This window comes from Bacillus proteolyticus (assembly GCF_001884065.1).
GTDB lineage: Bacteria > Bacillota > Bacilli > Bacillales > Bacillaceae_G > Bacillus_A > Bacillus_A proteolyticus.
The window spans coordinates 57,672-115,342 of sequence record NZ_MACH01000093.1 but is presented as its reverse complement, the minus strand read 5'-3'; the positions used below and the strand labels follow the sequence as shown (position 1 = coordinate 115,342).

56 protein-coding genes and 5 pseudogenes (2 of these 61 cut by a window edge) are annotated in these 57,671 nt (G+C 34.6%); 43 read left to right on the top strand and 18 right to left on the bottom strand.

The window, feature by feature from the left end; all coding sequences use genetic code 11:
* Window positions 1-1,563 carry the 3' portion of a collagenase ColA gene (colA, locus tag BAQ49_RS17365; protein ID WP_071746385.1) on the top strand. The gene continues 1,083 nt to the left of window position 1, outside the view, so the window shows 1,563 of its 2,646 coding nt (coding positions 1,084-2,646); the start codon falls outside the window, past its left edge; it ends in the stop codon at window positions 1,561-1,563.
* A 218-nt stretch (window positions 1,564-1,781) separates the two neighbouring features.
* Here the strand turns inward: colA and BAQ49_RS17360 are convergent, their stop codons facing one another.
* Window positions 1,782-3,161: a catalase gene (locus BAQ49_RS17360; RefSeq protein WP_071746384.1), complete on the bottom strand. Its 1,380-nt coding sequence runs from the start codon at window positions 3,159-3,161 to the stop codon at window positions 1,782-1,784.
* 300 nt (window positions 3,162-3,461) lie between these two features.
* On the opposite strand from BAQ49_RS17360, the gene BAQ49_RS17355 reads away from it, so the two are divergent.
* Together BAQ49_RS17355 and BAQ49_RS17350 are read left to right on the top strand one after the other, a co-directional pair.
* Window positions 3,462-4,676 (top strand): aspartate aminotransferase family protein, encoded by a 1,215-nt coding sequence (locus tag BAQ49_RS17355; protein WP_071746383.1) that lies wholly within the window; start codon window positions 3,462-3,464, stop codon window positions 4,674-4,676.
* A gap of 302 nt (window positions 4,677-4,978) precedes the next feature.
* Complete coding sequence (locus BAQ49_RS17350) at window positions 4,979-6,430, top strand: MFS transporter (protein WP_071746382.1); 1,452 nt, start codon at window positions 4,979-4,981, stop codon at window positions 6,428-6,430.
* Window positions 6,431-6,514: 84 nt separating this feature from the next.
* Here BAQ49_RS17350 and BAQ49_RS17345 read toward each other — a convergent pair whose 3' ends face one another.
* The 3 genes from BAQ49_RS17345 to BAQ49_RS17335 are packed head-to-tail and all read right to left on the bottom strand — an operon-like array spanning window position 6,515 to window position 9,688.
* Entirely contained in the window at window positions 6,515-7,624 is a 1,110-nt protein-coding gene (locus BAQ49_RS17345) for a DUF4018 domain-containing protein (protein ID WP_071746381.1), read from the bottom strand.
* Window positions 7,599-8,762 carry a DUF58 domain-containing protein gene (locus tag BAQ49_RS17340; protein ID WP_071746380.1) on the bottom strand — a complete coding sequence of 388 codons (1,164 nt, stop codon included), beginning with the start codon at window positions 8,760-8,762 and terminating at the stop codon, window positions 7,599-7,601. Before BAQ49_RS17340 ends, BAQ49_RS17345 begins: the two co-directional genes overlap by 26 nt.
* Window positions 8,759-9,688 (bottom strand): AAA family ATPase, encoded by a 930-nt coding sequence (locus BAQ49_RS17335; protein WP_071746379.1) that lies wholly within the window; start codon window positions 9,686-9,688, stop codon window positions 8,759-8,761. Before BAQ49_RS17335 ends, BAQ49_RS17340 begins: the two co-directional genes overlap by 4 nt.
* A 206-nt stretch (window positions 9,689-9,894) precedes the next feature.
* Here BAQ49_RS17335 and BAQ49_RS17330 point away from each other — a divergent pair, with 206 nt between their 5' ends.
* On the top strand, window positions 9,895-10,212 hold the full coding sequence (locus BAQ49_RS17330; protein ID WP_071746378.1) for a PadR family transcriptional regulator: 318 nt from the start codon (window positions 9,895-9,897) through the stop codon (window positions 10,210-10,212).
* Between the two features lie 7 nt (window positions 10,213-10,219).
* Window positions 10,220-10,756: a DUF2812 domain-containing protein gene (locus BAQ49_RS17325; protein ID WP_071746377.1), complete on the top strand. Its 537-nt coding sequence runs from the start codon at window positions 10,220-10,222 to the stop codon at window positions 10,754-10,756.
* A gap of 108 nt (window positions 10,757-10,864) precedes the next feature.
* On the opposite strand, the gene BAQ49_RS17320 is transcribed toward BAQ49_RS17325, so the two are convergent.
* Window positions 10,865-11,161, bottom strand: a complete 297-nt coding sequence (locus BAQ49_RS17320; protein ID WP_071746376.1) for a hypothetical protein — start codon at window positions 11,159-11,161, stop codon at window positions 10,865-10,867.
* 190 nt (window positions 11,162-11,351) lie between these two features.
* On the opposite strand from BAQ49_RS17320, the pseudogene BAQ49_RS17315 reads away from it, so the two are divergent.
* A pseudogene (locus BAQ49_RS17315) lies at window positions 11,352-12,459 on the top strand (lactonase family protein).
* Window positions 12,460-12,627: 168 nt separating this feature from the next.
* On the opposite strand, the gene BAQ49_RS17310 reads toward BAQ49_RS17315, so the two are convergent.
* Entirely contained in the window at window positions 12,628-12,876 is a 249-nt protein-coding gene (locus BAQ49_RS17310; protein ID WP_000433610.1) for a hypothetical protein, read from the bottom strand.
* Between the two features lie 282 nt (window positions 12,877-13,158).
* Between BAQ49_RS17310 and BAQ49_RS17305 the strand changes: the two genes are divergently transcribed.
* From BAQ49_RS17305 to BAQ49_RS17285, 6 genes and pseudogenes are all read left to right on the top strand, one after another.
* The gene (locus tag BAQ49_RS17305) at window positions 13,159-13,542 is read left to right on the top strand and encodes a VOC family protein (protein ID WP_071746375.1); all 384 of its coding nucleotides are present in this window, start codon (window positions 13,159-13,161) and stop codon (window positions 13,540-13,542) included.
* Window positions 13,543-13,557: 15 nt separating this feature from the next.
* On the top strand, window positions 13,558-14,100 hold the full coding sequence (locus BAQ49_RS17300) for a GNAT family N-acetyltransferase (protein ID WP_071746374.1): 543 nt from the start codon (window positions 13,558-13,560) through the stop codon (window positions 14,098-14,100).
* The gene (locus BAQ49_RS17295) at window positions 14,100-14,687 is read left to right on the top strand and encodes a kinase (RefSeq protein WP_071746373.1); all 588 of its coding nucleotides are present in this window, start codon (window positions 14,100-14,102) and stop codon (window positions 14,685-14,687) included. Before BAQ49_RS17300 ends, BAQ49_RS17295 begins: the two co-directional genes overlap by 1 nt.
* Before the next feature lie 35 nt (window positions 14,688-14,722).
* Window positions 14,723-15,307 (top strand): HAD-IA family hydrolase, encoded by a 585-nt coding sequence (locus tag BAQ49_RS17290; RefSeq protein ID WP_071746372.1) that lies wholly within the window; start codon window positions 14,723-14,725, stop codon window positions 15,305-15,307.
* An 11-nt stretch (window positions 15,308-15,318) separates the two neighbouring features.
* Window positions 15,319-15,527: pseudogene (locus BAQ49_RS31555) on the top strand (DUF3887 domain-containing protein); the annotation flags it as partial.
* A 107-nt stretch (window positions 15,528-15,634) separates the two neighbouring features.
* Window positions 15,635-15,946, top strand: coding sequence for a hypothetical protein (locus BAQ49_RS17285; RefSeq protein ID WP_071746371.1), 312 nt, complete (start codon window positions 15,635-15,637; stop codon window positions 15,944-15,946).
* Window positions 15,947-15,986: 40 nt separating this feature from the next.
* Here the strand turns inward: BAQ49_RS17285 and BAQ49_RS17280 are convergent, their stop codons facing one another.
* Together BAQ49_RS17280 and BAQ49_RS17275 are read right to left on the bottom strand one after the other, a co-directional pair.
* On the bottom strand, window positions 15,987-16,202 hold the full coding sequence (locus BAQ49_RS17280; protein ID WP_000974613.1) for a helix-turn-helix domain-containing protein: 216 nt from the start codon (window positions 16,200-16,202) through the stop codon (window positions 15,987-15,989).
* Window positions 16,203-16,212: 10 nt separating this feature from the next.
* Entirely contained in the window at window positions 16,213-16,695 is a 483-nt protein-coding gene (locus BAQ49_RS17275; protein ID WP_071746370.1) for a DUF2975 domain-containing protein, read from the bottom strand.
* Window positions 16,696-16,933: 238 nt separating this feature from the next.
* Here BAQ49_RS17275 and BAQ49_RS17270 point away from each other — a divergent pair, with 238 nt between their 5' ends.
* From BAQ49_RS17270 to BAQ49_RS17240, 7 genes are all read left to right on the top strand, one after another.
* Window positions 16,934-17,722, top strand: coding sequence for a DeoR/GlpR family DNA-binding transcription regulator (locus BAQ49_RS17270; protein ID WP_071746369.1), 789 nt, complete (start codon window positions 16,934-16,936; stop codon window positions 17,720-17,722).
* A 164-nt stretch (window positions 17,723-17,886) separates the two neighbouring features.
* On the top strand, window positions 17,887-18,753 hold the full coding sequence (locus BAQ49_RS17265) for a carbohydrate ABC transporter permease (protein ID WP_071746368.1): 867 nt from the start codon (window positions 17,887-17,889) through the stop codon (window positions 18,751-18,753).
* A 10-nt stretch (window positions 18,754-18,763) separates the two neighbouring features.
* Window positions 18,764-19,582 (top strand): carbohydrate ABC transporter permease, encoded by an 819-nt coding sequence (locus BAQ49_RS17260; RefSeq protein WP_071746367.1) that lies wholly within the window; start codon window positions 18,764-18,766, stop codon window positions 19,580-19,582.
* Window positions 19,583-19,607: 25 nt separating this feature from the next.
* Window positions 19,608-20,969, top strand: coding sequence for an extracellular solute-binding protein (locus BAQ49_RS17255; protein WP_071746366.1), 1,362 nt, complete (start codon window positions 19,608-19,610; stop codon window positions 20,967-20,969).
* 80 nt (window positions 20,970-21,049) lie between these two features.
* Window positions 21,050-22,477: a CehA/McbA family metallohydrolase gene (locus tag BAQ49_RS17250; RefSeq protein WP_071746365.1), complete on the top strand. Its 1,428-nt coding sequence runs from the start codon at window positions 21,050-21,052 to the stop codon at window positions 22,475-22,477.
* Window positions 22,470-23,177, top strand: a complete 708-nt coding sequence (locus tag BAQ49_RS17245; protein ID WP_071746364.1) for an HAD family hydrolase — start codon at window positions 22,470-22,472, stop codon at window positions 23,175-23,177. Before BAQ49_RS17250 ends, BAQ49_RS17245 begins: the two co-directional genes overlap by 8 nt.
* Before the next feature lie 61 nt (window positions 23,178-23,238).
* On the top strand, window positions 23,239-24,339 hold the full coding sequence (locus BAQ49_RS17240) for an ABC transporter ATP-binding protein (protein ID WP_071746363.1): 1,101 nt from the start codon (window positions 23,239-23,241) through the stop codon (window positions 24,337-24,339).
* Between the two features lie 476 nt (window positions 24,340-24,815).
* Here BAQ49_RS17240 and BAQ49_RS17235 read toward each other — a convergent pair whose 3' ends face one another.
* Complete coding sequence (locus BAQ49_RS17235; RefSeq protein ID WP_002147036.1) at window positions 24,816-25,406, bottom strand: hypothetical protein; 591 nt, start codon at window positions 25,404-25,406, stop codon at window positions 24,816-24,818.
* Window positions 25,407-25,638: 232 nt separating this feature from the next.
* On the opposite strand from BAQ49_RS17235, the gene BAQ49_RS33925 reads away from it, so the two are divergent.
* From BAQ49_RS33925 to BAQ49_RS17200, 8 genes and pseudogenes are all read left to right on the top strand, one after another.
* A complete protein-coding gene (locus BAQ49_RS33925) occupies window positions 25,639-25,770 on the top strand; it encodes a hypothetical protein (protein WP_279626810.1) in 132 nt (43 codons plus the stop codon).
* A gap of 320 nt (window positions 25,771-26,090) precedes the next feature.
* Entirely contained in the window at window positions 26,091-27,122 is a 1,032-nt protein-coding gene (gene desA / locus BAQ49_RS17230; RefSeq protein ID WP_071746362.1) for a Delta(5) desaturase DesA, read from the top strand.
* A gap of 539 nt (window positions 27,123-27,661) precedes the next feature.
* Window positions 27,662-28,312, top strand: a pseudogene (locus BAQ49_RS17225) (alpha/beta fold hydrolase); the annotation flags it as partial.
* A 392-nt stretch (window positions 28,313-28,704) separates the two neighbouring features.
* Window positions 28,705-29,553: a HesA/MoeB/ThiF family protein gene (locus BAQ49_RS17220; protein WP_071746361.1), complete on the top strand. Its 849-nt coding sequence runs from the start codon at window positions 28,705-28,707 to the stop codon at window positions 29,551-29,553.
* Between the two features lie 13 nt (window positions 29,554-29,566).
* Entirely contained in the window at window positions 29,567-30,433 is an 867-nt protein-coding gene (locus BAQ49_RS17215) for a HesA/MoeB/ThiF family protein (RefSeq protein WP_083596232.1), read from the top strand.
* A gap of 15 nt (window positions 30,434-30,448) precedes the next feature.
* Window positions 30,449-30,886, top strand: coding sequence for a DUF441 family protein (locus BAQ49_RS17210; RefSeq protein WP_071746360.1), 438 nt, complete (start codon window positions 30,449-30,451; stop codon window positions 30,884-30,886).
* A 14-nt stretch (window positions 30,887-30,900) separates the two neighbouring features.
* Complete coding sequence (locus tag BAQ49_RS17205) at window positions 30,901-31,965, top strand: alpha/beta hydrolase (protein ID WP_071746359.1); 1,065 nt, start codon at window positions 30,901-30,903, stop codon at window positions 31,963-31,965.
* Entirely contained in the window at window positions 31,962-33,380 is a 1,419-nt protein-coding gene (locus tag BAQ49_RS17200; protein WP_071746358.1) for a hydroxymethylglutaryl-CoA lyase-like TIM-barrel protein, read from the top strand. The genes BAQ49_RS17205 and BAQ49_RS17200 overlap by 4 nt, the downstream gene beginning before the upstream one ends.
* A 306-nt stretch (window positions 33,381-33,686) precedes the next feature.
* Here the strand turns inward: BAQ49_RS17200 and BAQ49_RS17195 are convergent, their stop codons facing one another.
* Window positions 33,687-34,994, bottom strand: coding sequence for a condensation domain-containing protein (locus BAQ49_RS17195; RefSeq protein ID WP_071746357.1), 1,308 nt, complete (start codon window positions 34,992-34,994; stop codon window positions 33,687-33,689).
* A 426-nt stretch (window positions 34,995-35,420) separates the two neighbouring features.
* Complete coding sequence (locus BAQ49_RS33010) at window positions 35,421-35,597, bottom strand: hypothetical protein (protein ID WP_165616055.1); 177 nt, start codon at window positions 35,595-35,597, stop codon at window positions 35,421-35,423.
* A 297-nt stretch (window positions 35,598-35,894) separates the two neighbouring features.
* Between BAQ49_RS33010 and BAQ49_RS33625 the strand changes: the two are divergent.
* A pseudogene (locus BAQ49_RS33625) lies at window positions 35,895-36,059 on the top strand (IS4 family transposase); the annotation flags it as partial.
* Window positions 36,060-36,175: 116 nt separating this feature from the next.
* A complete protein-coding gene (locus BAQ49_RS17185) occupies window positions 36,176-36,550 on the top strand; it encodes an HsmA family protein (protein WP_071746356.1) in 375 nt (124 codons plus the stop codon).
* Between the two features lie 240 nt (window positions 36,551-36,790).
* Here the strand turns inward: BAQ49_RS17185 and BAQ49_RS17180 are convergent, their stop codons facing one another.
* The gene (locus tag BAQ49_RS17180) at window positions 36,791-38,023 is read right to left on the bottom strand and encodes a helix-turn-helix domain-containing protein (RefSeq protein ID WP_071746355.1); all 1,233 of its coding nucleotides are present in this window, start codon (window positions 38,021-38,023) and stop codon (window positions 36,791-36,793) included.
* A 246-nt stretch (window positions 38,024-38,269) separates the two neighbouring features.
* Here BAQ49_RS17180 and BAQ49_RS17175 point away from each other — a divergent pair, with 246 nt between their 5' ends.
* Window positions 38,270-40,561, top strand: a complete 2,292-nt coding sequence (locus tag BAQ49_RS17175) for a glycoside hydrolase family 3 C-terminal domain-containing protein (RefSeq protein WP_071746354.1) — start codon at window positions 38,270-38,272, stop codon at window positions 40,559-40,561.
* Window positions 40,562-40,782: 221 nt separating this feature from the next.
* Here BAQ49_RS17175 and BAQ49_RS17170 read toward each other — a convergent pair whose 3' ends face one another.
* A complete protein-coding gene (locus tag BAQ49_RS17170; protein ID WP_071746353.1) occupies window positions 40,783-41,274 on the bottom strand; it encodes a DinB family protein in 492 nt (163 codons plus the stop codon).
* Between the two features lie 354 nt (window positions 41,275-41,628).
* On the opposite strand from BAQ49_RS17170, the gene BAQ49_RS17165 reads away from it, so the two are divergent.
* The 9 genes and pseudogenes from BAQ49_RS17165 (at window position 41,629) to BAQ49_RS17125 (ending at window position 48,181) form a co-directional block, all read left to right on the top strand.
* Window positions 41,629-42,672, top strand: a complete 1,044-nt coding sequence (locus BAQ49_RS17165; RefSeq protein WP_071746352.1) for an ArsR/SmtB family transcription factor — start codon at window positions 41,629-41,631, stop codon at window positions 42,670-42,672.
* Between the two features lie 57 nt (window positions 42,673-42,729).
* Complete coding sequence (locus BAQ49_RS17160; protein WP_071746351.1) at window positions 42,730-43,944, top strand: MFS transporter; 1,215 nt, start codon at window positions 42,730-42,732, stop codon at window positions 43,942-43,944.
* A gap of 97 nt (window positions 43,945-44,041) precedes the next feature.
* Window positions 44,042-44,368, top strand: coding sequence for an antibiotic biosynthesis monooxygenase family protein (locus tag BAQ49_RS17155; protein ID WP_071746350.1), 327 nt, complete (start codon window positions 44,042-44,044; stop codon window positions 44,366-44,368).
* A 107-nt stretch (window positions 44,369-44,475) separates the two neighbouring features.
* On the top strand, window positions 44,476-45,063 hold the full coding sequence (locus BAQ49_RS17150; protein ID WP_071746349.1) for a hypothetical protein: 588 nt from the start codon (window positions 44,476-44,478) through the stop codon (window positions 45,061-45,063).
* 78 nt (window positions 45,064-45,141) lie between these two features.
* Window positions 45,142-45,846 carry a nucleotidyltransferase domain-containing protein gene (locus BAQ49_RS17145; protein ID WP_071746348.1) on the top strand — a complete coding sequence of 235 codons (705 nt, stop codon included), beginning with the start codon at window positions 45,142-45,144 and terminating at the stop codon, window positions 45,844-45,846.
* A gap of 208 nt (window positions 45,847-46,054) precedes the next feature.
* A complete protein-coding gene (locus BAQ49_RS17140) occupies window positions 46,055-46,474 on the top strand; it encodes a VOC family protein (RefSeq protein WP_071746347.1) in 420 nt (139 codons plus the stop codon).
* Window positions 46,475-46,613: 139 nt separating this feature from the next.
* Window positions 46,614-46,839 (top strand): annotated as a pseudogene (locus BAQ49_RS17135) (IS1595 family transposase); the annotation flags it as partial.
* 76 nt (window positions 46,840-46,915) lie between these two features.
* Window positions 46,916-47,197, top strand: a complete 282-nt coding sequence (locus BAQ49_RS17130; RefSeq protein ID WP_071746346.1) for a hypothetical protein — start codon at window positions 46,916-46,918, stop codon at window positions 47,195-47,197.
* A gap of 480 nt (window positions 47,198-47,677) precedes the next feature.
* A complete protein-coding gene (locus BAQ49_RS17125) occupies window positions 47,678-48,181 on the top strand; it encodes a GNAT family N-acetyltransferase (protein WP_071746345.1) in 504 nt (167 codons plus the stop codon).
* A 140-nt stretch (window positions 48,182-48,321) separates the two neighbouring features.
* On the opposite strand, the gene lsrF is transcribed toward BAQ49_RS17125, so the two are convergent.
* The 4 genes from lsrF to BAQ49_RS17105 are packed head-to-tail and all read right to left on the bottom strand — an operon-like array spanning window position 48,322 to window position 51,993.
* On the bottom strand, window positions 48,322-49,104 hold the full coding sequence (lsrF, locus tag BAQ49_RS17120; RefSeq protein ID WP_000219780.1) for a 3-hydroxy-5-phosphonooxypentane-2,4-dione thiolase: 783 nt from the start codon (window positions 49,102-49,104) through the stop codon (window positions 48,322-48,324).
* A 6-nt stretch (window positions 49,105-49,110) separates the two neighbouring features.
* Window positions 49,111-49,473 carry a cupin domain-containing protein gene (locus tag BAQ49_RS17115; RefSeq protein WP_071746344.1) on the bottom strand — a complete coding sequence of 121 codons (363 nt, stop codon included), beginning with the start codon at window positions 49,471-49,473 and terminating at the stop codon, window positions 49,111-49,113.
* A 25-nt stretch (window positions 49,474-49,498) separates the two neighbouring features.
* On the bottom strand, window positions 49,499-51,061 hold the full coding sequence (gene lsrK / locus BAQ49_RS17110) for an autoinducer-2 kinase (protein ID WP_071746343.1): 1,563 nt from the start codon (window positions 51,059-51,061) through the stop codon (window positions 49,499-49,501).
* On the bottom strand, window positions 51,061-51,993 hold the full coding sequence (locus BAQ49_RS17105; RefSeq protein WP_071746342.1) for a sugar-binding transcriptional regulator: 933 nt from the start codon (window positions 51,991-51,993) through the stop codon (window positions 51,061-51,063). Before BAQ49_RS17105 ends, lsrK begins: the two co-directional genes overlap by 1 nt.
* 501 nt (window positions 51,994-52,494) lie before the next feature.
* On the opposite strand from BAQ49_RS17105, the gene BAQ49_RS17100 reads away from it, so the two are divergent.
* The 4 genes from BAQ49_RS17100 to lsrB are packed head-to-tail and all read left to right on the top strand — an operon-like array spanning window position 52,495 to window position 56,979.
* Complete coding sequence (locus BAQ49_RS17100) at window positions 52,495-53,988, top strand: sugar ABC transporter ATP-binding protein (protein WP_071746341.1); 1,494 nt, start codon at window positions 52,495-52,497, stop codon at window positions 53,986-53,988.
* Window positions 53,985-54,953, top strand: coding sequence for an ABC transporter permease subunit (locus BAQ49_RS17095; protein ID WP_071746340.1), 969 nt, complete (start codon window positions 53,985-53,987; stop codon window positions 54,951-54,953). Before BAQ49_RS17100 ends, BAQ49_RS17095 begins: the two co-directional genes overlap by 4 nt.
* Window positions 54,950-55,948 carry an ABC transporter permease gene (locus tag BAQ49_RS17090; protein ID WP_071746339.1) on the top strand — a complete coding sequence of 333 codons (999 nt, stop codon included), beginning with the start codon at window positions 54,950-54,952 and terminating at the stop codon, window positions 55,946-55,948. Before BAQ49_RS17095 ends, BAQ49_RS17090 begins: the two co-directional genes overlap by 4 nt.
* Complete coding sequence (gene lsrB / locus BAQ49_RS17085) at window positions 55,945-56,979, top strand: autoinducer 2 ABC transporter substrate-binding protein LsrB (RefSeq protein ID WP_071746338.1); 1,035 nt, start codon at window positions 55,945-55,947, stop codon at window positions 56,977-56,979. Before BAQ49_RS17090 ends, lsrB begins: the two co-directional genes overlap by 4 nt.
* Before the next feature lie 62 nt (window positions 56,980-57,041).
* Here lsrB and BAQ49_RS17080 read toward each other — a convergent pair whose 3' ends face one another.
* On the bottom strand, window positions 57,042-57,671 hold the 3' end of the coding sequence (locus tag BAQ49_RS17080) for a malate:quinone oxidoreductase (protein ID WP_071746337.1). The gene runs 873 nt beyond the window's last position; 630 of the gene's 1,503 nt are visible here — the last part of the coding sequence; the start codon falls outside the window, past its right edge — the gene reads right to left on this strand; the stop codon is at window positions 57,042-57,044.

The window sequence follows — 57,671 nt, the reverse complement described above, 5'->3', positions numbered from 1 at the left end:
GAACAAATTACTACAAATTACGGAGGAGTAGATGCGAACGGAAAAACAATAAGTTTAGATCAAATCCGAGAAGATGGAAAAAAGAAATATTTACCGAAAACGTATACATTTGATGATGGAGCGATTGTCTTTAAGGCTGGGGATAAAGTTAGCGAAGAGAAAATTAAACGTCTATACTGGGCGGCAAAAGAAGTACGCTCTCAATTTTATCGTACAGTTGGTAGCGATAAACCACTTGAAAGTGGACATGCTGATGATGTGCTAACGATGGTTATTTATAATAGTCCAGATGAGTATCAATTTAATCGTCAACTGTACGGATATGAAACGAATAATGGTGGAATTTACATTGAAGGGACAGGAACGTTCTTTACATATGAACGTACACCAGAGCAAAGTATTTATAGTTTGGAAGAATTGTTCCGCCATGAATTTACGCACTACTTACAGGGAAGGTACGAAGTTCAGGGATTATGGGGCCAAGGGGAAATGTATCAAGATGAACGTTTAACATGGTTTGAAGAAGGGAATGCAGAGTTCTTTGCAGGTGCAACGCGATTAGATAGTGTAGTACCGCGAAAAAGTATAATTGGTGGGTTATCTAATGATCCTGCAAAACGTTATACAGCATCACAAACATTAAATGCGAAATATGGAAAGTGGGATTTTTATAACTATTCGTTTGCATTGCAATCATATATGTATAATAACCGTCCTGAAATGTTCGATAAAGTGCATGATTTAATTCGTGCAAACGATGTTTCAAGTTACGACGCATATCGTTCTACATTAAGCAAAGATAATAAATTAAATGAAGACTATCAATCTTATATGCAAACGCTTATTGATAATCGCGATAAGTATACAATTCCACAAGTATCAGATGAGTACTTAGCGCAGCATGATTCAAAATCGCTTTTGGACGTTACTTCAGATATCACTAATGAAGCAAAGTTAAAAGATGTGAAAGTAACAAAGAATAAATCACAATTCTTTAATACATTTACACTACAGGGGACATATACAGGAAGTGCGGCAAAAGGAGAGATTGAGGATTGGAAAGTAATGAATCAAGCAACAAATGATATGTTGAAACGTCTTTCAGGAAAAGGGTGGACTGGATATAAAACATTGACTGCTTATTTTGTAAATTACCGTGTTAATAATGCTGGACAATTTGAATATGATGTTGTGTTTAGCGGAGTGAATACGGAAGAAGGTACGGCTGTAGAAAAAGAACCGAATAATTCATTTGATACAGCGAATCCACTATCTTTGAACATTTTATTAAGAGGGAACTTAAGCGATCAAGATCAGGTTGACCGATTTGTTATTGATGTAAAGGACCCAAAAGATTTACAAATTACTATTACGAACGAACAAAACATTGGATTGAACTGGGTACTATATTCTGAATCAGACTTAAATAATTATGTAACTTATGCAACAAAACGTGATGGAAACAAATTGCTTGGCAATTATAATGCGAAGCCAGGGAAATATTACTTAAGTGTATATAAATATGGTGGTGGAACAGGGAATTATACAGTGCAAGTAAAATAATTTACTATAGTTTGTTTTGAAAGGCTACTTATTGCATTTTTTAGTTAAGTAAAGTATGTAATGTTAAACATTAAACAACTTCAATACACCCCTGTTCTAATTATAGAACAGGGGTGTATTGGCTTTATATTTTTAAATTAAATAAACTAATTGGATTTTGACAAGAAAATAATTAATGTAGATTTGAATTCTCATTCGTAAAGCATGTTTTAATCTTCTTAATGCTCTTTCATTTTCGTCTCAATTCTTGTTTTCAAATCAGTTGATACTTGATCGAAATACCCCAAAACTATCTTCCTAATATCATTGGAAATGACTTTCAAATCATTAGCTAAATTTTCAGCAAGATGTTCTTTTTCAATGAGTGATAACTTTTCATAAAATTCACCAGCCTGCCCAAAGTCATCTTGCTTAGCTATAGAAGCTCTTTCAAGTTTCCCTTCGACGTTTCTTCCGTCACCGCTTGTTGCTTGATTAGCAGGTGTCCAATCTTGCTGCTGGTTAATCGCTAATTTACGAAATTCTGGTCCAATTCTTCGTCTTTGAGAATCGCTATAAATATTAGCACGGCCCTGTAGCATTTTATCATCAGATAATTCTGCTCCATCCAGTAAATTAGAAGGAGAGAAGGACACTTTTTCTACTTGTTCCATATAATTTTCAGGATTTTTATTTAATACCATTTTACCGACTGGTATAAGCGGGTACGCCTTTTCGTCCCATACTTTTGTATCATCTAAAGGATCATAAGAAAGATGTGCCTCATCTTTTGGATCCATGAGCTGGACATATAAACCATATTCCACTGGTTTACCATTTGCAATTGCATCATATAAATCTTTCCCGCTATAATCAGGATTTTCGGCAGCTAGTATATTTGCTTCTTTACTAGTAATGTATTGTACACCTTCAAATGGATACCAATGATACTTTACATACTTTCGATTACCTTCCGCATTTCTCCAAACGTATGTATTTACACTATGTCCTGGGATGTGGCGAAGACTTTTTACCGTACCAGTATCGGAGAATAAACGGACAACAAAATGAATGGATTCGGGTGCTCTAGCGACAAAGTTCCAAAAACTATTGGGGTCTATTAAATTATTTTTAGGTGAAGGTAAGAGTGCTTTAATAGTTTCAGGGAAACGCATCGGATCACGAACAGAAAAGACAGGAATGTGATTACATAAAAGGTCAAAAACGCCATCATTTGTATAAAATTTTGTAGCAAAACCGCGTACATTTCTAGAAGTATCAGGTGTTCCTTTCGTACTAACTGCAAATGAAAATCGTACCATAACAGGAACTTTCGCATTAGAATTTTGTAAAAAACTTAGTTTAGTATGTTCTGACATCGGATATATCGTTTGGAAATAGCCGAATGCACCGTAACCTTTTACATGAACAGGTCTTTCTAAAATTTTTTCATGAATAAATTCTTGTAACGCCTCGTGAAGCACACTATCTTGCTCTAGAACGGGTCCACGTGAACCAACTGTTTGAGAGTGAATTATAGATTTTTCATTACGTTCTCCATGTTCATTAAAGTCTTTCCCTAATAAAGATTGCCTCTGTTTATCATAGTTTTCATCCATCAATATAGCCTCCAAATTTTTTTGTCCATTGTTACTAAATATGATTTTTTAGCCTTGATTATGTATGACATGCAAAGTTCAAAATAGGAACAGACCGCTAGATGAAAAAAACGCGTATGCAGTGGACCTGTTGAAATAGAAGAAATTATGGAAAAATGAATATCGGGAAGAAAAATAACACGTTTTATTTAAGAGGTGGAAGAAAACCACTATTAAAATTTCAATCTTAAAAATTAATTTGTAAATGAATTTATAGATAATGAACATGAAAAACGGGAAAATAGTCAGGAGGAATTTATTATGTCGGATTGGTCTCAATTAGATAAAGAATATATGATGCCTACGTATTGTCGTACGAAGGTTGCAATAGAAAGAGGAGAAGGTTGTAAACTTTATGATGTGGATGGAAAAGAGTATTTAGATTTATTTTCTGGTGTAGGAGTAAATGTATTAGGATACAATCATCCTAAAATTGTGCAAACGACAATGGAGCAAGTTACGAAGTCATTGCATCTTCCATTTCATTTTTTAAATCCAGTTGCAATTGAGTATGCAAAGAAATTAGTTGATTACTCTTTAAAAAATGGTAAAGTCTTTTTTACAAACTCTGGTACAGAAGCGACAGAAACAACGTTAAAATTAATTGATAAATATAGAAATATTACGAATGAAGAACGTGATGGAGTTGTTGTACTAAAAAATAGTTTCCATGGGCGTACATTAGGGGCACTTCATTTTACGAGACAAGAAAATGTATATCAAAATTTCCCTAAAACATCTATTCCTGTATATGAAGTGGATCGTGAAAATATAGTGCAGCTAGAAGAAACAATTGTTAAAGAAAACCCAATTGCGATTATGTTAGAGCCTGTATTAGGAAGCGGAGGTATATATCCCTTATCGCGTGAATATTTACACGGTGTTCAATATTTATGTGAGAAATATAATGTACTGTTTATCGTTGATGAAGTTCAAAGTGGTATGGGTAGAACGGGAAAACTATTTGCTTATCAAAATTTCAATATTACACCGGACATTATTCAAATTGGTAAAGGAGCAGGAGGCGGGATACCGCTAGGTGGAATTATTGTAGGTGAAAAGTTATGTGATGTATTTGCACCAGGAGATCACGGCACAACATTTGCTCATTCATCAATGGGGACGGCTTTAGGGTTAACGGTATTAAATACATTGATTGACGATGGTTTAATGCAAGAAGCGTATGAAATGTCACTATATTTAAATGATAAATTGCAAGAAATTCAGAAAGAAAATTCTTATATTATTGGGGAAGTACGTCATGCTGGCATGATGTTTGGAATTAGTTTGAATGATACAAATGAAAACGTAAAGAAATTACAAGTAGAGCTAATGGAGAAAGGGATATTAGTTGATGTTACACAAGGGAATATCATCCGTTTACTCCCCCCGTATATAATTACAAAAGAAGAAATTGATACCTTTGTTAAGGAGTTTATCTCTTGTATGCATAGTTTAGCAGCTACAAGTGTTTAAAAACTTTAATGAAAAAGTACCTTGTTTTCTATTTAAATAGGAAGAAAATAAGGGTGAAAAAAATAAATTTATAAATTAAAATAAAAAGCTGAAAAAGGTACTCATATAGCGCCTTCTTCAGCTTTTTATTTTAATAAATTACTTAACCTAGGGAGCATCTCATTGGACAAATAATTAATTATGTGAAACAATAATAACAGATAAGGAGACGTTGATTTTCCTTAAGTGCTTCGAATTAATTTTATTCAATAAGAGAAGGTGTGCTTAAAGAAGTTAAATTAAATAAGGAGCTGTTTTATTATATGCAACAAAATAATGATTTAAATTTTGAACCTCAAGACGTTAATATTGTCAATCCTAAACAAGCCAGGAAAGCAGTAGTTGCTACTGGTATTGGGAATGCAATGGAGTGGTTTGACTTCGGATTATACGCGTATTTAGCGGTAATTTTAAGTCAATTATTCTTCTCAGGTGTTGATAATAGTGGATTGCAACTTGTACTTACATTCGGTACATTTGCAGCAGCCTTTCTCGTTCGACCAATCGGAGGTGTATTCTTTGGTAGAATAGGAGATAAGTACGGCCGAAAAATCGTGTTAAGTACTACTATTATTTTAATGGCACTTTCTACATTATTCATCGCATTACTACCAACCTATGAACAAATTGGTGTATGGGCACCAATACTACTTTTAGTTGCCCGAATGATTCAAGGCTTCTCTACAGGCGGCGAATATTCAGGAGCAATGGTTTATATCGCAGAATCTTCTCCAGATAAAAAGCGTGGTATACTCGGTAGTGGTCTTGAAATTGGAACACTCTCAGGTTACATTGCTGCTTCGGTAATTGTTACCATTTTGACGTTATTGTTAACAGATGAGCAAATGCTCAGCTGGGGATGGCGTATTCCTTTCTTAATTGCTGCACCAATTGGTTTGGTCGGTTTATATTTACGCCGTCATTTAGATGAATCTCCCATCTTTGAAGAGATGGAAAAAGCACAAGAGGAATCTGAAGACAATGAACAATTTTCATTTATGGATATTATGAAATATCACAAAAAAGACTTCTTATTAAGCACAGTAATTGTCGCCTTCTTTAATATTACGAATTATATGATTCTTTCGTATATTCCTTCTTATCTAACTCAAGTGCTTAAAGTCAAAGAAACAACTGGCTTATTAATTATTTCAATTACGATGGCACTTATGATTCCGCTAGCACTTTATTTCGGTAAATTAAGTGATAAAATTGGTAATAAACGCGTCGTGCAAATTGGTTTACTTGGTTTAACTGTATTTGCAATTCCGGCATTTTTACTAATAGGTAACGGACATATTGCAGCTATATTTGCAGGTATTTTCGTATTAGGTTTCTTCCTAAGTGTGTATGAAGGAACATTACCTTCATTATTACCATCACTCTTTTTCACCGATGTACGTTATCGAGCACTTTCGATCTCCTTTAATATTTCTGTATCGATATTCGGTGGAACAACACCGCTCGTATGTTCATACTTAGTTCACGCTACTGGTAACCCGCTCGCACCAGCATTTTATTTAACTGGTGTAAGTGTAATTGGATTAGTTGTATTTAGTGTACTGTTTGTTACAACATCAGGACGTGCACTAAAAGGATCTTATCCTACCGTAGAATCGAAGAAAGAAGCACATTTAATCGCTAAAGAAGACCCTGAAGAAACACTTTGGTGGCATGAAGAATCTTTAGCAATTGAAGCAGGAAAAAAAGCATAAATTGTGAAAAGCAACGTGGACTTTTACACAAAAAGACTCCTAGTTTAATAGGAGTCTTTTGTGTGTGCCATATCTTAAATGGATTCATTTTTTCTTCTTTTTCAAACCTTTCTGATACGCATAAAGCTTATTAATTTCTTCCTTAAATTCTTGCAGAAGTATAGTATCTTCACGATTTGAATAACGTACTGCATTATACGCATCTATAATTATATGCCTCTGAATGTTTAAACCTTCTTCATCATTAATTCTCTCTAGCCAAGCTTCAACTGTTTCTCCTCGTTCACGGTTTAAAGGAGGGGCTAACTTACTCTCAAGTTTGAAAATTTCTCTTCGAATTTCGTTATGTGGTGGTTTATTTCGCTTCATTCGTTTTTGACTAATTCCTTCTTTATCAGTAATGATTGTAGATTCAAAGACAGGCATATTTGGTAAACTTAAATGTTTTCGTTTTTTTACTATTTTCCAAACGACATAAATAGCGATGGCTGTACAGACTAATACTGTAATGCTATTAATAAGTATTGGGTCAAAGTCAGGAAGTTTTTTCCCATCTTCAATTCGTGGTTTTAAGAGATGTCCTTTATTTGCCCAAACATCTTCAGTGTCTTTTAATTCAGCTGCTTTAATTAATGGCATTAAAGCATAGCCGACTCCTAATGCGATAAATTCCGTCAAAAAACCAAACATAAGTCGAATAAAAGGAAAAACTTGAACAATTAATAGACTCATTACACCAATCGTAATGATAGAAGCAAAACGTAATAGTTGTTGTTTTCGATTTGCCCCGGTTAGCCAAAATGTAATCATAAGATGCAAGGCTAACATTAATAGTTTCCATAGAGGTGGAAAGGGTGCATAAAATATAGCTGAAACGACAAACCATACAATGCCACCTAGAGATTTTTGAACTAGATATCCAGGTCCGACCGCGTGCACGATAAAGAAAAATAGTGGTAACATGATTGTGCCAAAAAGAGAAAAAGGTAAAAATATAGAGAAAGCAACTATTTGAAGAACTAATAGTATTACAAATCCTGTCGTTTTTTTCTGCATTAATTTATGAATAAGAAATACCCCTACATAGCCTGTTGTTAAAAATATTGCAATACCAATGAGTTCATCTCTTTCTGTTAATAATGAAAGAAGGAGGAGTAGAATAAAGTCATTAACGTGATAGAGCCAAGTTTTCAAGCTTTTCCACCATCCCTTCATTATTAATGAGAAACGTAGGCTGAGATAGAAGAGGGAGATCATTCTTCTGCATACCAATGTATATCATTGTAGAGGATCGCTCTCTTTTTCTCGTGACATAATGAAGGAATCCTTGTTTCGGAAGTAACGTACTATCATCTGAAATACGTGCTAATTCCTCTAATGTCTTTGCGTAATGCGTTTGTCCATCGTTTAAAGGTAAGTGAAGGGGACCACCTTCTGCTAAAATGCTAATAAATAATTCGAATGGAATTTGATGTTTCGCTGCGAATTGACAAATGTATGTTGTAAATGAAATAAGGTCTTCTACATTCTCTTTCCAACCAAATCCACGATCAGCAGCTAAAGAAAGACAAATCGTCCAACTATAATTTTTTACAGGTTCATATTGCTTCGTTTGTAACGCCTGCATTTTAGCAGATGCTTTCCAATGAATAGAGCGGAAAGACTCACGTTCGTATCGTTTAACACCGATAATAGATGTTTCATCATTGTAAAAAGAAAAATTAGTTCGATACGAACCGGTTAATAGTTGCTGAAGTTCTTGTAAACCGGCTACTTCTTTAGGAGTAGGGTATACAATAATTTCAGTTTTTAACTTATCGAAAACAGGTAAATGTACAGATAATAAATGAAAAGGATCTTTCAAAACACATTCGAACTGTTCAATTTGAAACACACCACGCTTCGTAGCGGTTAATGTTAAATCCCATTTTTGTGCCGAATGAGCAGGTTGTGAAAATGGGAAAGAAAATAACGTTTTCGATATTTGTTCAATCCCTTGATCCTTATGCGGTATAAGAGATGAATTTAAATGAAAATAACAAACACCGTTTACGAGTGGTATGCTTGCCCCATTTTTTAAATGAATAAAAAACTGTCCAGATTCATCAGGAAATAGCCGCGTTGTTTGTTTCTCGTTTATTACTTGAAACTTTTTCTCTATGAAAGTGACGTATTTATAAATGAAAATAGCAAATAAATAATAAAAGAAAAAGAGAAACATAAGCATTCGTTGCGGGAAAAAGAATGTGAAAAGCAACGCGACTGGAACAGTTAATTGAATAATATGAAGTTGGAAAAATAAAGGTACAGTTACAACGCGCTGTCCATTCATGCGTGTTCAATCTCCACAGGTACGTCAACTTCTTTTAAAATCCTTTGCATAATTTCATTTTTTGTCGTACGTAACGCACCTTCCATTGACAAGACGATACGATGATTCCAAATGGAAGGAACTAAAAATTGTATATCTTCAGGTGTGCAATATTCTCTGCCGCGTAAAAAGGCTAATGCTTGAACTGCACGTACTAAAGCCAATGTGGCACGTGGACTTACACCGTTAGCGATGTAATCGTGATTTCTTGTAGCGTGAGCAAGTTTAATAATGTAGTGTTCTAGCGCCTCTGATACGAATATTTCTTTCACTTGTTTCTGTGCCACTAAAATGTCTTCTAAAGAAATAACAGATTGGACGCTTTCTAACGGTGTATTGTTGCGAAAACGTCGCATCATTTTTAATTCATCTTCAGGAGACGGATAACCAATTGAAATCGTCATTAAAAAGCGATCAAGCTGTGCATCTGGAAGAGGGAAAGTTCCTTGTGATTCAATTGGGTTTTGCGTCGCAATAACAAAAAACGGTTTTGGAAGAGGAGTAGACTGCTTTTCAAGCGTTACTTGCCGTTCTTCCATAGCTTCTAACAAACTAGATTGTGTTCTCGGCATCGCGCGATTAATTTCATCTGCAAGTAGTATATTTGTCATAACTGGTCCAAGTCTTAATTCGAATTCACTAGTTTTTGGATTGAAATATTCAATACCTGTTACATCACTCGGAAGTACATCAGGGGTAAATTGAACGCGAGAAAAATTACCACCAATGCTTTTAGAAATTGTTTTTGCAAGTAATGTTTTTCCGGTGCCAGGCACATCTTCCAGAAGCACATGCCCGTCAGCAAGCAATGAAACGAGTAATAGATCTATAACATTTTCTTTACCGACAAAAACAGATCCTATATTTTCTTTTAATTTATTAATCATATGTAACATTCCTTTCATAATAAAAGAGCTAGTATTTCTATATTTTAACAAATTATTCAGAAAATTGATATAATTTTTAAATTTGAAGAAACAGATATTTAATTATTAAATTACCCTTGCATATTTTGGAATATGATTATGCAATATCGATATACGATGTATCGTAAGTCGATATATCATAAGGCGATGTATCGGAGGTAGTTATAATGAATGGGAAAGCGCAAAAATATATTCCATTAACAGAGGCGACATATTACATACTGTTGTCATTAGTGAAGCCTATGCACGGATATGGAATTATGCAAATGGTAGAAGAGATGACAAATGGGGAAGTAAAGCTCGGTCCTGGTACTTTATATGGGAATACGACGAAGTTACTAAAAGAGAAATTAATTGTTGAAGTTGCCTCTACCGATAGGAAGAAGTGTTATGAGTTAACGCCGTTTGGGAGGGAAGTACTGGGACTGGAGTACAATAGATTACAGCGATCTGTAAGAAATGGAAATAGTATATTAGGGGAGTGAATGAAAGATGAAGACAAAAAAGGTATTCAAATTTTTCATGGCATGGAGTCTAGAAAAAGAAGAAGCTTTTTTACGGAAAATGCATCAAAAAGGCTGGGCGTTACAAAGGTATAATTTGATGTATACGTTTAAGAAAACAGAACCAAAAGATGTAATATATAAAGCGGATTTTAGATTGGTTTACAGGGATTCAAAAGAAAAACAACAAGAGTACTTTGAAATATATGAAATGTCTGGTTGGAAACGTGTCACAAGTTTTACAAGATGGAATTATTTTTGTAAGGAAGTAGAGGAGGGAATTGAGTTACCTGACATATATTCAGAGAAGGACACGAAGGTGCAAAAAATGAAGGAGTTATTACAATTTTTCGCATTGATTTCAATAACTATATTACCCTCAATGTATAGCGTATTTTTAAATTCAACAGAATCAAGAGTGCCAATTTGGGCGAAAGTTATGACAGGGCTTGTAGGTTGTATGTATGCTTATTTCTTTATGAGACTCTTATGGAAAATTAAGGAGTTGAAAAGCGAAATATTATAATAAAGATTGGATTTTAAAAGAAGATGATTGATTACCGGAATCATCATCTTTAATTTTTATGTAATTCTATTTTGTTCACTCTTTTTTACACAATAAAAAACTATATATTTAGGGCATAGAACTAACAGTTACAAAGATAATACCAGTGATAATACCTAAAAAAATCATAAATGATGAAGAAACGATTAATAATAATGAACTACTAATTAATACTATTTTATTAGAGTTTTGATGTTTAAAGTGGTAATAAAGTAAAAAGCCGCAAACAGTAGAAACAATCCATATAGCTAGACCGTAAGGAGTTGTTATCTTCTTCCAATCGAAAATCCAAAAGTAAAAGATGACTATGTGACAAGTGAATAGTAGAAATGTAGATGGAATCATTAACTTTTTATTTAAAATCATTTATTTCACCTCTCTTATGTAAATATTACCAAAAGAGTGTGGAGTTGAAAATATAATATGGAAGTGAATAAGGTTTTCACTTAAAGAAACTACGAGATGAAAAAGAGATATTTCTAAATCAATTTCCATTTGCATGGGAATTTAAATGGAAAAGAACCATATAAAATTATGAAGGGAGGAGAGTCATAAAATGCAGAGAATGAACAATTATTTTCGTGCTCGTGCGAGTATGGTATACATGATGACTAATAATGAAGTAATGAATCACATTGTTGCTTTTCATATGGATACGAATGGAATGCTCACTTTTATGGGTTCTTACCGAACTTACGGAAGAGGTACTGGTATAAAGGAAGTTTCTACAGAAACGGCAAACGATGGTATAGATCCACTAGCATCACAAGGTTCTCTCATTTTGTCCCGTGATGGTCGTTTTCTATTTGCAGTTAACGCAGGCAGTCATAGTATCAGTAGTTTTATCATAGCAGATAACGGGGTGCCAGTTTTCGTGGATGTAAAGCCATCAGGAGGTGCTCAGCCCAATAGCATTGGTGTGTATGATAATCTTCTCTACGTGTCCAATGTAGGTAATGCTGCAAACAATTTTGCATCAAATATTACTATTTCACATAGATGATAAAGGAAACCTTACACATATTCCAGAATCCACTCATGCTCTCAGTACCTTTAATGCTCAGCCCGCGCAAGTTCTCTTCACCCCGGATGGTAGTAAAATCGTTGTCTCCGAGCTTACATCAAACCATCTCAGTGTCTTCCATGTAAATAAAGATGGTACGGTTACAGGACCAATTGTTAATGATTCTTACGGTAAAGGCCCATTGGGTGCTTACTTTCTATCGTCCGGAATTCTCTTAGTTACAGAAGCAGTTTCAAATGCGTTGTCATCTTATTCCTTGAGCAATGACGGTACTCTTCAAGTAATCAGCGGCTCTGTACAAAACGGATATAAAACTGCTTGTTGGGTTATAACAACGAAGGATGAACGTTTTGCCTATACTACGAACACTTTAAGTGGCACCATATCCACCTACCAGATTGCCCCCAATGGAGTACTGTCAGTAGTAAGGCATATTACTAGTACACCGCCGGGGACAGCACCAGGTCTTCCGATGGATGTTGGAGTGAGTAAAGATGGACGACATTTTTACACCCTTAACGGAAATCAGGGGACAGTGTCAGCATTTAATATTCAAAGTGATGGTAGTCTAGTAAGGCTGCAGGTTGTTGCTTCATCCAATTTTCCTTACTTTGGGTCGCAAGGCTTAGCTGTTCTTTGATTCTATTGGGCCGCTATATTTGTGTGGAACAGAAATATATATGACGGTGTATGAATAGTAGACATGTAGATGAATTAGGAACCTTTGATTAAACAGCAATTGTCCACCTTACTTACGTAAAACGAAAAAATCCCCCTATAGAAAATTGATAGGGGGTAGGGAAAATGTTTAAGAAAAAGACTGATTTTGAGCCGGTTTAATAAATTGTTCTGGATTTTCAACAAGCCCGCATACAGCACATTGGACGCGGTAAGTAGGTCCTTGATAAGCCATATGAAAAGCGTTCATCGTTTCATTTGTGTATTCTTCTTCTACTTGACCAGTTTGTGGATTTAACTTGACTGGTTTTACTTGTTGCTCAAGAATATTAAAGCGAGTACGGTTCGTTTTACAGCTTGGACATAGCATTGGTTCCATATGTATACACCTCCATTTGTAGCATTTCTTAAGCGGTATGATTTTATGCAAGTAAAAAAACTTTCTCAATAAAATTAGGTGTTTAATGCATTTAAAATACAGAAAAAATAAAATATAATAAAAGTACGAACTGGTTATGTCCAAACCAAATCTCCTGTTTTATGCCAATAAGCTGGGGGCCGAGAAATCGGCCTCATTTTTTTGTGCTCGGCTCTATGAGGTACAAGGTTTTTAAAAACATTTGTCGAATTTTTAGAGGTGAAGGTAAAAGGGGGAATAATTATGAACTTAAAAATGAAATACATTATTTTATATGTAGAAAAGTTTGAACAATGTCTTCAGTTTTATAAAGAAATTTTAAAATTACCAATAAGAGTTGAACACGGTACATATATTGAATTTGAAACAGGAGCAACAATTTTAGCGATGAATACACGAGAGGATGTTAAGGAGTTAACGGGACTACCTCTTACAGAAGGTGTACTACAATCTTCTCATTTTGAGTTAGGGTTTGTTGTAGAGGATGTAAAGGAAACGATTGAGAATTTAAAAGGACAAGGGGTTAAAGTTCTAGTTGAGCCAATCGTAAAACCGTGGGGACAAACAATTGCTTACATTGCTGATCCAGACGGTAATTATATTGAAATTTGTAGTTCATTAGAATAGAAGGAGATAAAGAGGATGGGGTTTCCGAAATTAGAAACAGAACGTTTACTATTAAGAGAACTTACACTGTTAGATGCAGATACAATGTTCCATTATTTTTCAAAAGAATCCGTTATTCGTTATTTTGGGATGGATTCTTTCGAAAATATTGAACAAGCGAAAACGACTATTCAAACGTTTAGAAAGCGTAATGAAAAGGGAAGTGTATTTCGCTGGGGGATAGAGAAGAAAGGTAAGGATCAATTAATCGGTACGTGTGGATTTCATTTAATTAACAATCATCATAAACGAGCTGAAATTGGTTATGAGCTAGATGATACATATTGGGGACAAGGATACGCAACGGAAGCACTGCAAGCAATGCTAGCTTACGGATTTGAAAATTTGCACTTTATAAGAATTGCCGCTGTTGTATATATAGAAAATGAAGCTTCCCGTAATTTATTAAAAAAAGCAGGGTTTCAGGAAGAAGGATTACTTCGGAAATATATGATTCAAAATGATGTTGCTCATGACACAGTCGTTTATTCATTATTAAAAGAAGATTGGGAAAAGTAATGAGCACAAGTGAAATAATGAAAGTTATTAAGGAACATAAAGATGAGAGATTTATATTAGGTGTAGATGGTCTAAGTCGTTCAGGTAAAACAACTTTGGTTAAAGAGTTGGAAGAAGATATGAAGAAAAGTGGAATCCCGTTTCATATATTCCATATTGATGATCATATTACCGAGCGTAACAAGCGATATAATACTGGATTTGCAGAATGGTATGAGTACTACAACCTTCAGTGGGATATCGATTGGTTACTGCGAAACTTTTTTCAAAAGTTACAAAGCGATATTAAATTAGAAGTACCTTTCTATCATGATGAAACAGACACATGTGAAATGAAAGAAATACACCTTCCTTTAGTAGGTGTAATAATTGTTGAGGGTGTTTTTCTGCAGCGAAAAGAATGGAGAAATTTCTTTTATTATATGGTGTACTTAGATTGTTCAAGAGAAACAAGGTTTCTTCGCGAGAGTGAGGAAACGCAGAAAAACCTTCCAAAGTTTCAAAGTAGGTATTGGAAAGCTGAGGAGTATTATTTGGAAGAGGAATTGCCGAGGGAGAGGGCGGATTTCGTAATACGCAATATGTAACAATGTAAGTAAGTACAAAATAGAAGGTGGATAAAATGAATATATTATGGGATTTTGATGGGACGTTATTTAATACGTATCCTGCATATACAATGATGCTTTCTGAAATATTAGGTGATGCAGTAGATAAACGAGAAATATACAAAAACTTAAAAATATCATATTCCCACGCAATTCAATATTACAACATTTCAAATGAACAGGAAGAACAGATTAAAGTTTTGAAGAAACAGTTTACTCCAAAAGATATGAAACCATTTGAAGATGTCGAAGAGATTTTGAAATTTGCGCATAAAAACGTGATTATGACACATAAACATAGGGCAGGAGTTATGGAAATCTTAAAGTATTACGGATGGGACAAATACTTCATCGATATGGTTACAATTGACGATGGTTTCCCTCGAAAACCGAGCTCTTTAGCTTATGATCATTTACATAAAAAGCACAATATTGATCTAGCAATTGGAGATAGAGAGTTAGATCTATTGCCTGCGAAGGAATTAGGTATTACAACATGTATGTTTCAAGATAAATGTGATGTAGCGGACTATTCTTTATCGCATTACTCTGAGTTTTTTAAGGTAGTTATTGATAGAAATAGGGAGTTTTCTTTATAAATGGCTTGATTAAAGCTTCTACTTTTACAAGCGCAGCAAATGAAGCAAAGTATAAAGAAGTGCACATGATAAATTTGATAGCAAAATGAAAACGGGATTATCAGAAGAAAAAGCTGGTTTATATACTGTTGTTCTTGTAGCGAAATATAGTAAAGAACAACGGACCTTTATCATTACTTATAATGATAAAGAAGAAATAGCAGGTTTATATATTAAATAAAAAACAGATACAGCGGAAGTTTCCGCTGTATCTGTTTTTTGTATTAACCAAATTATGGTTATTAGCGCTGATATGAACTCATAGCTATATAAAAGGGGTGGGTAATTATGAAAACAGAAATAGTTCTCAAAAAGAAGTACAGCATAATAAGCTATGTATCTTTGCTCATCGGAATTATGTGTTTTTTATTCGTTTTTATAACTCCGACGAGGATAGCGAATGCAGGAAATATAGTTGGAGATTATATAACGATTGCTCTGACAGGTGTAGGTATTATACTTTCAATAATCACAATGACGAAAAAAACAGAGAAGAAGGGGATTGCTATTATTTCATTAATACTGTCCTCATCATTCTTTATATTTTGGATGATCGCGATTATTTTAGTTTTGACTGGTCAAGTTAGTTTTGCGCCGTAATACTGAATAAAAAGAGTCCTTCATTATAAGAAGGACTCTTTTATTCGGTATCTTCTGGTTGATATTCTAAAATATCCCCAGGTTGGCATTCTAATGCTTTACATATAGCATCTAAAGTTGAAATTCTAATTGCTTTTGCTTTTCCATTTTTTAATATAGAAAGGTTAGCCATTGTAATTCCAACTTTCTCTGAAAGTTCAGTTACACTCATTTTTCTTTTAGCTAACATTACATCAATATTAATTATTATTGCCATGTTATTCACCTCAGACCGTTAAATCATTTTCTGATTTTATATCTATCGCATCTTTTAACAGTCTTTGGAGAACGGCAGCAAAGACTGCGATAACCATTGAAGCAAAGATTAGAAGCATCCCAAGTATAATAATACCAGGTGCGTCATCTCTCTCAGCCACAAGATAGAAGAGTGGCATGCCTACTACATATAATATACTAATTGTTACTGCGCAGTGTTTTATCTTCTTTAAAGCTCTAACAGATAATTTCGAGAAGGCGTTCCCCTTGTCAATGAAGCTTACAAGTTTAAAAGCTTGATACAGAGCAAAATAAAAAGGTACAACTGTTGCATATAGATTAAGTAAAACAAGATATTTTATATATGCAATATCGGGGTACAATTCCGCTGCATAATTCCCTATGTTAGGAACTAAAAATATACATAAAGCAAGAATAGGAATACCGATAAGGATAATAGCTGTCTTTAAAAAGAGTGTTGATCCTTGTTTCATATAAAGCACCTCATTTATTAATTATCTATTAAATTTAACATGAAATTTATCGTTTAACAATAAATTTTTATTTATTTTAATATTGTTTTTATTGTTAAACTAATTTTGAAATTTCATGAAGATAATCGTTCCTTATTTCTGTAAATGATGTTATGTTAAAAGTAAAGATTAAGCCTTTTGTATATTAAGAGTTTTTAGAAAATCAATATTTTGCGTAATTTGACGAGGTGTTAATGAAATGAAATCGTACACACAATTTGAACGAAGAAAACACATACTAGATGAATTAGAAAAGTATAACCGAGTGATGGTAAATGATTTAGCAAAGGTATTAAATGTTACAACAGAAACGATACGAAGAGATTTAGATATGTTGCACAAGGAAGGGCAGCTTACGAAAATACATGGTGGTGCAATTAAGAAGAAAGATCAAACACTAGAATTTCATTTTGATAAACGTCGATCTGAAAATATTGAAGAAAAACGAAAAATTGCAATGGAAGCAAGTAAAATCGTAGAAGATAATGATATTATCGCAATTGAAATTGGGACAACCACAATGCAAATTTTAGATTACATATACGATAAAAAGAATTTGACAATTTTAACAAACTCGATACCAGCTGTAAATAAAATTATTGAGCTGAAAGACCAGTATGATTCCTTTGATTGTAGGTTAATAGTCATAGGGGGAATATTGAATACGAATTCCTTAGCATTGTCTGGAGAAATGACATTAAACTATCTGGATCATTTCACTGTTAATAAATTATTTGCTTCTTGTGATGGTATTTCATTAGAAAAAGAACTGACATGTTCGTATATTGAAGATGCACAAATATTTAAGCAGCTAAAGAATAATGCAAAACAAGTTGTAATGATGGCTGATGAATCAAAGTTTAATTTGACAAAGTTTTATAAAAGCGGAAGTTTTAGTGATATAGATGCGTTATATACGAATGCGAAGCTCGATGAATCGTGGCAAAATATGCTAACAAGTAATGGGGTTGAAGTAATAACGGTATAGAAAAACTAAAAGAAGACTATTTCTTATTAAGTTGAGAAATAGTCTTCTTTTCTTGTTTATATGTTGTTTTATTTTGTTAATTTGTTGTTTTTACAATTAGTTAACAAAATAACAACATTGTGTTAATAATGTACTCGTACAATATGAATTAGGGGGTGGCAAGAATGCAAATAAAACTATCAAAAGCTGTGTTCTTTTTAATACCAGTTGGAATACCTCTAATATTGTTTTGGATTATTCCGAATTTCATTAGTTTAGGTATTAGTTTTACTGATTGGGATTTTATGACGAATGATTTTAACTTTGTTGGCTTAGAAAACTATTTTAATTTATTTACACAAGATTCTTTTATGCAAGCATTGCTCAATACGTTTTATTTCGGAATTGGAACAGTCATTCCAACAATTGCGTTGGGCTTAGGTTTCGCATTATTCTTCCGAAAAAAATTCAAAGGTTCAGCATTGTATCAATTAATGATCTTTTCACCTTGGGTAACGCCAACAATAGCTGTATCCATTGTGTGGTCACTCTTATATGAACCTCAATTCGGAATTATAAATAAAGTGCTCAACTTTTTCGGAATACCGGGTTTGGACTGGCTTCAAAGTAGTAAAACAGCGATGTTAGCAGTTATTATAATGACAGTTTGGAAATTAGTTGGTTGGACGATGATCTTCTATATCGGCGCACTAGAAAAAGTTCCAGATAGTTTATATGAAGCAGCTAGTATAGATGGGGCAAATGCATGGCAGAAATTTCGATATGTAACACTGCCAATGGTTTCATCAACAACTTTCTTCTTAGTTGTCGTCAATACAATTTCTTCGGTGCAAGCTTACGATCAAATAAAGATTTTAACCCAAGGTGGACCTAGTGGTTCGACGCGTACGTTACTTTATTTATTCTTCCAGCAAGGGTTTGAACAGTTTGATATGGGATCGGCAACAGCAATCGCATTTATCATACTAATCATTACAATTTTACTATCTGTTATAAATAAAATAATAGGTGACAAGTGGGTGAACTATTAAGGTGAATAATATGAAAAAAGGTCCATTAATCGTAAAGCATCTTTTTCTAGCATTAGCAAGTATACTATTTATTTTTCCATTCATATGGATGGTACTTGGATCGTTTAAAACATCTAGTGAAGTATTACAAGGAGGCTTTTGGCCTAAGGAATTTCACTGGGAAAATTATCAGCAAGTATTAGATATACTACCATTTAACACATATTTATTTAATAGTTTTTATACATCTTTCCTTATAACAATATATGTGCTTGTTTCATCTGCACTGTTTGCATATATGTTGGCATTTTACAAGTTTAAAGGTAAAAATATTACATTTAGTGTTGTAATGGCAACTTATATGATTCCTGGAGCTGTTTCGTATGTTCCTGTATATGTAATGTTAGGAAAATTCGGTCTGCTTGATTCGCATTTTGGATACATGATTTCTATGGCTGTTAGTGTGTTCGGTATTTTCTATTTAAAACAATCGTTCCACAAAGTTGGTTTTGAAATAGTAGAGGCAGCAAAAATTGACGGAGCAAGTGATTGGCGTATTCTTTGGAAGATTATTTTTCCAATGACACGATCGTCATTTGTAACACTAGGATTGGTCACGTTTATTGGTAATTATAATAATTACGTCTGGCCAGCTCTTATATTGAAAGATAATACGCAAAAGTTAATTACGAATGGAATTGCTGATTATTTCATTAATAGTTCCTTAGGGCGAGATTGGTCACACATTATGGTTGCAAGTACAATCGCAACAGTGCCGCTCTTAATCGTATTTTTGATTCTACAAAAATGGTTCTTATCAGGTGTTACTGATTCAGGAATAAAGGGGTAATTAAATAGTAAGGGAGATTTGTGGGATGAAAAAACTATTCATGCTTCTAACAGTTATAACATTGTTTGTTAGTGCACTTGCGGGTTGTTCAGGCGGAAAAGGAAGTACGGTTAAAGCGAGTAAAGAAGGAGAGAAGGTTGTTGTTCCATTCATTAATGGAGTAGGGGGCTCTCTTGCAGATCGTGTAGATAAGATTGTGGAAGAATACAATAAAAGTCAGGACAAATATGTAGTGAAAACGACAAAAGCTGGTAGCTACGATGAGTCTTATCAAAAGCTACAAAGTGGATTTGCAGCGAATAACCAAGAAGCAATTGCATTACTAGGTTCTGATGTCATTCAAGAATATGCTAAAAAACAGTTAATCGTACCTATAGATGAATATGTTAAAAATGATACTAATTTCAAAAAAGAAGATTATGGAAAAGGGTTTATGGAGCAAGCAACAATTGACGAGAAGTTGTATGGAATTCCATTCTACGGTACAACGCAAATTCTTTATTACAATAAAAAAGCATTAGCGGAGAAAGGCTTTACAAAAGATGATTTAAAGACGTGGGAAGGTGTAGAAAAGGTAGCAAAAACAGTCGCAAAACGTGGTGAAAATGGAAATGTGACATATGCGGGCTGGATGCCGATGTGGGGAACTTCCAATTTAATTGATGCTGTTCGCAGTGCCGGTGGAAACGTATTAAGCGAAGATGGTAAAAAAGTATTAATTAACGATGACACTTGGGTTTCGGTATGGGAGAAATTCCGTACATGGCTACATGAAGATAAAATCATGAAAATACATTCAGGTGGTACTGGATGGGAATATTGGGATAAAACTGTAATTGATTTAGTTGAAGGTAGAACATTAGGATTTACAGGATCATCTGGTGATCAAGGATTTGTTTTTAAATCATTAGGAAAAGGAATGACGGAAGAAGAACGCCTTAACACATTTGAAGCATTACCTCAGCCTGCTTGGGGTAATAATAAACCAGCGCCAAAACTAGAAACATATTTATTCACATTAACGAGAAACATTGATCCAGAAGTAGCAAAAGGCGCGTATGACTTTATGAAGTTTGCGACAAGTACGGAGAAAACGGCTGAATGGTCCATGGCTACAGGATATATCCCTGTTCGTAACAATGTAACAGAGTATGGTCCATATGCTGAATTCGTAAAAAAACAACCACAAGCATTAGTTCCATTAGAACAAGCTAACAATTATGGAGTGGGACCATTTGTAGATCCAACGGGCGGTAAAATTAATGACGCCTTAAATGTAGCGAAAGATAAAGTAGAGATTGAAGGAGTTCCAGCGAAAAAAGCATTAGATGAAGCAGCTAAGGTTGCGCAAGAAGAGTTAGATAAAGTTCTGAAAAAGAAGAAGTAATATTACCAACATGAGGTGCTTTTGAACGAAGGAAGTGCCTCTAAAATTCCATCATTAAAACGTAAAAAGGTGTGAGAACGATGATTGAAATAACAAGTACGATAACACTCTCTCCATTCGTAAAAAATAAACATTGTTTCCAAATGGATGAAACTGATATTACAAACTTTACATTAACTATTGATCAAGGGGGCAACCGGAAAATTCCGCTATTATTAATCTTGCGAGACCCTAACGGTTATGTACGTATACAATACCAAACGCCAGTTGCAAATGAAAAACTAGTCGTTTCAAAAGATTCAATATTTTGTTCTGCTGGTTGTAGTGGAGGAGAAATACAGTCAGGTAATTGGGAATTAGAAGTCGTCTATATTCCGCATTGTGCAAAGAAAGCAGTAAAGTTTACCGGAGAAAAAGTTAACTATACAGTAAATATAGTAGTGAATGATCAATTGGAACGAAAGTATAATAGAGATCACTTTTGCAAGGAAAATGTTTTTATTGATGAATACAATTATGAAAAGATAATAAATGAAGAATATCGCTGGTACAAAGGAGAATTTCATGAGCACACAGATTTAACCGATGGCGAGATAGATGATGAACTTGGAATGACAGTATGTGAAAAACAGGAATTAGATTTTTTATATGCGACGGAACACAATATTGTTATGCCATCGTATCAAAAAGGAAACACATTAATTATACCATCTATGGAACTTACAACTCCTTACGGTCATTACAACATATTCGGGATAAAGGAATACGTTGATTTTACAAAGTATGTAGATGAATCGTTTAGCGCGGAAACAATGAATGAACTATTTTCTTTCTTGAAAGAAAAAGGTTATTTATTGAGTGTGAATCATCCGTTTATGAAGCCTTGGGCGAACCAAGTGAATATTAACTTAGAAAATGTTCATACGATGGAAATTATGTGTGATCCAACTTATAAAAAAAGTAAATCATCTACTTTAGAAGCTTTACGTTGTTTCGATCAAATGTGGTCAAATGGTCTTAAAATCTGGGGAATAGGAGGAAGTGATTCTCATTTACATCCGTCTAAAACATTCCCAGGATCAAAAGACCCATCCATTTATGGTGATCCAGGAACATATGTATTATGTAATGGTTTATCTATTAAAAACTTAAAATTTGCAATCAAAAAGGGACGGATTTATTTCTCTCGATTTAGAAAATTAGCGATAGATATTCAAAACGAAGGTGAAACGATTTATGTCGGTGATGAGGCTAAAGGAAACATTATTTACAATATTTCTACTGACAAACCGTGTGAGTGGAGACTAATAATAAATGGGAAAATAATTGAACAAAAATCTGGCAGCAACGTAACTTTTGAATTTTCATTAAATGAAGGGGTGTATGCTAGGGTTGAGGGATGGGAAGAGGACGAATTAGTAGCGTTTATTAATCCTATTCATAATAAAGTTGAGAATAAAAATATGAAAACATGGAATGAAGTTATAGGGGGAATAAAAGGTGAATAAAGCAATTATTTTTGATAAAGATGGAACATTAATACAGTTAGATTCAGTTTGGTACAAAATTGTGCATCGTGTGTTAGATGATATATTTCAAACGTATCCAAATGAAAAAAGTAAAAGAGATGATTACTTATCGATTATTGGTATGAATGACAACGATTTTGAGAGTACGAGTTTACTAGCATGTCGCACAAATTACTTTATTGCGGCTGCGTGGTACTCGTTGTTAGAAAATCAACATGTGGATAAAGAGAATTTCATTCATGATGTATGTCTTTTATTCAAAAAGTACTCTACAGCAGACGATCTTGTATTTACAGAAGTGGAAGGTGCAAAGGAAACGTTACGCTATTTAAAAGACAATGAATATATTATTGGGGTTGTTACGGCAGACGATGTGGATGCAGCGATTCATTCTCTGCAAATGACTGAGTTATATGATTACGTAGATTTTTTAGGTGCAGATGATGGTGTGAATAGAACAAAACCTGAAAGTGATTTTTATCATATGTTTAAAGAAAAATTTTCTCTAACTGAAGAAGATGTGCTTATGGTAGGTGATACATTAACAGACGTTACATTTGCGAGAAATAGTAACATTAAAGTAGTGGGCGTCTTATCGGGTGCGAGTAGGAAAGAAGATTTAGAAGGAAAAGCAGATTATATTTTAGACAGTATGAAGGATATTTCGAAAATTTTATAATTCATGTCATCATAATTTTTAACAATATGTATAAATATAGCTCAAATTCTAGGAGGATATTATGGCTCAACTATCATTCAAAAACATTTACAAAAAATATGATCATGATGTGACAATCGTAAAAGATTTTAACCTAGAAGTAAATGATGGAGAATTTATCGTTTTGGTTGGCCCTTCAGGGTGTGGGAAATCTACAACATTACGTATGATTGCAGGACTTGAAGAGATTTCAGATGGCGACTTTTATATTGACGGAAAACGTGTAAATGATATTTCGCCGAAAGATAGAGATATCGCAATGGTGTTTCAAAACTATGCACTGTATCCGCATATGAGTGTTTATGAAAACATGGCATTTGGATTAAAACTACGAAAATACAGTAAAGAAGAAATTGACCAGCGTGTGCAACATGCAGCAAAAATTCTTGGGCTTGAGCAGTATTTAAGCCGAAAGCCAAAGGCACTTTCAGGTGGGCAGCGCCAGCGTGTTGCCTTGGGCCGAGCGATTGTTCGAAATGCAAAAGTATTTTTAATGGACGAGCCTTTATCAAACTTAGATGCGAAGCTACGCGTTCAAATGCGTGCTGAGATTACAAAATTACACAAGCAGCTGCAAACAACAACTGTGTATGTTACACACGATCAAATAGAAGCGATGACGATGGCAACTCGTCTTGTTGTGCTAAAAGATGGGATTGTACAACAAGTCGGTACACCGAAAGAAGTGTATGATAATCCAGAGAATGTATTTGTTGGCGGATTCATTGGTTCTCCTGGAATGAATTTTTTCAAAGGAGTATTAACAGATAATGCAGTTATGATTGATAAGTGGAAAATTGAAGTGCCAGAAGAGAAGATGAAAGGCTTGCGAAATAACGGATATACGAATAAAGAAATTATAATAGGAGTACGTCCAGAAGATTTTTATTATGGAAAAGCAATCAAGGCGTTACCATATAACGAAAAGTTAACGGTGTGTATTGATGTAGCAGAATTAATGGGGGCAGAAACATATCTATATTCTAACATTAATGGTCAATCCTTAGTAGCTCGTGTGGATACTTCTTTAGATGTGCAAAGTCAATCAAATATAGATCTAGTTTTGAATATGGATAAAGTTCATTATTTCGACTCTAAAACTGAGAAGCGAATTATTTTATAGATAATAATTAATATGATTATACCTTTAGAATTTCTTCAACTACTACAAATAAATGAATATAAAAAAGCCGATTATCCTTTAGATTACAGGAAATCGGCTTTTTTATATAGAAGATTGCTTAGCGTACGAAAATCGCTTTTTGTTGGCAGTGCCCTGTCACAATCAAGTTGAGAAAAACAAATAATCCAAAACGAGAAAATTCTTAAGTTGATGGATGTGTGATGCTACTCCTATGTTAAGGTTCGAGTCATTTGAAACAGCAACCTCTATATTGAGTGGTGTTAAAGCGACGTATATGATAAAAAAGATGTATCGCTTGTGAAAAAATTGCATCACCTTGAATGAGCTAATACGACAAGAATTCGTGTCGGGCCTAATTAGGGAATGCAGTACAAATCAGTATATAGTATACAAGCATTCCCTTTCTATAAATACGGTATGTTTTTAATATAATTAAAAGAAAATTTTTGTGTTCTTTAATATGATGTGACATAATACCAGTTTTTTTCTATTTTTGTGATCTCTTTATATTCATTATTAAAGTCGTATTTGTTTGGTCTAGTATCATTTGGTGTGTAAATAAATCCTGAAAAATTATCTAATATACCACGATAAGTAAAAAAGAAAACAGAAATACCATTTTTATTTTGTTGAATAATTACATCCCCACCGTTTTTGGAAGTGGATGCAAACTGTTTAGGTAAATGAATTTGTCTACTATCATAATGAACATTAGGAGTTAACTCTTTATGTTCTATAAGTGCTATAACTTTTTCACGGTCTTCTTTATAGATAATAAAATCTAAATTTATATAAATCTCATTAAATGGTATACAAATCCAAGTAATTACTATGATTAGTTGAATAATTAACGGTTTCCAATTTTTGTATTTGATAAGATGTATGATTGTGAAAATTAATATTAAGAAAAACAATCCATGAACTATTATTGAAAGAAATGGCATAACGAATGGGGTAAGGAATTCAACTAAATACCATTTGAAAAAATGATAAAGTATAAGAGCGATACCGCTTATTAATGTAATTTTGGTTAAATTCTTATTCAAATTTTGAATCTCCTTTCTATACTAAAAACTATGTGATTTTAGTATGAAAATAAAATGTATTTTTTCATAAATTTAACTTGTTTTCTAAATATTAACTTTGTGTGATTAATATTTTGAATATATCATAGATTTGAAATTAAATAAACAGACATTAAATTTTTACATTTTATATAGAATAAAAGTTAAATAAAAGTGAGGGAAGTTTTCAAAATAGACTAGTTTTTTATTTAAAATGCAATTTGATTTGTTTCATGAAATAGATCCAGTTCCGGTAAAATCAGTTGCAACAAGTGAACATTACGTTCATTGTGTATGTTATTCGTTTTTTATCGTTTTAGAAAACTGGTTATTGTTAGTTTCGTGACAATGGAGAATTAATAATAAAAAAGAATAAATATAAGCTTACGTAAATGTTATGTAAAATAAAATCTTTGTTTACATACGAATGTTACATTGAGGATGTCGAAAACAGCTTATTGGAGGAACACCAATGACGAATCTTCGTAAAAAGATAATGAGACTAGCATGAATAGAAGTTATTCTGGACATAAGCAATTTGTAAGGAATGAGTAAGAAAAAAGAGATTTTTATATTATAAAATATTTATTATACCTACATATAACACCTACTACTAATAATGTGTTATAATACGAATTAGCAACAAAAAGGAAAGGAATTAGAAAAATGACCTTACAAAATACTAAAAATTTAAAAAAACAAGTTGCTCCTTTTGAAAAATCAACGGCAAAAAAAAGTATTTGGCAAATCATCAATACGGTAGTGCCATTTATTATCTTATGGTACCTTGCTTATAAAAGTTTGTCCGTTTCTTATTGGTTAGCATTGGTTCCATCTCTGTTAGCAGCTGGATTTATGACACGGATTTTCATTATTTTTCATGATTGTACCCATTATTCTTTTTTTAAAAGTCGCCGTGTAAATAGAATAGTAGGAACATGTATGGGTGTTTTAACTTTATTCCCGTTTGATCAATGGGGGCATGAGCATTCCGTTCATCACGCTACAAGTGGTAATTTGGATAAGCGAGGTACAGGAGATATTTGGACGCTTACAGTGAATGAATATTTAGCAGCACCATTTAGACGCCGTTTAGCATATCGTTTATATCGCAATCCGTTGGTTATGTTTGGATTAGGTCCGATTTATGTTTTCCTTCTTAAAAATAGATTTAACAGAAAAGGTGCTAGAAAGAAAGAACGCATGAACACTTATTTGACGAATGTTTTAATTGTTGCTTTAGTAGGGGTACTTTGTTGGGCAATCGGATGGCAATCGTTTCTTTTAGTACATGGTACGATATTCTTAATAGCAGGTTCAGTAGGTATTTGGCTGTTTTACGTACAGCACACATTCGAAGATTCTTATTTTGAAGAAGATAAAGAGTGGGAATATGTGAAAGCGGCAGTGGAGGGAAGTTCATTTTATAAACTTCCGAAAATTCTGCAATTTCTAACTGGTAATATTGGATATCATCATGTTCACCATTTGAGTCCAAGAGTACCTAACTATAAACTAGAAGAGGCACACAATAATACGCTTCCTTTAAAAAATGTACCAACGATTACTCTTGCCACAAGCTTGCGTTCAATTCGTTTCCGTCTTTGGGATGAGCAAAGTAACAATTTTGTTACCTTTAAAGACGTCAAAAATTTAATTAAAAACAATGTTTCTGTTCAAGTGAAATCTGAACTATAACCTCATCATATTTAACTGACTCCCCATAATCATTTTTGATTTAAGGGGAGTTTTTGTTTAAATCGATATTGGGGAGCGTTTCAAACAAATAACAAAGATAATGGGTTTACAATATTAAAGATGAATTTATTTTTTGTGAAGGTAATTATACAGGATTTTCTACAGAAAATAGGGAGGCTGTAAAACTAAAATCCAAAAACGGAAAGTTATTATGTAAAAATGAGATTTGAAAATAAGTAAGTATAAAAACGCTCTTACAGAATTAGATGTAAGAGCGTTTTTATATCAAAATAAATTGGGTAATTATCATATCTAAAAAACAAACAACATAATGTAATGTGTTTTTTAACTCATAAGTTGGCCCCAATTGAAATCATAAATTGCTCGTGAATTATAAATGAAAATGCTTATTATCAGTGTAGGATATTAGGAATGATTAGCCTATTCACTAGGCTTAAAGAAGATAAAATTTTAATGGATTATTGCCATGAATATATTGATAAAGTTCATCAATATATTCATGGAAAGGAGGAATTCAAATGAAGAGAGATGATAATAAGATTGGTCACTTTACATCTGAAAAAGGAAAGGAAGACTTTCAAATTGCCTACGATGAATCAATGGCACTTCTTCCAAAGCCTAACGATACGAAAGATATAAAAACTAAATACGGCACAATTCGTGCTTATTACTTTACTAAAGAGGAAAACAAACATAAGGAGCCAATACTCTTACTCCCTGGGCGTGGTGCATCTACTCCAATGTGGGTACCCAATTTAGAAGGGCTAAGGGAGAAAAGGCCTGTTTACACGATAGATTTACTCGGTGAACCTGGAATGAGTGTGCAAACGAAGGTGATTGAAAACCAAAAACAACAAGCAGAATGGTTAAATGAAGTAATTGAAGGATTAGGTTTAGAAAAAGTGCATATCGTGGGTGTCTCCATTGGAGGGTGGACAACAATGAACTTGGCTAGATATAATCCTGAGCATATTGCTACGGCTAGTTTATTGGATCCAGTCTTTGTATTTGCGTAAATACGCATAAAGATGATTCTTGCATCTATTCCAGCTCCCGTCCCTATTGTACATAAGTTTATAAGAGAAAAGATGTTAAGCTATGTATCTGGAGGAGCAGAAACAAATGACGATGAGCCTATTGCTAAATTAATCGAGTCGGGTATGCGTAACCTATTCTTTTTACAAAATCATCAATTTGATTAAGTTCTGTAAGAATAAACAGGTTTGAACGCATCCAGTAAGGCTTTGATAGATTATTGTCAGTTACAACCTCAATACCTACAATTCCTCTTTTATCATATAAAAAGAATCTTATAGATAAGAAATGAGTTACATTGTCTATATCTTCACCTGAAACCCATTGGAATTCCTGTAGTTTAAAAGTGGAAAACCTGATTATCCCCTCCTTTAAATCTTCGAGTTCTTCATTTGTTTAAAAAATTAGAATTGAAAGTTTTTTGTTTTTTTTACAAATAGCACACAAAAACGACATACTTCTAGACTATTTTTATATACAGGACTTATTTTTTGAAATGGTTACTACATATAAAGGAGACTCCAAAATGGATATGGATTCATATTATTGGGAAATGGTTAAGAAAAATATTGGTGTGTATTCTGAACAGGAACAAGAATGTCTTCGAAATAAGAAGGTCATTATTTTTGGACTAGGGGGAGTAGGTGGTTATGAAGCAATTCTGTTTTCGCGAATGGGAATAGGGCATATTACTGGTGTTGATCCCGATGAATTTGAAGTTTCTAATATTAACAGACAAATGTTAGCGCTTTCTAGTGTGATAGGTGAACCAAAAGCAAAAGTTGCAGAACAGGTTGTAAAAGATATACATCCCTATATATCAACAAACTTTATCCAAACAAGAGTCGATGAAGAGAATGTAATCGAGCTTATAAAAGGGCATGATATCGTACTAGAAGCCGTAGATGATATGCCTTCAAGAGTCATTATACATAGAACAGCTAGAGAATTAGGTATACCAAGTGTAGGGATGTCAGGTAGCCCCCCAACACGAGGATTTGTTTCTACATTTTTCCCATCCGGAATTCCTTATGAAGAAGCATTAAATATCTCAAGTGTCGGATGCAAATTAACAAATCAAGAATTAAGACAACAGATTGCTGATATAAAGAAAAGTCGAGCTTGGTATTCTGTGGAGAAAGGCGCACCAAAAGAGTGGGCGCAAAATTTTTGTGATGGAAAAGCAGGATGGATTATCACGCCGATGCGTGCTCATTTATTGTCACTATTTAGTTTTCATGAAGCAATACAAGTTTTAACTGATCGTGAACCTCTAGCTAGAGCGCCTAAAGGCATTGTAATAGATTTAGATAGTCATATCCCGGTTCAAGTAAAAGAAGTCCCAAAAGGTGGATGGGATTATAAAACACTGTAAGGAGGAATACAATTTGTTGACAAAAAATAATGATATGCAAAATATATATGAAGAAAGTTTTACGCGAAATATTGGTGTTATCTCTGTAGAGGAGCAGGAGAAATTAAAAAATTCTCGAGTTACTGTAGTTGGAGCAGGGGGCGTAGGAGGAATTACACTTATCCAATTGGCGCGAATGGGTGTGGGTTCTTTACATGTTATTGATCAAGATGTATTTGAAGCAAGTAATATCAATCGACAAATGCTAAGTTCCATCAGTAAATTAGGACAGCGAAAAGCAGAGGTCGCTTTAGAAATTTTGCAAGACATTAATCCATTATTACAAGTAGAGATAACAAAAGAATTTGTTACCGAGGACAATGCATTAGAGCTTCTAACGAATACAGATATCATTATAGATGCAACTGATAATTTAGTAGCGAGAGTGATTATCCATCGTACAGCTCAGAAACTAGGAATCCCTTCAATTTGGATTGCGGTGACGCCTCCATTTAGAGGTGGCGTCATGTCTTTTACTCCTGACTCTACACCCTATGAAATTGCGTTAGGATATCCGTCTTATCAAAAAGAGTTAACAACAGAAATCCAAGATGAAATTCATAAATTAAAAGATGGGCGTGCTCTTCATTCTGTCACGTACGGCGCGGATGAGAACTGGGCAAATAGTTATGTACAAAAAAATCGACCATGGGCGGTAATCTCTCCTGTTGCGAATATAGTAGGCATTCTAGCAAGCTTTGAAGCATTTAAATTTATAATAAATCGAGAAGACTTAAAACCTGTAATAAGTCCAAATTTAATCCAAATTAACTTTGCAAATCAAAATATGGTACATGTGTCTGTACCTGAAAATGATAGTTGGGATTATACAACATTATAGATGAGGTAAGAGAATATGCTTCCTTTTTTGTTACTGGGGATTATTGTTACACTCGCTCTGCTTGTTAAGGATTATGCGCTAGCTGGTGCGGCTTGTTTATTAGGAGTTTTACTTGCTGTTGGACAAAAAACTTTATTACATCTTATTCAACAATATTCTTTTCCAATTGGTATTTTCTTTCTGATGCTATTCCTTTTAGTACCAATCACATCTGGAAAGATTACAAGTGAAAACCTAATAAAATTAATTACCTCTCCTATCGGATTAGGATCCATTCTAGCAGGTTTTACTGTGTCATACATAGGAGGAAAAGGTGTAGGAGTTCTACCTATGAATCCTACGATATTGTTAGGTGTCTTAATAGGTACTCTTATTGCCGTAATATTTACAAAAGGATTACCAGCCGGATTAATTATCGCGGCGGGAATCATAGCTATTATTTCTATGAAATGAAAGGAATATTCTAAATGAGGATAAAATGGACACACATTAGTTTAGTAGGTTTTTTTTTGATAATACTTATGTCTAGTTGTTCTAATATCAAAGAAACTTCTCAAAATGATCAAACTTCTAAAGTAGTAAAACAAGAATTAGAAATTCAGCAAGGAGAAGAAAAATTATTTTTACTTCATAAAAACTTAAATAATAAAAAACAATATACATCTGATGAAATTATCTTATTTTTAGAACCATTCAGTGTACCTACAGCTCAGGCATTTGATGTACCAAAATTTTCATGGATGGATGAGTATGCCAAAAAAGGGTATGATACTTGGGCTATGGATTTCAGAGGGTTTGGTCGTTCTTCTCGCCCTAAAGAAATGTCAGATCCTTCTTCCCAAAACCGTCCGGTTATTCATTTGAATGATGCAACCAAAGATCTGGAAACAATTGTAAATTGGATTAAAAAGAAAAGAAACGTAAAAAAAATTCATATTGTTGGATGGTCATATGGAGGCGTTGTGGCTGGAAATTATGCAATATCCCATCCTCAAGATATTAATAAGCTTATTTTATATGGGTATATGCATGGGTTCACACTTCCTATGATGACACAACCTTTCGAAAACCCACTACAACCTAATCAGTTTAATCCTGAAGCACCAGCTTACCAAATCGTAGACTTTGATAAAGGAATGCATCATTGGCATATGATGATGGGAAATAAAAAAATTGTTACAAACGAAGCAATGGATGCCGTAAAACAAGTTTTTATTGATTCAGATCCTATGAGTAAGAACAATAATCAAACGATTCGTCGACCAGTTGGTCCACTTGAAGATTTATTTTATATTTGGAAAAATCAGCCTCTATATGATGCATCTAAGATTATCACTCCATTACTTGTCATTTACGGGGAAGATGACATATTTGCAGACCGAAATATGATGTCAAAATTAACAAGTGCAAAACAAAAAAAAGAAGTAGTAATCCCCGATGCAACACACTGGGCTGTGTATGAAAAGAATCGTAATATCCTATTCGAACAAACATTAAACTTTATAGAGGCGAAAGAAGGCAAACAGGAATGAAAAAGGGTTTAACAATATTAGATGCTACCTTACGTGAAGGAGAACAACAATGTGGTATTCGTTTCTCCAAGGAAGACAAAATTACATTACTTCACATGTTAGAGGATTTTGGAGTAAGTCTTATTGAAGTTGGACACCCTGGCATCTCTGAAGAAGAAGAAGAGATTTGCCGAGAAGTTGCAGCATCTGCAAAGCACGCCGAAATACTTATGCATGCTCGGGCGAAAGAAGAAGAAGTTCATGCGGCTTATCGTGCTGGTGCCGATTGGATAGGAATCTGGGCGTCTATTAATCCTATTTCTTTACAAACAAAATACACCAATCGATCAAAAGATTATGTTATTAATCAGGTGAAACAAGCTATTGAAGAAGCAAAATCTTTAGGAATGAAAATCCGTTTTACTATTGAAGATGCTTCACGAACGGAATGGGAAGACATCGCCTACATTGGACAGGTTGCACATATAGCTGGAGCAGATCGAATCAGTTTAGCAGACACTGTAGGAATTTGGGAGCCAGGTCAGTGTGCTACAATCGTGAAGAAATCTGTTGAGACATTCCCTTGTGAGATTGAAGTTCATCTTCATAATGATTTAGGATTAGCCATGGCAAATGCTCTTGCTGCAATCGATTCGGGGGCATCTGTCATTGATGCTACATTGTGCGGAATAGGTGAACGTGCTGGGATTGTTGATCTGCTAAATTTATCAGTATTTTTATCTCAAAAGCGTAATCTACAGTGCTTTAAACTACAGATGATTCCTGAATTAACGCAATCTCTCCAATTAGCTACTGGTTGTCAAGTAGATCATTGGAGACCGATTATTGGAAAGAATATATTTACTCATACTGCATCTTATCATATAAAAGCTGTTCAGCAGAATTACTCAGCATACGAGGGTATTCAACCTGAAATGTTAGGAAGAGTAAGGAACATACAACAAAAACGTATAGAAAGAAAAGGGCCTCGGCTTTCAAAGTCTCTTCGAGTTAGTAAACCATTTGTAAAAGGAGCATCTGAGCTTTTATATCATCGTGATGGTCCAGGAGAGCGTTGGGTACAGATGGATTATAGAACTGATGAACGTGCTTCATTTTATGTAATACAGCGTGTATTTTACGACGCTCATATGGATGAGAACTTAGAAGGGCATGTAGATACTCATGCACATCATTGTGATAGTGCCTTTATTTTTTGGGGGAATAGAATAGATGGTACTGGTCTCATGTGTGAAGTAGAAATTGAAGGAGAATTGCAAATAATTGAAAGTCCAGCATCTGTTTTTATTCCATCAGGGTTAAAACATAGGTACAAATATCTTTCGGGTACAGGAACATATACAAACATCGTACTAGCACCTAATTATAATTCTAGTTTGTTAGAGGAAAGCTCATCAAAAGTATTTGTATATTAATTAAATTTGAACAAAATAGTTATTTTAATAAATGGCATATAAACAAAGAAGAGCCCGATTGGTGTGGGCTAATAATCAGTGGGTGATGAACAAAACCCCCACCGATTAAAGTTTCACTTTATAATAAAGATTGATAACTTGTAAAAAAGTTTGATAAAAAGACGTTATCTTTTCCTATGATTTTTCAGAAAGAATAACGTCTTTTTTCATTTCAGGGGGTATTTTGTTTTGTTAACTCGATAGACATGGGGACGAGCCCCTAAAATACAATTCCGCTAGAAATTTTTGCGCTATATTCTCTTTTATTTATGGTAGTTGATTAACAACACTTTCTAAAAATTTGTCTACCTTTTCTTTTGATGTATCCGGTGTATGATAACCAATCGTAAATGTAAGTCTTCCATTATAGAAGCTTGCACCCATTGAAAAGAATGGCGCATACATAATGGGTGATGTCATATACCCGTCCTCAGCCTGAATTTCACCAAACTGAATAGGTTCATCAGCGATCACCCCGAAATTTGTCAGTAACGGCAACGCCATCCCCATCTGTAAAGCCTGTTCGTATTGCTGATTATACATTTCCTTCACCACAGATAGCTTCATACCTGCCAGTAGCTCCATTCCTGCTGCTGAAGAAAGACCTGGATTTTGAGACTTTATTTTATCCATTGATTGTTTAATTCGAACGAGAGTCTGATTAAATGATTCATCATCCTCCATTTTAATCACTGGCATTTCCATGCCAGATAAGTTGCAAATAGCCCCAGTTGTATAATTAGGCAGATATCGACGTAAATCAATTGTTAAACCGATCATTTTTTCTGAGGTGCGAGGTTCTGCATACACAGTGAAATGTGATAAAGCTCGGAAGTATGCAGTCATGATTACATCATTCAAGGTAGCCTGTTGTGCTTTTGTCCATTGGATTAGACGTAGAGATTGCTCATGGCTCAACCGCCGTACGGACATTTGAGGGGAGTTATTTTTGTTGGGTTGAGATGGAAAAGACCATAACGATGTCTGTTGTTCTTGGTTAGGACGATACGCGCTTTTTATGTCCGATATTCCAGCATATTTGAATACATGTGATTGATCTCGAAAACTCTCATTTCCCTCACCAAATTCTTTTATAATTTGATTCTTGGATAGTCCCAAGGAAAGTTGAGTATAAATTGCTCCAAGCAAATTAATATATTCCTTGACCCCTGCACCATCTGAACATAGATGAGATAATTTCACAACTAACATATCTGTCGTAGTGCCTCGTAATAATTTTGTTTGAACCATAGGCCCCTGAATACGATCACCAGGTTCCTTAATAAAATCTATTGCCATTATTTCAAGTTCTTGATCATTTCCTTCTGCAAAAAGGCAAATGGCTGAGTTAGTGGCAGGTGAATGTTTCTCCCAGTAAGGAATATCATTTTCTACAAATCGGCTGTTCAAAACCGGCTGCAATTGTAACGTTATCCTTACTGATTGTTCAAGTATTTTCTTTGATATACCTACAGGAAAATAAAGAACTGCATTAATTTGTTGATCTGCAGAATAAAGACCTAATATATAATTCATTCGATCTTGAGGTGTTACTGAAAACTTTCTTTGTTCCATAATTTTGTCCCCCTTTTAAGACTTTTTTTGGTATAACCTTATTCTCCATATGGTTGTAACTTTTCTAGTCACTTTTCTTCAAGAGCAAATAATTCTTATTTTTAAAATTTTTTTACGAAAGTATCTTTTTCGTACTGGTTCTATTCTTTTTACGGCTCTTTGTAGGTGATATACCCATTGTTTTATTGTTATTAATACTTTCTATCTCTTTTGATGGAATCAAACGTAATTTTGTTTAGTTTATATATATACAAACATTTTACAATTGTGTTTGGGAATTATCAATAAAACAAATGAAATATTTTTATGTCTATTAATAAAAAACAATAATATAACACGTTCAGGTGTTACTTCATAATAAAAGGTTGATGGGCATGGAGGACCACCAACCTTTTATCATATTGCTTTAGATGCTTGTATTCATTATTATGTTTTTTTACAAATAATTCCTGCTTGCGCTTGTATCACCTCATCATTTTCAACAATTAATCCTTTACAAAAAAATGATGTATCAGGTCTTTGTACAAATGGAGGAAAAGTAGGTGTATATGGCGCTAATGTACGAAAATCAGCATCTGCTAGCGCTAAGGTTGTAGGTTTCATTAATAAAGATACTAATGTAACTGGTACTTGGGGTAATGGAGAATATGTCCAAGGACATTATGATAATTCATCTAAATGGTTATATATATCTTCATTAGGTGGTTATATATATAAAACAACTTTAATTAATACTTGTGGGCATAAAAAATAAATTGGTAATTAATTGAGTTCTTTTATCTTTTACTATTATTTATAGGGGGCACATTACATCGCTATCAAGCTAAAAAAATGTATCTATTAAACGAAAAAAACGCTATTCTTTTTGTAGAAATATACAGAAAGGATGGCGTTTTTCGTATGGATTTATCGACTTCTGATGAACTGGAATTATTTTTTTAAGAGTTACAACGATACATGTCGCCTGATGCTTTAGAGCAATTAGCTAGAAAAGTAGGATTTGTTAAACGAAAAAGTAAATATCGCGCACCAGATTTAGTGGTCCTATGTATTTGGTTTAGCAAAATAAAGCCCATCTATATATATTTGGAAGGATAATCTTCCATTCATACTCTGTTCATAATCCTTAGATAAAATAAATCTTGTACAAGGAAGAGAAATTTTGTAAAGGGGTGATTGATGTGCTAGCATCTGCTATTACATTTATTACAGCAGCACTTATTTTTTATTCAATTGGGGTTTGGAGTGAAAAGATTCAAAAAACATTAAAACCTTGGCATGTGATTATATTTTGGGTTGGATTAGCATGCGATACGATTGGTACTACATTAATGGAGAAAATGGCTTCAGAAGGTTCTCTATTCAGCTTTCATGGGATTACGGGTTTATCAGCAATTTTACTTATGTTATTTCATGCTGTGTGGGCCACTGTAGTTTTAAAGAAGAAGGATATAAAAATGATTGCAAAGTTTCACACATTTAGTGTAATTGTGTGGTTCATTTGGTTAATTCCATATATTTCAGGGCTTATATATGGAATGACAAACAATTCATAAAAGGAGTTTGAACTTTCCAAACAAAAATAAAACTATTTTCATATTAGGATATATAAGGAGAAGCTAGAGAAATATTTACACCATTTGTTTTCCTTTAGCTCACAAGCCATGTATTGAGAATGGAAAGGAAACAGAAAAACGTATATTACATTATTAGTAAAAACCCCTCAACACAAGTCGAGGGGTTTTTTATTAATAATGTAAAGCAACTAAATAAATCTATTGGTAGAATAATAAACATTAAAAACATCCATTTTTAAATTGTTTAGGTGAAACACCAGTATGTTTTTTAAAGACCTTTGTAAAATGGCTCTGGTCATGAAAATTTAATAGTGTAGAAATTTCGGATATAGAATGTCTCGTAAAGGTCATTAAATTTTTTGATTCATCGATCTTAGCACGTTGAATATATTCGCCTAGTGAAATTCCAATCTCTTTTTTGAAAAGGGAAGATAGATAACTAGGATTTAATGCGACTATTCCTGCTAGTTGGGATAGTGTGATTTCTTCGTAAAGATGAGTAAATATATAATTTTGACATACGTTTATAGGTTTTGAATGTTTTTGTATTGTCCCATTTCTTACTCGTTCTGAGAACTCAAGTAAAGCATTCTCCAAAAATGGAGAAATGGCTTCACTTTTATTTATTTCTTCGAGTTTTTGAATAAATAAATCACTGAGGGTATATGCGATTTCAGGGAATAGTCCACCATCTATAGCTGATCTAGTCGCAAGTGTAATTGCTGCGATGGCAGAATTCTTCTGGCTTCGCAAATGACTTGTTTTTGATAACACCCCAAGATCCCCTGATTCAGGTAATCTCCTTAGATTTTTAATTAAATCATCCTTTTTTCCAAGCTTAATACACTCGAAAATTTCTCTTTCAATTAGTGGGTCGATATGAGTTAATGTACTTTGACGTTGCTCCGATATATGTATATCAGGCTGTTCAATCTCAAAATCATCCTTTTTTAATAGTATATTTTTTTGCAAAATATCAGCAATATCTAATTTTTGTTGATATAGCATGTGAAAAAGAATCATACTTACATTTAAAAATTTCAAATTGCTTAAGAAGGGGAGAGAATGATAATATCGTATCATTTTCTCTTTGTCTATTTTTAGTTGAAGATCATTAATGAGTCCTTTAATTGAGGTTTCTGATAATCTGGAATAGAGGACAGGTCCAACGATGATATTCCCACTAAGTTGATCGTTCAAACGCAAGCTAATTGAGAAGAAATTTTCAAGAAAAGAAGTCTCTTCTAGTACTGGAAAAGTATAGGGTGGATTTTCCTTAAATAGTTGATTAAGTAACTCCTCTTTTGAAGAATACAAAGGGTTATGCTGAAAATTGGACGAGATTTCAAATGCTAAATCCCCTTTGTTATCAATGAAAAAGATAGGTGTTTTATGTATGTCAAAGACTAGCTTACAAATATAATATAAATCTTCTAGTTTGGAGCAATTCACTATTTTAACCTCTATTCATTAAACATTAGCCAATATATGTACAAGATAAAGGCAACATAAAATCCTCTCTTAAGCAAAGGTTTCACAATAAGAGGGTACATCTTATGTTACTCTGCAAAGTAATCATAAATATAATCAGCCAAAATTTTTACAAGTATTCTAAAAAATATACCATAATATCTAAAAAATAATAACTATAATGACATTAAGAAAGCGTTTACTTAATTGTTTTTTAGGAGGGCTATCATGAAAAGGGATATTAAGAAAATTATTTCACAAATGAAGTTAGAAGAAAAGGCGAGTCTATGTTCTGGATTAGACTTTTGGAATACAAAAGGGATTGAGAGATTAGGAATTCCTTCTATTATGGTAACTGATGGGCCACATGGCCTTAGAAAACAAGCAGAGGGAGCAGATCACTTAGGGATTTATAACAGTATTCCATCGACTTGTTTCCCATCAGCAGTAGGGTTAGCAAGTACATGGAATAAAGAATTAATAAATCAAGTAGGAGTTGCATTAGGAGAGGAATGTCAGGCTGAAAATGTAGGTGTTCTCCTTGGACCAGGTGCAAACATAAAACGTTCGCCGCTATGCGGAAGAAACTTTGAGTACTTTTCAGAGGACCCATATTTATCATCACAAATGGCTGCAAACCATGTTATAGGTGTACAAAGTCAAGGGATTGGAACGTCATTAAAACATTTCGCTGCTAATAATCAGGAGCATCGCAGAATGTCTGTAGATACAATTGTTGATGAAAGAACATTGCGTGAAATCTATCTTGCTAGCTTTGAAGATGTCATTAAGGAAGCACAACCTTGGACAGTAATGAGCGCTTACAACAAGATAAATGGTGAATACGCTTCGGAAAATAACTATTTATTAAATGATATTTTAAAAGATGAATGGGGATTTGAAGGTTTTGTCGTTTCTGATTGGGGTGCAGTAAATGAGCGTGTTGAAGGTTTAGCTAACGGTTTGGAGTTAGAAATGCCTTCAAGCTTTGGAATTGGTGAGAAGAAGATTGTTGATGCAGTTAATGGTGGTGAGCTATCTGTAGAAAAGCTTGATCAAGCTGTAGAGCGATTACTTTACATTATTTTTAAAGCTTATGATAACCAATTAGAAAACGCTGTGTATAGTAAGGACGCGCATCATCAGCTTGCTAGAGAAGTTGCAAGTGAAAGTATGGTTATGTTAAAAAATGAAGATTCCATTCTTCCGCTGAAAAAAGAGGGGACGGTAGCGATAATTGGAGAATTTGCAAAGCAACCACGTTATCAAGGCGGCGGAAGTTCTCATATTAATCCAACAAAGCTTGAAAGTATTCTCGAAGAAATCGAAATGGTATCAGGTGAAAAAACAAACATATTATTTGCACAAGGCTATAATCTTGCAAGCGATGATGTAGATGAAAACATGACTAATGAAGCAAAAAAGATTGCAGAAAGCGCAGATACAGTGGTCCTTTTTGTTGGACTTCCAGATCGTTATGAGTCAGAAGGTTTTGATCGAAAGCATTTACAAATGCCAGAGAATCACGTTCAATTAATTGAGGCTATTGCGGAAGTTCAAAGTAATATCGTTGTAGTTGTAAGTAACGGAGCACCGATTGAAATGCCATGGATAAGTAAAGTAAAAGGAATACTTGAAGGCTATTTAGGTGGGCAAGCATTAGGCGGAGCAATTGCTGATTTATTATTTGGTGATGCGAATCCAAGCGGGAAATTAGCAGAAACATTCCCGAAAGTTTTAAGCGATAATCCTTCTTACTTAAACTTCCCTGGAGAAGGTGACAAAGTGGAATACAAAGAAGGTGTCTTCGTCGGATACCGTTATTACGATAAGAAAAATATTGAACCATTGTTCCCATTTGGTTTTGGGTTAAGCTATACAAACTTTGAGTATAGTAATCTTTCAGTAGATAAGAAAGAAATAAAGGATACGGAGACAGTTTCTGTCACTGTAAACGTGAAAAATATTGGTAGTACGGCAGGGAAAGAAATTGTTCAACTCTATATAAAAGATATTGAAAGTACTATGATTCGTCCTGAGAAAGAATTAAAAGGATTTGAAAAAGTAGAATTGCAGCCGGGAGAAGAAAAAACGGTTAACTTTACTTTAAATAAAAGATCATTTGCTTATTATAATGTTGAATTGAAGGACTGGCATGTTGAAACTGGTGAATTTGAGATTTTAGTAGGTAAGTCTTCAAGAGAGATAGTTTTACAAGATAACGTGTATATTCAATCAGCGACTATAATTCGAAAACCAGTACATCGTAATACTTTACTAGGGGATATATTTGCGGACCCAATTTTAGCACCAATCGCAAAGGGGCTTATGGAAAAGGCATTAAAAGACAGCCCGTTTGGTAGTATGACTGAAGGGGATAGTGATGCCTCTGAAATGATGGATGCTATGCTGAACTATATGCCATTACGAGCATTAGTAAACTTTAGTGCAGGTGCTTTCACAGAAGAAATGTTGAGTGAAATCATTGGGCTATTGAACGATGCCCAGATGAATCGATAGGTGTGAATGAACTTTTTATCCCGTATTAATGGCCCGGAAATGCCCGAGTGGTTTGGGTTAATAATCAGTGGGGGATGGACAAAATCTCATTGATTAAAGTTTTATGTAGGACGTTTCTCCAACAAAAAAAGAAAATGAGAGTTAGAATCTCATTTTCTTTTTTTTGTACTTATTCTGCTAAATATAGAATCATATGCTTGTCTATCATCTTTAATCAGCGTTTATAAATAGGAGCGATGAGATGGCCATGAACCTTGGAGTTTACGAATTTGTATAATTTGACCTGTATGATAAGCATCGTGCAATAGGATATTCATATATTGTTGCCAAACCGGTAGAGAAGGACTTGGTTGATCCAGTTCTGCTTCTTGAAGGGATGTTAATGAAGATTGTAAGGCATCATGTACTTGAAGCGTTCGCTTCACTGTTTGCTGCCAAGCATCCTCATCATTAGGTCCACCTTGGACAAACGTGTCATCATTATTTTGTGGAGCAACAAATGTGTCATCTTGATGTAATCGGGAAAGTAAGCGCTCTTTAAAGGTTAGTAAATGGTTTGCATTTTCCCAAATCGTATTACTGGCCTTTCCTTCTGGTTGCCAACATGCTTGTGCAGCGGTAAGATTCTTTAACGCTTCTGATATCGGTGGGTACCATTCTTCATCGTAAAAAACTTGTTTGACTCCATTTTGTAATATTTCTTTTTTTCCCATTCGTATAGCCTCCTTAACTATGAGATAGACCAACAATAAGTGTTAGAGAAATTAGGTAGAAACGTACCTATTTATTATCTGATTGATATTTTGAAGTTTCTAAAAGAACAATATGACGCCGTTGTAGCAATTGTATAAATAAACTTATGCTTTCTAAATCATTTTTCTTACTGCAATAAATTCTCCTTTCTCATCAAGAAACCTGCCTCATAGTTGAACAAGAAAATCAACTGCAGCTTAAATTTTAAAAATTGTAGCGAAATAAATTTCTTGATGTTTCGAAATTCTAAAAATACAGAAGGTTTAATTCGATAAATATAGAATTTAATACATAGCAAGTAAGGAGGAGATTAAATGGAAGTCTTTCACGTAACGAGTAGAAAAAGGGAAACGTATAACGTTCAAATGAAGTATTCGATACTTTTCGAATGTGCACTTGGCATAGCAGCAATTACTCATAAGAGGTTAATAGACACGCTTGAAAAGTCTCAAAGCGAATGGGAAGAAATTAGAACATCTTTATCTCATGAAATGATAGAGCATTTGCAATTTGTCGAGAAGCACAATACGTGGAAAGCGTTGCTACAGTTACTGTATGATGGAGATTTTCAGGGCTTAGCGCAGTTTAATGCTAAAATCGATTCACTTTCAGTAGAAGATTTGAAGTATATATGTTTACCGTTTTTAGGAGAAAAGTATGAGGAGAAAAGACGTTTAGCAGCAAATGGAGATGTAACTGCAATACATGAACTAAAGGAACTGACACAGGAACATCAATTTTTTTCTACGTATATTGAGTTTATATGTAATACAAATATGAAATTATTAAAAGGGCATTTAATCGCTGTTATGACAGGATGGTATGAGAGTGTCATTAAGAAGGAGGAAGAGCAACTACTTTCTATACTAGAGCGAGATTATGAAGCGAAAAATGAAATGAATAAAAAGATGAAACCGGAAGAGTTTGTCGAGTGGGCTACAGGAGGAGTTTTATACATGCCAGAGCCAAGTGTGCATCATGTACTTCTTATCCCGCAAATGACATACAGACCGTGGAACATAGAAGCAGATATTGAAGACACGAAAGTATTTCATTATCCGGTCGCAAATGAAAGTATTCATCCGGAAGATCCATATGAGCCGAGCTATTTTTTAGTACATAAACATAAGGCGCTTGGGGATGAAGCGAGATTAAGAATTGTAAAAATGTTGTTTGAAAAAGAACGTACATTGCAGGAAATAACGGAAAGATTACAACTTGGGAAATCAACAGTACATCACCATTTAAAATTATTACGTTCCGCAAAGTTAGTTGATATTCATGACGGCAAATATGTGTTGAGAAAGAAAGCAGTACAGTCTTTAGCGAAAGAATTAGAAGTATTTTTAAATAGATAATATACAACGAGAATGTACATAAAGGGAGGAATTTAATAGAAAAGTTGGTGCGTTATAATGGAAAATGTATTGAAAAATCGTTCATTCTTTTTTATGTGGATTGGCAGTGCAATTTCAGAATTGGGCGGGGCTTTCGGGACGTTTTGTAATTCAATTCTTGTATATGAGTTAACAGGATCAAAAACAGCATTAAGTAGCATGTGGTTACTATATTTTATCCCGTCTCTCATACTGCAACTAATAAGCGGACCATTTATAGATAAATGGAGCCGAAAGTGGATTATGATTTTTTCACAATGGATGCGAGCATCTGTTTTCTTACTGCCGTTAGTAATGCTTGTTACTAACAGTGTAGAAGTGTGGCACGTTTACGTTGTTCAAATTATAGTAGGGCTCATTACACCGCTTTATACACCTGCAAGTCAAGCAATTACACCAAGCATTGTAAGTCAAGAGCAGCTTCAAGATGCAAATGCGTATATAGATGGAATGACCCGTCTTATGATGTTTCTTGCGCCAATATTAGGTGGTATCGTTATTAAATTTATTGGAATCAAATTAACAATATTGCTCGTATGTATTTGTCTATTTATAAGTGGGGGATTATTGCTTTTCATAAAAGAAGAAAGGTTAAAACAAGAACTGAGAAAAACGTGGCTAGAACAGTTTCTTCACGGTTTTACATATTTTTTTACAAAACCAATAATCATTTGGCTCGGTGTATTTCTTACTTTCGTACAATTTGGGGTAGGGGTAACGATGGTTACAAACTTGCCGTATATAAAAGACGAGCTGTCAGCGGGATACGCGGAGTACGGCTATTTTATGGCAGGGTTCCCACTTGGCTATGTAGTTGGTTCCATATTAGTTGGGAAAATGAAGTATAGAAGCCGTCGACTACTTATGCTTGGAGGATTGTTCGTAGGGGGACTTACTTACATTTCACTAGGTTTAAATAATAGTATTATTATTGCGATTGTAATCGAAGTAATTGCCGGTATATGTATTGCATTTTTCAATGTTCATAACACGACAATATGCCAACAAACTGTCCCAAGTAATATGATAGGAAAAGTATTTTCAGTGCGACTATTTTTCATACGATCAGCTATGCCATTAGGTGTGTTATTAGGGGGAATACTGAGTGAAATGTGGGGAGTGAGAGTATTATACTTTATCATCGGTGCGATTATATGTGTCACTTCTTTAATAGGGATATTGCTTCCGTATTTTAAATTTTTGGATGAGTCGATTGAAGAGAAGTCTGCATAATTCTAAAAATTTAAAACTTTATAATTGAAAATAATTATCATAATCAATTATAATAGAAGAATACTAGTATTCGTATTACAAAGAGGGAGTGGGATATATGTTTATCGAAACGAAGACATTTACAGTAAAAGAAGGTACATCTGATATAGTAGTACAGCATTTCACTGGAGAAGGTATTATTGAAAAATTTGAAGGATTTATCGACTTAAGTGTACTCGTGAAAAAAGTAAGACGAGGAGACGAAGAAGTAGTCGTTATGATTCGCTGGGAATCTGAAGAAGCATGGAAAAACTGGGAAACGAGTGAAGAACATTTAGCAGGGCATAGAGCGAGCCGTGGTAAACCAAAACCAGATCATATCATTAATGTTGAACATGGGGTTTATTATGTGAAATCATCGAAATCGGCTTATCAGAAGTCGTAAAATATAATTAAAGGTAGAGGATATTTGTTTATTAATAAACAAATATCCTCTCTTTTTGATTTATAGTAAAATATGGATGTGATACATGTTTATTCGTTTAGTTATAAATGGAGGTAAATGAAGTGAAAAAAATGTTACTAATGGCAGCTTTAGCAACGGCATTATTATCAGCGTGTAGTAATAATAATGTGAAAGAAGAAGTATCTAAGAAGGAGGAAGAAAAACATGAAAGCAGTGCAAAAATAGTAGAGCAGAAAGAGTATATCATTATTGATAAGAATTATAATGAAATATTTCTAAAAGATGCTAACTCAAAAAAAGAAGATAGTGTGAAAGTAAGTTTAAGTAATTTAAATCCAACAAAATGGAAGGCGCCTAAAAGAAACGGTATCCTAGATATAGGTGATTATATCTCTTTAGAAAAAGAAGAGGGTAAATATACACCTATATTAGTAAAAGATCTTGTTGGTGAAATAAAGTATGATGGTACAATTAAATATAAAATTTTAGAAGCAACTAATAAATCAGTAAAGTGGTTTCCACTAAATAAAGAGAATAATGGGGGATATGTTCCGCCAGAGATGGTAAAAGTGGTGAATGCACCGAAAATAAAAGCTGGAGATATTGTAACGATTCAAGATAAAACAAAAAGCAGTAAAGACGCAATTGTATATGAACTAACAATTGTTGAATAAGTATGTAGAAGATTATAAGAGAAGTACAATATATTTAGGTAACGAATAACTCCATAATAATATGTTTGGAGGTTACAAATGTTAGAAGCACAAACATCTATTAAACATGAACAACATAAAAAATTAGTGCAAGTAATAGTAGCCGAAACCTTATCTATAGATAAGGTAAATGGATGTATGCTGATCGGATCTGTCGCAAGAGGTGATGCATATCCTGAATCGGATTTAGACTTATATATTCTTTTAGATGACGGACAAAAGAAGAAATTTGATTCTGAAATGAGAGAAGGTATTTTAATTGAATATAAGTATGCAGATTTTAATCAAATTCAATTAAACTTTAAAAACAATCCGATGGAACTATACTCATTTTTAGAAGGGAAATTTTTATTTGATAAAAGCGGTGAGCTGAAAAAGTTAAAGGAAATAGCTAAACATGAATTTGAAAACTACCGTGTTTCTAGTGATAAAGTAAAAGGCATTTCTCATTGGTTACATAGTTCGCTAATAAAAATTCAGTCTGCATTGAAAGCTAACGATGAGTTAAAAGCTTCATACATAGTCCATACGTCAACTTGGACATTATTAGAAGGGATATGGGCTATTAATAACAAACCTACACCGCCAGTGGGATCTGTTTTAAGGTATATTCAAGTGTTGCCTAATAAACCAATCCATTTGGATGCATTACTTAATAAATTATTTTTAGGAGAGACAATAGAGCGCATCTCTTCAGTAATTTTCTTGATTGAGTGGATTTTACTTAATTTGGAGAAAAAATAATATGGCTATAACACTTGTCAACTTATATAGGTAAATCGATACTCCATGTCGAATTGTTCATATGATTGCATTCATTTCGAAAAATGTTCTAGGCTACAGGAAAAAGCATAAGAGTATTAAAAAAGTCTTAGACGGTATATCTTTCCTTACATATGTAAGTTTTATCAATATGAGTATATATACCCTCTGTTTAAAAGGAGATGAGTGAATGAGATTGAATCATTTAAATCTATGTGTTGATGATTTATCAGAAGCGAGGCATTTCTTTGAAACATTTTTTGATTTTCAATTTTTGGAGCAAAAGGGAAAGGCACTTGTAGTGATGAGTGATGAGAGTGGATTTATACTTGTGCTAAGCGATCCAAAAGCATTTAAGGGGAATAAGGAAGTTATGTATCCTGAAGCTTTTCACATTGGTTTTTTAGTGGATACTTCAAATGAAGTTGATCAAGCATATAATCGTTTAGTAGCTGGCGGCATTGAAATAGAAAAGGCACCGTATTCTATGAGAGGTAGTAGTTATGGTTTTTATTTTACAATGTTTAATGGATTGTTAATTGAAGTATCTTGCCTTGACTATAGAGATGGTAAGAAAGTCTCAAAACTCAATAGCAATCATCAAGAGTAATGGTTTGAAGATATATATAGCCCCTTATCCAGTTTGGAAAGGGGCTTGATCATTTTATTCGCTTTTTTAATGGAACACCAAAGCAAAAAATAAACGAATTTTAGTCAAAAATCTGACTTGTGAGACAGCTTCTTGATTAATCTATAATGTAAATGGTCTCCATTTTCGAATGAAACAATGGATAGACCGATTTAAAGGCGTGGTTACAAAAATATTTCGATAACTATCTTGCCTGATTTTTATTTATTGATAGTTGCAGTAACGAAAGCGCTAAACGCAATATAAAAAAGTTTCTCTTATCGTCATTTGTGTATGAAATGATTGATACGTATGAGAGCTTACGTTTATCTAAGTTTATCGTGTAATTGTTCATTCTTATGCAACAAAAAATAATTATCGTTTACTCCTTAAAATGGTAAAATCATATTTGGAGGTATAATTATGAAAAAATTCAGTTTATTATCAATAATCTTGATGTTTGCAGGGATATTATTATTCGGATTAAATTGGATAATAGATGGATATTCTGAGCCGATTGTCCTTTTTAGTTTTATTTCTTTTTTAGTTGGAATTGTACTAAGTTTTATAGCAGTTGCTAAACGGGAAAAAGGAACATTAAAATTCATATCACTTATTTCTTACTTCGTTGTGATGTTTTTAATTACTTGGTTTGAACCATTTCAGGTAATTCGAATTATTACTTGGCTAAAAAATGTCTCTTAACAGCGAAAAAGTCGAAAGTATAAAAACGGGAAACCCTTATAGTTGGGTTCCCCTCTAATTTACTCAATTTTCAACATTAAAATTGAGCAGAGCCAAAAATATAAATATTAAGCGTGAATATAGTAAGGATACACCGGTTATGGCAGCAAATTATTGGGAGTATATCATTATTTTAAGAAGTAGAGAAAGATGTTTTGTATGATAATTGAAAATCTAAAACAAATAAAACCATTAATGAACTAGAGTGTAGTCAACTTAAACCAAATGCTGTAGATTTGAAATAAAGTTTGATAAAAAGGTCTATTTCTTAGGATAATTGCTTATGCATTAAACATCACTAATTTTTTGTATACTGTTGCTGTAAACTTTCGCGAGAGTTGGAAAATAGATTTGCAAATCAATCGGGTTTACAATCTGATGTGGTGATGAGGTGTGAAACTATTATGAGTAGTACAGTGATATGAATAGGAGGTTGACGCTATGACAGCTACATATAAAGATATGGCGTTTCAGTTGAAAACGGAACGACTCGACCTGAATATGTGGGAGGAATCCGATGCAGTATGGCTGAGAAAATTAATTGGCGAACGTGGTGTGGACATGCCAACCATTGACTCTGTTCGTAGCTATCTTATTGAGATGCGCAAGAAAGCAGCTGAAAATGGTATTTCTCTTCTCACTATCCGTAGGCGAGACGAAGGCGATTTCATCGGATACTGTGGATTAATTATCGGTCGTTCCACGCTTGAAGAGCCGGAGATTGCATACGAGTTGTTCCGCAGTGCTCATCGCAAGGGTTATGCGACAGAGGCAGCATCAGCTGTGCTAGAGGCCGCGATTGCTACGGGGCGCCAAAGACTTTGGTCGACTGTAGGCGCTTGGAATGTTGCGTCCTTCCGGGTATTAGAGAAGATAGGATTTAAGCGGCATCACAGTACGTGGGGTGAGCGTGGTGAGATTGTTTGGAACGTACGCGATCTCTAGAAATCTGACCCAATTCAGAACAATAAAAAATGTAAAAGAAAGCCCCTATGTTAGGTTACTCAGTAATTTAACATAGGGGCTTTTCCTTATAGTAAATATTGATTTTGTATATATTTAAGTGTAATAGTCTGTCTTTTACTTTAATTTTTCACATCATCATAAAGTTCCAGCGCTTCTTTCACATTCAATCTATTTTTCACAATGCCATGAATTGCTTGAATCATCGCAGCTGGATGTTCGGATTGCCATATGTTTCGGCCCATGTCTACTCCGATTGCGCCTTCTTGGAGGGCGTTGTACGTAATGTTTAATGCGTCTTCGATTGAATCTAGTTTCGGACCGCCCGCGATTACGACTGGAGCAGGGCATGTGCTCGTTATTTTTTCAAATCCTTCGCAGTAGTACGTTTTAATAATATCAGCACCCATTTCAACACATACGCGGGAGGCAAGTGCTAGAAAACGAGCTTCACGTTTTTGTAATTCTTTCGCAACGGCGGTAATGCCGAGTACTGGCAGTCCGTAATCGTGAGCTTCTGAAACTACGTTTGCGAGATTTGAAACAGTTTGTGTTTCATAGTCTGATCCTACAAAGACAGAAACGCCGACGCCAATTGCGTTTTGTTTTACTGCTTCTTTCACAGGTGTAACAATTGTTTCATTCGCTAAATCTTTACCGACGACGGTTGCCCCGCCTGATACACGCATAACCATCGGTGTGCTGCAGTTTTCAGGAATGCAGGAGCTAAGTACACCGCGCGTTAAAAAGAGGGAATCTGTATAAGGAAGTAAGTTTTTAACTGTTTCTAACGGTTGTTCTAGTCCGTGAATTGGTCCTAAAAAGTAGCCGTGATCTATCGCTAACATAACTGCTCTGCCATCAGGTAAAATTGTGTTTAATCGATTTTTAAATCCCCAAGTCATGTGAAATCACTCCTTCGTTAATGTTGGATTTTCCGTTTGTACAGTATCTTTATTTGGTAAATGTGGTGATTTTATAAAAACAGCTTTAAAAGGTTTGTCAGAATGGTTAATTAGATAGTGAGATTCATGAGGGCGAACTTGTAAGACATCACCTTGTTTGATTGGAACTCTTTCGTTATTCACATAGAAATCTATTTCTCCTTCTAATGCATAGAAGACCTCTTCGCACGTTGTATGATAATGATTTTGAAACTCTTGCCCAGGCTGAATGACGACAAGGCCAAGATCAATATTTGGACCTTGTATTAAATATTTCGGTCCGTTATCACCGAAGCGATATGTGAAATCATTTTCATTCACTTTTAGCATAAAAATCACTCCTTTATGTAATGTGTTACAGTGCACCAGGGGCAATCCACATATGTGATGTGAAACCTTTATCGGCTAAAGAAAGTTGGCTAGCATACACCGATTTCCATGTTTCATAGAATCCTTTATAAATCTCATGATTTTCAGCGTTTGGCTTAAATGTTTTTTCCCACTGTACAAATTGTTCTGCAGTTTCTTCGAGTGATTCATATATGCCTGCGCCAACTCCAGCGGCAATTGCGGTACCTAAAGCAGCGGCTTCTTTTACAACGGGTACTTTAACAGGGATCCCAAGGACATCTGCTAGTATTTGTGGCCAAAGTTTTCCTTTAGCAGCTCCGCCAGCAAAGATTACTTCAGAAGGGAATTTACCAGTGAGAGCTTCAATTAATTTCAAGTTGCCAAGTGTAACGAAGGCCGCATTCTCTTCAATTGCACGAAACATCTCTTTCTTCCCACATTTGTCAGCATCTAAACTCAAATTTAAAAAGGATGGTGCAGCATGTCGCCATGAAATATAATTCATTACATTTGAAAAAGTAGGAATTATGCCATGTGAACCTACAGGAACTTCTTTCGCTTGTTCTTCTAATAATTCATAAGCATCTACACCGAGTTTATCAGCGAGTCTTTTTTCTTCTTGGCAAAAAGCATCTCGAAACCATCTCATAACAAGGCCAGGGAAGAAAGCGATTGTTTCGTATTGCCATAGGTTAGGAATGACGTGGCAATTTACACGAATCGCCGCATTTGGATCAGTTTCTGATTTTGTTATATTTACTTCTTGTTGCCAAAAACTTCCCCCGCATATAAATGTTTGTTCAGGCTTTACAACGCCAGTCCCGAGTGATGCCATTTGAGCATCACCGCCGCCAGCAACGACAGGTGTTCCTTCAAATAACCCTGTTAATATAGCACTTTGTTTTGTGACACTCCCGATTACCGAGCCAGCCTCATTAACTTTTGGTGAAAAGGCTAGCGTAAGTCCACATTGCTCAGCAACCGAGTTATCCCAAACTCTATTTTGTAAATCGAATATACCGGACGTGCATCCATTGGAAGAATCAATTTGCAAACTTCCGCACAATTTATATAAAATCCAATCGTTTAACATCGTAAAGGAATGAATGTTTCTGTATACATCTGGCTCATGCTTTTTTATCCAAAGTAAGCGAGGTAAAGCACCTAATGAAAAAGTTTGACCGGATTTTTTATATAAATCTTCTTCAATTTCGGAACGAATTTGTTTTAGCTCACTAACTTCCGCTGATGCGCGGCCATCAACATTTGCACAAGCCCATATTTCTTGCCCGTTTTTATCGTATAAAACAAAGCCCTCACGCATGCTCGTTGCACTTATACCTTTAATAGAAGAGGGGGACGTACTACTTTTTTGAAGAACATCCTTCGTACATTCTTGAACGAGCTTCCAATTTTCTTTTACATCAAAATTCATAGAACCGGGATAACGAATATCTGATTTATGAATCCATTCTTTTTGACTAACAGCAAGTTGATTACCGTTTAAATCAAAAAGAACTGCTCGAATACTTCCTGTACCAGCATCGTAAGCTAATAGAGTAGACATTAAGATTCACCTTCCTTTCTTAATAAAGAGAGGGCAGTTTCTTCATCAGTAATTAATGTATGAATGAATTTTCCTTTTAAGGCGCCGTATATTGCATCTATCTTTTCTATACCGCCAGCTACACCAACGACATGCTTCATATTTTTAAGAACAGAGAGTGGTGTGCCGATAAGACGATTATGATGAGGAAGTTCTAATTGTTTTCCGGCAGTATTGTAAAATTGTCCTAAAATATCTCCGGCCCCGTTCTGACTACGTATATATGTCATTTCACGTAGTGTTAGTTTTTCTTCTTTCACAATTGTGGCGTCTTGAGATAAGCTACCAATGCCAACTACTGCTGTATGGGCAAGTGAAGCGACGTGAAGCATATCTTTCACACTCGGCTCTGATAGAATACTTTGTGCCATTTCGTTAGTGGATGCTAGAAAAGGGGTAGGAATGATGTGTAGATCTCCTTGAATGTAGTTCAAGTAGTTTTGTTTTCTCGGAATATAATGGTTCACACCGCCTGTAAGGGTAACGATTGAAAGACTCATAGAAGTTTCAAAATGAATGTTTTCTAACATTTTACTTATCGTTTCGCCCCAGCCAATGCCGAGTAAATATCCTTGTTGCAGATGAGTTTCTAAATATTGTGCAGCGGCTTTTCCGAGTGATGATGCATAATCTTCAGTTGGTGTTGGAATAACGAAAGCATCTTTTAGATGGAATTTTTTCATAAGGTCACGTTCGATGCTTAAACAGTGTAAACCAGTACCTTTTACTTGAAATGTGACGATACCTTCCGTACGTGCTTTATCTAACAACCGAACAACTTTATTTCTTGAAATGTGGAGAAGTGAAGCTATTTCTTGTTGCGTTAGTTCATCTTTATAGTAATACCATGCTACTTTTGTTAACAAATTGTCTTCAAAGTTCAGCTGTGACATGCTCTTCATCCCTTTCAACAATTGACCACTGCTTAAACATATGTGTTCGTTATTTTGATTATTCCAGTTGAAAAGATAAAGTGAAACTTTAATCAGTGTGGGGATTCATCCCCCCACTGATTATTAGCCCTCACCAATCGGGCGTTTACGGACAGTTGATCTCCCACCTAACTTCTTTGCTCAAGCTGAAATTTGAGGTGGGAGTCATACTGTCCGTTAATGCGGGATAAATAGTCCGGTGAAAAAAGTGTTCTAGATATGAAAAAAGAAATATACAATGCTACAAAACAAGTAGAACAAAAAATCATCTTCTCAAAAAATGTTTTGGATAAAGTGAAACTTTAATCAGTGGGGGTTTTGTTCATCCCCCACTGATTATTAGCCCTCACCAATCAGGAATTTACTGGCAGTTTATCTCATACCTAACTTCTTTGCCCGAGCCGAATTTTTAGGTGGGAGTTTTACTGCCAGTTAATGCGGGATAAAGGTAGGTGACATCATGTGGAGAACGTGCCCTTATTACAAGTTACAAAGATGAGTAAATCATTTGCAGATCAACTCGTATTAAAAGAAGTCAATTTACAATTAGAGCGTGGAGACGTATACGCTTTAGTCGGTGGAAATGGTGCCGGGAAATCAACGTTAATGAAAATATTAACGGGTTTACATTCATACGATTCAGGCGAGATGTTTGTGAAAGGGGAAGTAAAACAGTTTTCAAACACAGCAGAAGCACATCAACATGGCATGTATTTAATTCCTCAAGAGCCGCTCATTTTTCCTCATATGACAATTGAAGAGAACATTTGTATCGGAATGAAAGCGAAAAAGAAAGAGCTTCGAAATAAGGTTAATAAGTTGCTAGAAGAATTAGGGTGGAACATTCAACTTCATAATCTAGGGTTATCGTTATCCATTGCCCAGCAACAATTAGTAGAAATATTGAGGGGATTAATAAGGGAAGCTGAGATTCTTATTTTAGATGAGCCAACATCGACATTAACAACTCACGAAATTAAGAGTCTTTTTGTGTTGATAAAAAGCTTAAGAGAAAAAGGAATTGGCATGATTTATATTACGCATCGTTTTCCAGAAATCTTTGAAATTGCGAATAAAGTAGCGATTTTGCGTGATGGAATAATTGTAAGTCAAGGTAATGTATCAAATTATACATATGACATGCTAATGGAGGGATTACTGCCGAAAGGATATAAACTTGAGGAGAAGAAAGAAAGTGTGCAGGAAGAAATAGAGTTTTCAGAAACAATATTAGATGTCATGAATGTGTCCGGTTATGCATTTCAAAATATATCATTTACTGTACACGCTGGGGAAGTTGTCGGGATTGCCGGTATCGTTGGATCAGGTAGGACTGAACTAGCTGAATCATTATTTGGATTAAACCCTTTGAAAGCAGGCTCTGTTTTGTTAGAGAGGAAATGCATTACGAAGTATTCGGTACATAAGCGATTAAAGGAAGGTATGGTGTATGTACCAGAAGATCGAGCGGGGAATGGCATTTTTTCAATTGCGACTGTGAAAGAAAATATAACGTCTGCATCTTTAAACAGTATAAGTAGTTTCATTTTAAACAAGAAAAAAGAAAGCGCTTTAATGAATTCATATATAAACCAATTTCGAATTGTTGTCCCTCATATAAATGAAGTGATGACGTCCTTATCAGGTGGAAATCAACAAAAGGTCGTACTAGCAAAATATCTTGCATGTAATCCGAAAGTAATTATTCTTGATGAACCGACCCGCGGTATTGATGCGAAAGCAAGACTAGAAGTATACGAAACTATATTAAGTTTGAAGAGAAAAGGACTGGCGATCATATTAATTTCTTCAGATGTAGAAGAAATTGTTCAATTAGCAAATCGTGTATATGTCATGAGAAACGGAGAATTTGTCTCTCATTTAGAAAAGAAGGAAATTAGTATAGATGAAGTTACACGCCTGGCATATGGAGGAAAGGGAGGTGTAACGGAGTGAAACGTGTATTTAAAATGCATGAGATGTCTATTATTATTTTATTACTTCTTTATATAGCCTTCGTTGGAGTAATGAATCCTAGTTTTATTCATTTTAGCTCATTATCTTTAATGCTGAAATCAAGCGTTATTTTAGTTGTTTTGGCAATTGGTCAATCTTTCGTATTGTTTACGAAAAATATAGATGTATCAGTAGGATCTATTATGGGCTTAAGCGCTGCAGTTTGCGGGATGTTGTTAACAGATGGATACAGTGCCTTTATTTCAATGTTTGCGGCAATTATACTTGGTGCTCTTATTGGTATGGTAAACGGAATTGGCGTTACGAAATTTCGAGTGCCAGCTATCATTATGACATTAGGAATGCTCGGGATTATTAGAGGTGCAATGTTAATATTTACGGGCGGAAAGTGGATTGAAGATATTCCGAATGAGTATAAACAAATTTCTTCTATTATGATACTAGGTATTCCGGTAACCGTATGGACCGTTCTTATCATATTGCTGCTACTATATTTCTTTTTAATGAAAGTACAAATTGGAAGGTTTTTTTATGCGGTAGGTGATAATGAAGATGGTGCAAGGCTTATTGGAATACATGTAGATAAAGTGAAAATATACGCGTTTATCATATCAGGCATAAGCGCTGGGCTCGCTGGATGCATATTCGTAATGAATATTGGGTTCGTTCCAAATCAAACAGGTACAGGGATAGAATTGCAAGTGATCGCTGCTGCTGTATTAGGTGGTATTCATTTAAAAGGAGGAACAGGTTCTATATTTGGAGCGGCATTAGGTGCATTCTTTTTAGAAGTGATAAGCAGTTCACTCGTCTTTTTAAAAATTCCTGCATTTTGGAATAGTGCTATTTCAGGATTTTTACTTTTACTCATCATTATATTAGATAGTGGATTGAAAAAATGGAAGAAACTCCGGCAATTAGAAGAAAGGAGGGTGAATCTATGAGGGGAATACGTAGTTTGTATAGATGGGAAGGGGTTCTTCTCTTATTGCTTCTCGTAGAATTCATTTTCTTTAGTTTCATAAATAGTGATTTCTTAAACATTAGTAACCTCCTTTTTAGCATGAACGATTTCCTCATTATTTCAATTGCGGCTATTCCGATGACATTTGTCATTGTAACTGGCGGAATTGATGTATCAGTAGGATCTATTATGGGGCTTACTTCGATTCTTATCGGCGTACTTTGGATGAATGGTGTGCCTATACTGCTGGCAGTTATCATTGCGCTCGTAGTAAGTTGTATAGCCGGCGGATTAAATGGACTTATTATAAAAATGACAGATGTAGAACCTCTTGTCGTTACACTTGGAACGATGTTTTTATATGCAGGAATCGCTCTTGTTATTTCAGGTGGTTCGGGGGCAACGGGTTATGAAGGAATTAGTGGTTTACCAGATTCGTATGTGCAACTGGCAAATGGTAGTTTTATCGGTATACCTAATTTATTATGGCTCCTTGTCATTTTAACGATAGTATTTACGATATTGTTTCACCATACAACATACGGCCGTCACGCAAAACTAACTGGTGCAAATGAAAGTACGGCGAAATATTCCGGGATTCGAACGAAGAAAGTAGTGATTATTGCATACGTACTTTCTGGGTTAGGAGGTGGATTAGGAGGAGCTTTCTTAACAGCGTATTTCGGTTCTGCTCGTGCTGATATTGGAAGTGAAACGATTTTGCCAATTATTACGGCAGTTGTATTAGGCGGCACACTTATTACGGGCGGAAAAGGGAGTATTATTGGGACAGTACTAGCGAGTATTTTTATAGGACTCATGCAGTACGGTTTGCAAATGACTGGCTTAACGAATGAACAATCAAATGTAGTAATAGGTATTATCCTTATCGTTTCTGTTATTATGAGACATTTCAAATTACAACGATTCACTACGGGGAAAAGACGGAATTTGCATAAGGGGGAAATGTCATGAAGAGAAAACTGGGGATTGTTATTATAATGTGTATTTGTTTAATCGCTTGCTCTAGCCAAACGGCAGATAAGAAAAAAGCAGACGATGTGAAATTTGCGTTCATTCCGAAATTAACAGGAGTGGGCTTCTTCACATCAGGCGGTGAAGGTGCAAAAGAGATGGGGGATAAGTTAGGTGTACAGGTGAAGTATGATGGACCGTCTGAGGCGAGTGTATCAGGGCAAGTAAAATATATAAACAATTTCATTAATCAAAACTACGATGCAATTATGGTTTCATCTACGTCAGTTGATGGTCTCTCGCAATCACTGCAACGTGCAAAGAAAAAGGGGATGACTGTATTAACGTGGGATTCTGATGTGAATCCGAAAGACCGTTCGTTTTATATTAGCCAAGGTACACCAGATCAACTTGCAAATTTATTAATAGAAATGACATCTAAGCAAATTGGAGATAAAGGGAAGGTCGCATTCTTTTATTCAAGCCCAACTGTAACAGATCAAAACCAATGGGTAACGAAGGCGAAAGAGATTATAAAAGAGAAATACCCGAACTGGGAAATTGTAACGACGCAATATGGTGAAAATAATGCACAAAAATCTTTATCAGTAGGGGAGAGTATTTTAAAAACGTATCCGGATATTAACGCAGTAATATGTCCAGATGCAACGGCACTTCCAGCGATGGCGCAAGCTACTGAAAATTTGAAAATGGATAAAAAAGTAGTCGTAACTGGGTTTTCAACGCCGAACGTTATGCGTGATTATGTAAAACGAGGAACAGTAGAGCAATTTGGTTTATGGGATGTTAAACAGCAAGGTGCACTCGCAACGTATGTCGCAAATGAAATTGTTGTAAAAGGGAAGAAGTTAAAAGTAGGGGATAGCTTTGAAGTAAAAGGAATCGGAAAAGTGAAAGTAGAACCAAACTCTATTCAAGGGTATGACTATGAGGCAGAAGGAAATGGTATTATCGTATTACCTGAACGAGTTGTATTTACAAAGGATAATATTGATAAGTATAATTTCTAGTAGAAAATAAAAACGTCCGAATATATCGGACGTTTTTATTATGTCGTTTTTTAATCTATCCGTTAATTGTGAACAGCTTCTTTTTCATTTAACCCAAGTGTGCGTCCTGTTGAAGCGTGAAGATCTTGGAACAATCTTGGATTTTCAGTTAGCGAAATGCCATAAGAAGGGATCATTTCTTTTATTTTTTCTTCCCATTCTACCATGCGGCCTGGGAAGCATTTTTCTAATACTTCAAGCATAACATGAACAGCAGTAGAAGCACCTGGAGAAGCACCAAGTAACGCAGCGATTGATCCGTCAGATGCACTAACAACTTCTGTACCAAACTGCAGTGTTCCTTTACCACCTGCATCAGTATCTTTTATTACTTGCACACGTTGACCAGCAACTACAATATCCCAATCTTCACTTTTTGCGTTCGGAATAAACTCACGTAATTCTTCCATACGTTTTTCATGTGATAGCATAACTTGTTGGATTAAGTATTTTGTTAAGCCCATTTCTTTTACACCAGCTGCTAACATCGTTAAGACGTTATTCGGTTTTACAGAACCGATTAAGTCAAGATTTGAACCAGTTTTTAAGAATTTAGGTGAGAATCCAGCGAACGGTCCGAACAGTAAAGCTTTTTGATTGTCTATATATCTCGTATCAAGGTGAGGTACAGACATTGGCGGAGCACCAACTTT

Bases quoted from the DNA above. Each gene is read 5' to 3' on its own strand.
- BAQ49_RS17160 (WP_071746351.1), top strand. From the start codon at position 42,730: ATGGAAAATGTATTGAAAAATCGTTCATTCTTTTTTATGTGGATTGGC.
- lsrF (WP_000219780.1), bottom strand. From the start codon at position 49,104: ATGACTTGGGGATTTAAAAATCGATTAAACACAATTTTACCTGATGGC.
- BAQ49_RS33925 (WP_279626810.1), top strand. From the start codon at position 25,639: ATGCAATTTGATTTGTTTCATGAAATAGATCCAGTTCCGGTAAAATCA.
- BAQ49_RS17115 (WP_071746344.1), bottom strand. From the start codon at position 49,473: ATGCTAAAAGTGAATGAAAATGATTTCACATATCGCTTCGGTGATAAC.
- BAQ49_RS17150 (WP_071746349.1), top strand. From the start codon at position 44,476: ATGGAGGTAAATGAAGTGAAAAAAATGTTACTAATGGCAGCTTTAGCA.
- BAQ49_RS17350 (WP_071746382.1), top strand. From the start codon at position 4,979: ATGCAACAAAATAATGATTTAAATTTTGAACCTCAAGACGTTAATATT.
- BAQ49_RS17335 (WP_071746379.1), bottom strand. From the start codon at position 9,688: ATGATTAATAAATTAAAAGAAAATATAGGATCTGTTTTTGTCGGTAAA.
- lsrK (WP_071746343.1), bottom strand. From the start codon at position 51,061: ATGTCTACTCTATTAGCTTACGATGCTGGTACAGGAAGTATTCGAGCA.
- BAQ49_RS17205 (WP_071746359.1), top strand. From the start codon at position 30,901: ATGAGGATAAAATGGACACACATTAGTTTAGTAGGTTTTTTTTTGATA.
- BAQ49_RS17250 (WP_071746365.1), top strand. From the start codon at position 21,050: ATGATTGAAATAACAAGTACGATAACACTCTCTCCATTCGTAAAAAAT.
- BAQ49_RS17195 (WP_071746357.1), bottom strand. From the start codon at position 34,994: ATGGAACAAAGAAAGTTTTCAGTAACACCTCAAGATCGAATGAATTAT.
- BAQ49_RS17125 (WP_071746345.1), top strand. From the start codon at position 47,678: ATGACAGCTACATATAAAGATATGGCGTTTCAGTTGAAAACGGAACGA.
- BAQ49_RS17105 (WP_071746342.1), bottom strand. From the start codon at position 51,993: ATGTCACAGCTGAACTTTGAAGACAATTTGTTAACAAAAGTAGCATGG.
- BAQ49_RS17240 (WP_071746363.1), top strand. From the start codon at position 23,239: ATGGCTCAACTATCATTCAAAAACATTTACAAAAAATATGATCATGAT.
- desA (WP_071746362.1), top strand. From the start codon at position 26,091: ATGACCTTACAAAATACTAAAAATTTAAAAAAACAAGTTGCTCCTTTT.
- BAQ49_RS17140 (WP_071746347.1), top strand. From the start codon at position 46,055: ATGAGATTGAATCATTTAAATCTATGTGTTGATGATTTATCAGAAGCG.
- BAQ49_RS17285 (WP_071746371.1), top strand. From the start codon at position 15,635: ATGAAAACAGAAATAGTTCTCAAAAAGAAGTACAGCATAATAAGCTAT.
- BAQ49_RS17210 (WP_071746360.1), top strand. From the start codon at position 30,449: ATGCTTCCTTTTTTGTTACTGGGGATTATTGTTACACTCGCTCTGCTT.
- BAQ49_RS17340 (WP_071746380.1), bottom strand. From the start codon at position 8,762: ATGAATGGACAGCGCGTTGTAACTGTACCTTTATTTTTCCAACTTCAT.
- BAQ49_RS17220 (WP_071746361.1), top strand. From the start codon at position 28,705: ATGGATATGGATTCATATTATTGGGAAATGGTTAAGAAAAATATTGGT.
- BAQ49_RS17175 (WP_071746354.1), top strand. From the start codon at position 38,270: ATGAAAAGGGATATTAAGAAAATTATTTCACAAATGAAGTTAGAAGAA.
- BAQ49_RS17305 (WP_071746375.1), top strand. From the start codon at position 13,159: ATGAACTTAAAAATGAAATACATTATTTTATATGTAGAAAAGTTTGAA.
- BAQ49_RS17170 (WP_071746353.1), bottom strand. From the start codon at position 41,274: ATGGGAAAAAAAGAAATATTACAAAATGGAGTCAAACAAGTTTTTTAC.
- BAQ49_RS17280 (WP_000974613.1), bottom strand. From the start codon at position 16,202: ATGGCAATAATAATTAATATTGATGTAATGTTAGCTAAAAGAAAAATG.
- BAQ49_RS17325 (WP_071746377.1), top strand. From the start codon at position 10,220: ATGAAGACAAAAAAGGTATTCAAATTTTTCATGGCATGGAGTCTAGAA.
- BAQ49_RS17300 (WP_071746374.1), top strand. From the start codon at position 13,558: ATGGGGTTTCCGAAATTAGAAACAGAACGTTTACTATTAAGAGAACTT.
- BAQ49_RS17320 (WP_071746376.1), bottom strand. From the start codon at position 11,161: ATGATTTTAAATAAAAAGTTAATGATTCCATCTACATTTCTACTATTC.
- BAQ49_RS17360 (WP_071746384.1), bottom strand. From the start codon at position 3,161: ATGGATGAAAACTATGATAAACAGAGGCAATCTTTATTAGGGAAAGAC.
- BAQ49_RS17130 (WP_071746346.1), top strand. From the start codon at position 46,916: ATGAAAAAATTCAGTTTATTATCAATAATCTTGATGTTTGCAGGGATA.
- BAQ49_RS17310 (WP_000433610.1), bottom strand. From the start codon at position 12,876: ATGGAACCAATGCTATGTCCAAGCTGTAAAACGAACCGTACTCGCTTT.
- BAQ49_RS17295 (WP_071746373.1), top strand. From the start codon at position 14,100: ATGAGCACAAGTGAAATAATGAAAGTTATTAAGGAACATAAAGATGAG.
- BAQ49_RS17290 (WP_071746372.1), top strand. From the start codon at position 14,723: ATGAATATATTATGGGATTTTGATGGGACGTTATTTAATACGTATCCT.
- BAQ49_RS17355 (WP_071746383.1), top strand. From the start codon at position 3,462: ATGTCGGATTGGTCTCAATTAGATAAAGAATATATGATGCCTACGTAT.
- BAQ49_RS17165 (WP_071746352.1), top strand. From the start codon at position 41,629: ATGGAAGTCTTTCACGTAACGAGTAGAAAAAGGGAAACGTATAACGTT.
- BAQ49_RS17275 (WP_071746370.1), bottom strand. From the start codon at position 16,695: ATGAAACAAGGATCAACACTCTTTTTAAAGACAGCTATTATCCTTATC.
- BAQ49_RS17255 (WP_071746366.1), top strand. From the start codon at position 19,608: ATGAAAAAACTATTCATGCTTCTAACAGTTATAACATTGTTTGTTAGT.
- BAQ49_RS17090 (WP_071746339.1), top strand. From the start codon at position 54,950: ATGAGGGGAATACGTAGTTTGTATAGATGGGAAGGGGTTCTTCTCTTA.
- BAQ49_RS17270 (WP_071746369.1), top strand. From the start codon at position 16,934: ATGAAATCGTACACACAATTTGAACGAAGAAAACACATACTAGATGAA.
- BAQ49_RS17145 (WP_071746348.1), top strand. From the start codon at position 45,142: ATGTTAGAAGCACAAACATCTATTAAACATGAACAACATAAAAAATTA.
- BAQ49_RS17265 (WP_071746368.1), top strand. From the start codon at position 17,887: ATGCAAATAAAACTATCAAAAGCTGTGTTCTTTTTAATACCAGTTGGA.
- BAQ49_RS33010 (WP_165616055.1), bottom strand. From the start codon at position 35,597: ATGAAACCTACAACCTTAGCGCTAGCAGATGCTGATTTTCGTACATTA.
- BAQ49_RS17330 (WP_071746378.1), top strand. From the start codon at position 9,895: ATGAATGGGAAAGCGCAAAAATATATTCCATTAACAGAGGCGACATAT.
- BAQ49_RS17155 (WP_071746350.1), top strand. From the start codon at position 44,042: ATGTTTATCGAAACGAAGACATTTACAGTAAAAGAAGGTACATCTGAT.
- BAQ49_RS17260 (WP_071746367.1), top strand. From the start codon at position 18,764: ATGAAAAAAGGTCCATTAATCGTAAAGCATCTTTTTCTAGCATTAGCA.
- lsrB (WP_071746338.1), top strand. From the start codon at position 55,945: ATGAAGAGAAAACTGGGGATTGTTATTATAATGTGTATTTGTTTAATC.
- BAQ49_RS17200 (WP_071746358.1), top strand. From the start codon at position 31,962: ATGAAAAAGGGTTTAACAATATTAGATGCTACCTTACGTGAAGGAGAA.